The sequence below is a fragment of the Brenneria sp. L4-2C genome (assembly GCF_040240335.1).
Taxonomy (GTDB): domain Bacteria; phylum Pseudomonadota; class Gammaproteobacteria; order Enterobacterales; family Enterobacteriaceae; genus Brenneria.
Genome location: NZ_JBEIAC010000012.1, coordinates 9765 through 67435 on the forward strand (window position 1 = coordinate 9765; position 57671 = coordinate 67435).

Consider the following 57671-nt stretch of genomic DNA (forward strand, 5'->3'; position numbering starts at 1 on the left):
TGAGACTCGCCCTACGGGCCGTCGCAAGCGACGTTGAAAATCGCTCCAGGCGATTTTTTACTCGTCTCATCCGTGAGACTCGCCCTACGGGCCGTCGCAAGCGACGTTGAAAATCGCTCCAGGCGATTTTTTACTCGTCTCATCCGTGAGACTCGCCCTACGGGCCGTCGCAAGCGACGTTGAAAATCGCTCCAGGCGATTTTTTATACGAAAGTCCCGGAGTCGGGGCATTTTGCGTAACAAAACGGCAGTGTGCAACTTTTATTGATTCGCTTAATGTTTAGTCAGTACCTCAATGTGATGTTGAACAATAGCGACGCAAACGGTTTCGTCCTGGGAAAGGATTCTCTATAATGACGCGCGTTTCCCCCCTGTAGCGCCCAACGACTGCACCGCTGTCAGTGCATCGAAGACGAGAGAACTTTAGATTATGGAAATACTGCGTGGTTCACCTGCTTTGTCGGCTTTTCGTATTAATAAACTGCTTGCCCGGTGCAAAGAGCACTTTTTGCCGATTAGCGATATCTATGCCGAATACGTACATTTCGCCGATGTCAGTACGCCACTGAACAACGATGAACTGGCCAAACTGACACGTTTGCTGAAGTATGGTCCTTCTCTCGCTGAACATGAGCCGCAAGGCCGTTTGCTGTTGGTGACTCCCCGTCCCGGCACGATTTCCCCCTGGTCTTCCAAGGCGACGGATATTGCGCGTAACTGCGCCTTGAATAAGATTTTGCGCCTGGAACGCGGCCTGGCTTTTTATATTCATGCGCCGACGCTCAGTGATGAACAGTGGCGGCAACTGGGGGCGTTGCTGCATGACCGAATGATGGAGAGCGTGTTTGACGATATGCGGCAGGCGGAGAAACTGTTCTCGCATCAGCAGCCTGCGCCGCTAAAACGCATAGAAATCCTGTTGCAGGGCCGTCAGGCGCTGGAAAAAGCGAATGTCCGGCTGGGGTTGGCGCTGGCTGAAGATGAGATCGATTATCTGCTGGAGGCGTTCGGCAAGTTGGGACGCAACCCGACCGATATCGAGCTGTATATGTTCGCACAGGCGAACTCCGAACACTGCCGCCATAAAATTTTTAACGCCGATTGGGTGATCGACGGCGTGGAACAGCCGAAGTCGCTGTTTAAAATGATTAAAAACACCTTCACGCATACCCCGGACCATGTGTTATCGGCCTACAAAGATAACGCGGCCGTGATGGAAGGCTCCGCCGTCGGGCGTTTTTATGCCGATGCCCAGGGCAACTATGATTACCATCATGGCGACGCGCATATCCTGATGAAAGTGGAAACCCACAACCACCCGACCGCCATTTCACCCTGGCCGGGCGCGGCCACCGGCTCCGGCGGTGAAATCCGTGATGAAGGGGCAACCGGACGAGGCTCCAAACCCAAAGCGGGTCTGGTGGGCTTTTCCGTATCCAACCTGCGTATCCCCGGTTTTGAACAACCCTGGGAAGAGGATTTCGGCAAGCCCGATCGTATCGTCAGCGCATTGGACATCATGACCGAAGGGCCTCTCGGCGGCGCGGCGTTTAATAATGAATTCGGTCGTCCTGCGCTGACCGGCTATTTCCGCACCTATGAAGAGCGGGTAGACAGCCATAACGGTACAGAGCTGCGCGGTTACCACAAACCCATCATGTTGGCGGGCGGTATCGGCAATATTCGCGCCGACCATGTGCAAAAAGGCGAAATCAGCGTCGGTGCCAAGTTGATTGTCTTGGGCGGCCCGGCGATGAATATCGGTCTGGGCGGCGGCGCGGCATCGTCGATGGCATCCGGTCAATCCGATGCCGATCTGGATTTTGCTTCCGTTCAGCGCGATAACCCGGAAATGGAACGCCGTTGTCAGGAAGTGATTGACCGTTGCTGGCAGTTGGGCGAACAGAACCCGATTCTGTTTATTCATGACGTGGGCGCCGGCGGATTGTCCAACGCCATGCCGGAGCTGGTGAGCGACGGCGGCCGCGGCGGGCGTTTCGAACTGCGTGACATTTTGAATGACGAACCGGGCATGAGCCCGCTGGAAGTCTGGTGTAATGAGTCGCAAGAGCGCTATGTTCTGGCCGTCGCGCCGGAAAAACTGGCGTTGTTTGATGAAATCTGCCGCCGTGAACGCGCGCCTTACGCGGCGATCGGCGAAGCGACGGAAGAACTGCATCTGACGTTGAACGATCGCCATTTTAATAATCAACCTATCGATCTGCCGCTGGATGTCTTGCTGGGTAAGACGCCGAAAATGCTGCGTGACGTCGAACGTACGCAGGTGGAAGGCGCGCCGTTAAAACGCGAAGGGATTTATCTGGCCGACGCCGTCGAGCGCGTGCTGCATTTACCGGTGGTGGCGGAGAAAACCTTCCTGATTACCATCGGCGATCGCTCGGTTACCGGTATGGTGGCCCGCGACCAAATGGTCGGCCCCTGGCAGGTGCCGGTGGCTGACTGTGCGGTAACGACGGCGAGTCTGGACAGTTACTACGGCGAGGCGATGTCTATCGGCGAACGCGCGCCGGTGGCGCTGCGTAATTTCGCGGCTTCCGCACGTCTGGCGGTGGGCGAGGCGTTAACCAATATTGCGGCGACCCATATCGGCCCGCTGACTCGGGTCAAGCTCTCGGCTAACTGGATGGCGGCGGCCGGTCATCCCGGCGAAGACGCCGGGCTTTACGATGCGGTAAAAGCTATCGGCGAAGAACTTTGTCCGGCGTTGGGATTAACGATCCCCGTCGGCAAAGATTCCATGTCGATGAAAACCCGCTGGCAGGAAGACGGCGAAGATCGCGCCATGACCTCGCCGATGTCATTGGTGATTTCCGCCTTTGCCCGGGTGGAGGACGTGCGCAATACGGTAACGCCGCAACTGCGCGCCGATCGGGATAATGCGTTGTTGCTGATCGACCTGGGCGCGGGGCGCAAGGCGCTGGGCGCGACGGCGCTGGCTCAGGTGTATCGCCAGTTAGGTCGTGAAACGGCGGATGTTCACGATGCGCAACAGTTGGCCGGCTTCTTTAACGCCATACAGCAACTGGTGGCGGATAAAGCCTTGCTGGCCTATCACGACCGTTCTGACGGCGGTTTGCTGGTCACGCTGGCCGAGATGGCATTCGCCGGACACTGCGGCGTGAATGTGGATATCGCCTCGCAGGGGGACGACGCGCTGGCTACGTTGTTCAATGAAGAACTGGGGGCGGTTATCCAGGTTGCGGCATCGCGCCGGGCGGAAGTGGAAAGCGTGCTCGCCCGCCATGGTCTGGCGGATTGCGTGCATTATCTTGGTCGTGCCGAAGAGGGCGCCCGCTTTGTTATTACCGCCGGCGCGGACGTGGTTTACCGCGAAAGCCGCACCACGATGCGTACCTGGTGGGCGGAAACTACCTGGCAGATGCAGCGGCTGCGCGATAACCCGCAATGCGCCGATCAAGAGCATAGCGCCAAGCAGGATGACAACGACCCCGGCTTGAACGTGACGCTCACTTTCGAACCGCAGGAAGATATCGCCGCCCCTTATATCGCCAAACAGGCTCGTCCGAAAGTGGCCGTGTTGCGTGAGCAAGGGGTGAACTCTCATATTGAAATGGCGGCGGCTTTCCACCGTGCCGGTTTTGACGCCGTTGACGTCCATATGAGCGACCTGTTGGCGGGGCGTCGGGATCTGAAGGATTTCCATACGCTGGTCGCCTGCGGCGGCTTCTCTTATGGCGATGTGCTGGGCGCGGGCGAAGGCTGGGCGAAGTCTATTCTGTTCAATCCGCGGGTGCGTGATGAGTTTTCTGAGTTCTTCCAACGCCCGCAGACGCTGGCGCTAGGGGTATGTAACGGCTGTCAGATGATGTCTAATCTCAGGGAGCTGATCCCAGGCGCCGAGCTCTGGCCGCGTTTTGTCAAGAATAAGTCAGAGCGTTTTGAGGCTCGCTTTAGCCTGGTGGCGGTCGAGAAGAGCCCATCGTTGTTTATGAACGACATGGCCGGGTCACGTATGCCTATCGCGGTTTCACACGGCGAAGGTCTGGTTGAGGTGCGTGATGGCGAACATCTGGCCGCGCTGGAGCAGCATAACCTGGTCGCGTTGCGCTATGTGAATAACTTCGGTCAGGCGACGGAAAATTATCCGGCCAACCCGAATGGCTCGCCAAACGGCATTACTGCGGTGACCAGCGCCGGCGGCCGCGCGACGGTCATGATGCCGCATCCTGAGCGAGTTTTCCGTACCGTCAGCAATTCCTGGCATCCGGAAAACTGGGGCGAGGACGGGCCATGGATGCGCATGTTCCGCAATGCGCGCAAACAACTGGGGTAATTGCTAACCGAGTACAACCGCAAGGGGCTTCGGCCCCTTCATTCGTTTAACCCATCCGCGGTAAAACTCATCCCGGCCTTTTACTCCGTCATCCTGGCCTTCAACTCGCTCATCCTGGCACACACACCGTCATCCCGGCACACACACCGTCATCCCGGCACACACACCGTCATCCCGGCACACACACCGTCATCCCGGCACACACCGTCATCCCGGCACACACACCGTCATCCCGGCACACACACCGTCATCCCCGGCACACACACCGTCATCCCGGCACACAACACCGTCATCCCAGCACACACACCGTCATCCCGGCATACAACACCGTCATCCCCGGCACACAGCACCGTCATCCCCGGCACACACACCGTCATCCCCGCGGTAGTAGGCGGGGATCTCCTACTGAAACCGGGAGCAGCCATCGGCTGATGCCTGCCTTCGCGCGAATGGCAATCTTTGCCCTTTGCCGATAGCAATGCCTTATCCTTGTCGTGTTTTCGCGACAAATATACAGTTGCCTGTCTCCGATAAGAGACATTTAACTCTTTGATTTTAATGGGTTGACATAACTGTGTGGAAAGGTGTCTGCTTTTGACGACAGAAACCTGATTATCGGCCTATCCATTTCGTTTTTAGTCGCATTGATTAAGCGAGCTATAAGATTTAAATTCATTTAAATTAACGAGTTAATATAATTTTTTTCTAATTGGCATGAAATGTGCTTAATAATCAGCGTCGCTCATTCAATTGGTTATGATTGCGCTGCTGATTGGCAGACATCTTCGCTCATAACGCCCGGAATGACGCCACAAGAAAGGGTGCCTATCGTCCACCAGATCGATAACAGTCCGCGTAAGCCGGCTTTATCAAACATCGGGCGACACGTTGAGTGAGGCACCGCCTATTCAGTTACGCGGCCGGCAGAAGCTATTCTCCGGCCGCGTAATGCCAAGCCCAGTCCGCTTTCCTCTCCTGTTGATGATCACCTTTGTTTACCGTGTCGTTGCTATCCGGCGATGTTAAAAACGTTCTGACGTTTCTAGCAGATTCAGTTAGCATCAGAGCGGACCGATGGGTAAATGAGATGATTTCCTTGAAACGATGGCGTTTATTTCCGCGTTCTCTGCGGCAGTTAGTAATCATGGCGTTTGTGCTGGTGTTGTTGCCTTTATTGGTACTGGCCTATCAGGCGTATCAAAGCCTGAATACGCTCAGCGAACAGGCCGCTGAGATCAATCGGACGACCTCCACGGATGCCCGACGCAGCGAGGCGATGACCAGCGTCGCGTTAGCCATGGAACGCAGCTATCGCCAATACTGTGTGCTGGACGATCAAACCCTGGCGACGCTCTACCAGAATCAACGCAACCAGTATTCTCAAATGCTGGACTCGCACGCTTCCGTCCTGCCCGACCCCCGTTATTATCAAACGCTGCGTCAGTACTTAACCCAGCTTGCGGAACTACATTGCCAAACCAGCGGTCCCGATCGGGCGGCCTCGGAACTGTTGGAAAACTTCTCGCGCGCCAACGGACAAATGGTTCAGATGACCCGTGAAGTGGTCTTTTCCCGCGGTCAGCAACTGCAACAGGCGATTGCCGAACGCGGCCGGTTTTTCGGCTGGCAGTCGCTGCTGCTGTTTCTGGTGAGTCTGATACTGGTCGTTTTGTTTACTCGTATGATTATCGGCCCGGTTAATGGCGTCGAGCGTATGATCAATCGTCTGGGAGAAGGACGCTCTTTGGGCAATACCAGTACCTTCAAAGGCCCGCGAGAAATCCGATCTTTAGCGCAGCGCATTATCTGGCTGAGCGAGCGGTTGTCCTGGCTGGAGTCGCAGCGGCATGAGTTTTTGCGCCATATCTCGCATGAGCTGAAAACGCCGCTGGCGAGCCTGCGTGAAGGCACGGAGCTGTTGGCCGATGAAGTGGTCGGCCCCTTGACGGCCGATCAGAAAGAAGTGGTGTCCATTCTCGACAGCAGCAGCCGCCATTTACTGCAATTGATCGATCAACTGCTGGACTACAACCGCAAGCTGGCGGATGCGCCGACGGAGTTGGAGCGGGTCGAAATTGAAGAAATTGTCGATATCGTCGTGTCGTCCCACAGTCTGCCCGCCCGAACTAAAATGATTCATACCGACATAAAACTGGAGTCGGAATACTGTTGGGCAGAGACGACGTTATTGATGCGCGTAATTGACAATCTCTATTCCAATGCGGTGCACTATGGCAAGGAATCCGGTAACATTTGGATCCACAGTCGGTTGACTGGGAATCGGGTGCAGATTGATGTCGCCAACAGCGGCGCGCCGATCCCGCAAGCGGAGCATGGCATGATTTTTGAGCCGTTTTACCAGGGAAGCCGTCAGCGTAAAGGCGCGGTAAAAGGCAGCGGGCTGGGGCTGAGCATCGCCCGTGATTGCATCCGTCGTATGCATGGTGAATTAAGTCTGATATCCGTTGATTATGCCGATGTCTGTTTTCGTATTGAATTGCTATTAACTTCCGAGAATGAATAAAGAATGAACGCATGGTTCGCTCGTCCCTCCCCCCCGCACATGCCGTCCGCCATATTCGATATGCTTGTCCGTCGTATGTCGGGGGCCGTGGTGATGCCATGCTTGTGCTTAACGGCGATACTGTTATTGACCGCCTGTAAACATAATGCGGGCAGCTATTTGACCTTCGGGGAGGCGGCGCAGTTTACGCCAAAAGAGCAGGTCGCCGATTATCGAGTGGCGCAGTGTGAACATCTCTGGCAGGTGGACGATCGGGAAGTCATGATCAATGCGCTGTACTGGCTGCGTGCGATGGATTGCGCCGGACGCCTGACGGAGCCGCAGGCGCGTGAAGAAGCGCGGCAAGTGGCGGGCAGCGGTTGGGATAGCGCGTTCAAGCAGGGGATTTTATTGGATAACGCCGGTATTTCGCCGGTTGAGCGGCAGCGGATGTTAGAACAACTCAACATGTTCCGTCTTGATTTCCCTGACGCGTTACGTCCGCTGATACAGACCTGGCGCGACAGGCAAACGCTGTTGCTGGCCTTATCGGATGAGCGTTTACGTTATAAGCGATTGCAGGAGTCCACGGATAAACAACTGGAGGCGCTGCAAGCCGAGCAAGGGCATTTGCAATATCAGCTCGAAACCACCAGGCGGAAGTTGGAGAACCTGACGGACATTGAGCGTCGGCTTTCAACCCGTAAGCAGCTATCAGGGGAGATGCCCGATACCGAATCTTATCAGCGCAATAATGCCGACGCGGATAAATCGACGACCAAGGAGCCGAGAAAACAATGACAGCCCGTAAAGCGGCGAACTTGCTGCTGGTGGACGACGATCCCAGCCTGCTAAAGCTGTTAGGGATGCGTCTGACCAGCGAAGGTTTCAGCGTGACGACGGCGGAAAGCGGTCAGGAAGCGCTGCGTTTGTTAACCAGAGAACAGTTCGATCTGGTGATTAGCGATCTCCGCATGGACGAGATGGACGGCATGGCGCTTTTTTCTGAGATTCAGCGCCATCAACCGGGGATGCCCGTCATTATTCTGACGGCTCACGGTTCGATTCCTGATGCGGTCGCGGCAACCCAGCAAGGGGTGTTCAGCTTCCTGACCAAACCGGTCGATCGGGATGCGTTATATCAGGCGATTGATGAAGCCTTGGCTTTGTCGGCGCCGGTTGGCGATGAAGGCTGGCGAGAAAACATCGTTACCCGCAGCCCGCTGATGTTGCGCCTGCTGGAGCAGGCCAAGATGGTCGCCCAGTCGGACGTCAGCGTGCTGATTAACGGCCAGAGCGGAACCGGGAAAGAGGTGTTGGCCCAGGCGATCCATGCGGCCAGCCCGCGCGCGAAGCAAGCCTTTATCGCCATTAACTGCGGCGCATTACCCGAACCTTTGCTGGAATCGGAATTATTCGGCCACGCGAAAGGGGCTTTTACCGGGGCGGTCAGCAGTCGGGAAGGGCTATTTCAGGCGGCGCAAGGCGGTACGCTGTTTTTGGATGAAATCGGCGATATGCCGCTGTCGCTACAGGTCAAACTGCTGCGGGTCTTGCAGGAACGCAAGATCCGTCCGCTGGGCAGCAACCGCGATCTGGATATCGATGTGCGTATTATCTCCGCTACCCACCGCGACCTGCCTAAGGCCATGGAAAAAGGCGAGTTCCGTGAAGATCTGTACTATCGGCTGAACGTCGTCAATATGAAATTGCCCGCCCTGCACGAACGGGCGGAAGATATCCCGCTACTGGCTAATCACTTGCTGCGTGAGGCCGCCGCCAGGCATAAGCCATTTGTGCGATCCTTCTCGACCGATGCCATGAAACGGTTGATGACGGCAAGTTGGCCGGGTAACGTCCGACAACTGGTTAATGTCATTGAACAATGCGTGGCGCTGACCAGCGCGCCGGTAATCGGCGAGGCGCTGGTCGCACAGGCGCTGGCTGGAGAAAACACCGCGTTGCCGACGTTTGTCGAAGCCCGTCATCAGTTCGAACTGAACTACCTGCGCAAACTGTTGCAGATAGCCAAAGGCAATGTCACTCAGGCTGCGCGGATGGCGGGGCGTAACCGGACGGAATTTTATAAACTGTTGGGCCGTCATGAATTGGACGCCAACGATTTTAAAGAATAATGCTAATGGATTGTCGGTTCGGATTCTGACAATCTTGTTTCTCGCTGATGCCCGGCTTTGGCCGCAACATAGGTAATAAAAAGGTTCTTCGATGAAAAAAATTGATGCGATTATCAAGCCGTTCAAACTGGACGATGTACGTGAAGCGTTAGCTGAAGTGGGCATCACAGGGATGACGGTAACGGAAGTAAAAGGGTTTGGTCGTCAGAAAGGCCACACAGAGCTCTATCGCGGCGCTGAGTACATGGTCGACTTTTTGCCCAAGGTAAAAGTTGAGATCGTGGTCGGGGACGATATCGTTGATACGTGTGTGGAAGCCATCATGCGCACGGCGCAGACCGGTAAAATCGGCGACGGTAAAATCTTCGTCTTTGACGTCGCCCGCGTTATCCGTATCCGTACCGGCGAGGAAGATGAAGAGGCGATCTAACGCCCTGTATTAAACCCGTTAGCAGGCGGGGATCAGCTGACAGTATCTGCCGCTATCCCATCATCCCCGCCTATCTTCCATCATCCCCGCCTATATCCCGTCATCCCCGCGGCAGTAAGCGGGGAGCTCCTGCTGAAACCGTGAATAGTCATCGGCTGATTCCCGCCTGCGCCGCGGGTTGATCTAGCGGGTCATTGTTTACTCTTGCTCGCCAGTTTATCCGCCAGCGTTTTTAATTCCGGCGTTTTGCTAATCGCATCCGCGACAATCCCTGATACCGCGATAGCCCCTTTTTTCTGGAAATGCGTCGCATCCGGTTTCTTCAGGCTGCCGATCTGATTACGGTAAAACGGGTAGCGTGCGGGATCGACCGCCAGCCAGTACTGTTTCCAGTGATTGCTGTTCCCCTGATTCGCCAGCGCGATCGTCGCCGTTTCGATATCCAGCACAGGGACTTTATTGGCGGCGGCGGTATCTTTGATGGTCTGGCTGTAGTCGCCGGTAAACGCGTATCCGCCTTCGGCATTTTGTTTGGTGAAGTGGTTATGCACGGCGGGCGTGCCGACTTTGCCTTCCGCGGTAAACACCCTGGCTGTCGGCGTCAGCAACACGGGGGTTAACTGATGTTGGCGGGCGAAAGTAATATAACGCTCCAGCGAGGTCTGAAACGACATATCGTCTTTACCCGGAGGGGATTGGGTTTTACCCGCCGCATTATTAGGATAAGTACACAAATTGGCGACATCGGCGGCGCCTCGCACCGGTCTGGCGCTGTTGCAGTTCTGGTCATTGATCCCCATTTGAATGAACAGAAAATCCCCGGCTTTCATCAATGGCCGCATCTGGCGGAACCAGCCGTCATAAAAATAATCGCGCGACCCTCTTCCGGGGCGCGCGCCGTTGACGACTTTCACGCCGCTGTCAGGACGAAACTGCTGTTCAAAGATCTGCCCCCAGCCCATGCGCGGCTGGCGGACTTTTTCATTGGTCGCCGCCGTGGAGTCGCCGACCAGAAAGATGCGGGTTTGCGCTTTTTGGATGGCGGTCAGGTGCTGGCGGGCAAACGGATAATCCAGCGGCTCATAGGCGCCTTGCCCGTACAATCCCGTAATCGGCCGGAAAACGCTGTCCGTCAACACGGTATAGCCTGAGTAGCCGGTGTTATTGTCATAATTACGGTTGTGATTGATGACATCGATAATTTTGCCGACCGCTTCCTGCTGGGCGACGGGATAGGTCAGGGGATCGAAACGAGCCGGGACGGCGATGCCGGCTTGTTTCAGCGCGCTATTGAATCCTGCATGGAATGCGGCATAAGCCTTTTTCAACGCGGCGTTATCCAGCGTCGGCGGCGAGGGATCGTCAGCCAACTGCTGCGGCCCCGGATACCCTGCGGCCACGGCGACGTCAGAAATAATACGGTCGGTGAGCGGGTTAATGTTGACGATATTGTCACGACCGGATTGCAGCGACGGCGCCAATGCATTCAGACAAATTGCGCGGGGAAGATTGCTGAGCTGACAGTTGGTGCCGCCTGACTCGATAGCCAAAATACGTAATGGCGAGGATAAGTCTGAAATATCAATATGGTAATTGCCCTCATCATCAGTCCGCGTCTGCCTGCGCTGACCCTGCCCATCGCGGATAATTATCGTGGCCGGTAAATGGATTTCACGGTGCGTCACGTGTCCGGTCAAGGTTGTGTTATCGCCAAGCTTGGCGCTGGCTATCGCCTCGATGGCGCTTTGTTGTTTTGCATTGTGCGGTGAGGCGGACGATTCAGCATGTGCCAGTAGCCAGGGGGCGGAAAATAAGATAGCGAAGGTCATACCATCAGAAAAACGTTTTAACATGATCAGACATATCCTTTGTTGCAGGCAGCAAAAACACTTTTGCAAATTTTACACGTCGCCAAATGACTTATGGGCCTAACTTCATTAAAAGATGAGGGTTTTTATTATGCACCTAATTTTGTCAAAGAGGGTGCCTAAACTCGGCGATGCCTTAAATTTTCATTTAATATGAAACGATATTTCAATAATTCTGCGGTTTTTTGTGGTTAACAGGGGGAGCATCGAAACGGCGAGATGAAAACCTGCTGCCTGGTGATCCGCATCGATAACGACTTTTTATGCGCGCAAGATGAAGAAAAAACAGGTTGAAAATGAAGAAAACTCCGCTTCCCGCGCAGCGGCCTAAATGCGCGCAGCCCTTGCGCCGCCTGTAGCTAATCGTTTGCGTAAAAACCTCTGTCAAGCCCTATCTTCATAAGGGAGAAACGGTTTACACTATAGGCCAGTACCCGGATGGGTAGTTGTTTTCCAGTATATTGTAAGTTAGCTGAGTCAGGAGATGCGGATGTTAAAGCGTGAAATGAACATTGCCGATTATGATGCCGAACTGTGGCAAGCAATGGAGCAGGAAGTGGTGCGTCAGGAAGAGCATATTGAACTGATTGCTTCTGAAAACTATACCAGCCCACGCGTCATGCAGGCTCAGGGTTCTCAGCTGACCAACAAATACGCCGAAGGCTATCCCGGCAAACGCTATTACGGCGGTTGCGAATATGTGGACGTGGTTGAACAACTGGCTATCGATCGCGCCAAGGCGCTGTTCGGCGCCGATTACGCCAACGTACAGCCGCACTCCGGCTCTCAGGCCAACTTCGCCGTCTACACCGCGCTGTTGCAGCCGGGCGATACCATTCTGGGCATGAATCTGGCGCACGGCGGCCACCTGACTCACGGTTCCCCGGTCAACCTGTCCGGTAAACTTTACAACGTCATTCCTTACGGTATCGATGAAAGCGGCAAGATCGATTACGACGAGATGGCGGAACTGGCGCGCACCCATAAACCGAAAATGATCGTCGGCGGTTTCTCCGCCTATTCCGGCATTGTCGACTGGGCGAAAATGCGTGAAATCGCCGACAGCATCGGCGCTTATCTGTTCGTCGATATGGCGCACGTCGCCGGTCTGGTTGCCGCGGACGTGTATCCGTCGCCGCTGCCGCATGCGCACATCGTCACCACCACCACCCATAAAACGCTGGCCGGCCCTCGCGGCGGCTTAATTCTGGCGAAAGGCGGCGACGAAGATCTGTATAAGAAACTGAACTCCGCGGTATTCCCCGGCGGTCAGGGCGGCCCGCTGATGCACGTTATCGCCGGTAAAGCGGTGGCGCTGAAAGAAGCGATGGAGCCGGAATTCAAGGTTTATCAACAGCAGGTCGCCAAAAACGCCAAAGCCATGGTCGAGGTGTTCCTGGCGCGCGGCTATAATGTAGTTTCCGGCGGCACCAGCAACCACCTGCTGCTGCTGGATCTGGTCAGCAAGGATATCACCGGTAAAGACGCCGATGCCGCGCTGGGCCGCGCCAATATCACCGTGAATAAAAACAGCGTGCCGAACGATCCCAAGAGTCCGTTCGTCACTTCCGGCGTGCGTATCGGTACGCCGGCCGCCACTCGCCGCGGCTTTAAAGAGGCGGAAGTGCGCGAACTGGCGGGCTGGATCTGCGACGTGCTGGACAATATCAACGACGAAGCCACCATCGAGCGCACCAAGCAGAAAGTGCTGGATATCTGCGCCCGCTTCCCGGTTTACGCCTGATAGCAACGCCATCGCCCCGGATGTCGCCGCCGGGGCATAGGTCAAGACGCCGGCCTTCGCGCCGGCATTTTTTTTCATCTTCAGCACGATCCCCGCTTCTCGTCTTTGCCGGTGAATAACGCATTGCGCCGGCGCTCGCTCTCTGACAGAGTACCCTCCCAAAGAGGGAGAACCTATGGTACTGCAATCAACACGTTGGCTGGCGCTAAGCTACTTCACTTACTTTTTCTGTTATGGCGTTTTTCTGCCGTTCTGGGGCGGATGGTTAAAAGGCGAGGGGCTTTCCGCCGAATCCATCGGGCTATTGCTGGGGGCCGGTTTGGTCGCCCGTTGCGTCGGCAGTCTGGTGATTACGCCCTGCGTGAAAGATCCGTCGAAACTGATAATGGCTTTGCGGATGTTGGGATTGCTGACTCTGGTGTTATTCATTGGCTTCTGGTTAGGCAACGCCTGGCTATGGCTGCTGTGCGTGATGATCGGCTTTAACCTGTTTTTTGCTCCGCTGGTGCCGCTGACGGATGCGCTGGCCGCTATCTGGCAACGGCAGGTCGTGATGGATTATGGCAAGGTGCGGGTCTGGGGATCGATTGCTTTTGTCATCGGTTCCGCCGTTACCGGTGAGCTGGTGTCCGTTTGGGGGCATCCGGCGATTCTGGCGATCCTGAGCGCCGGGCTGGTGGCCATGTTTGTCGGCATGTTGTTGCGCCCCAGCGTGATGCCGGAAGCGGCCGCGTCTGCAACGCAATCGGCGATCGTCACGCCCTGGAAAACCCTGTTTCGCGAACCGCCGGTCTGGCGTTTCTTGCTGTGCGTGTCCCTGTTGCAAGGGGCGCATGCGGCATACTATGGTTTCAGCGTGATTTACTGGCAGGATGCCGGTTATTCCGCCTCGATTATCGGCTATCTGTGGTCGTTGGGCGTGGTGGCGGAAATTGTCATTTTCACTTTCAGCCAACGCCTGTTTCGCTGCTGGAGCGCCAGAGATTTGCTATTGCTTTCCGCCGTTTGCGGCGTCGTGCGTTGGGCGCTGATGGGCGCGACCGTGGCGCTGCCGTGGCTGGTCGTGATACAGATATTGCACTGCGGCACCTTCACCGTTTGTCATCTGGCGGCGATGCGCTTTATCGCGGCGCGATCCGACGGCGAAGTGTTACGTTTGCAGGCGGTTTATTCCGCATTGGCGATGGGCGGGAGCATCGCGTTGATGACGGTGGTTTCCGGTTTCCTGTTTGAACATTTGCAGCACGGCACGTTCTGGGTGATGGCGCTGTTGGCCGTTCCGGCGTTATTTATACGTCCGACCGTCATGCCGCGTATCCACTCACGTGATGATACGCGGTAATTTCCGTCGCCGGTATCAACCGGGCGTTTTGTCGGTTAATCGCCCGGCAAATAGCGCCATCGGCGTGAAGCTTTGTGATGAGGAGTTTATGTTATATTATAACATTTTAATCGGTTGGTTCAGGCGAATTCCCCTGCTGATGGCAGGCATGGTCACCATCTGTCAGCCCGTTTTTGCTCATCCACACAGTTTTATTGATATGCAAACGACTATCGAAAGTCACAACGAAAAGATCACCGGCTTGCGTATGGTATGGACCATGGATCCCATCACCTCCGCGGATCTGTTGTACGACGCCGGCAACGCGACAAAAGATTCGGAAGTCTGGAAAAAACTGGCCGCGGAAGTGATGGCGAATGTGCTGGGACAACACTACTTCACCGATATCTACCGCGATAATCAACCGATAAAATATGCGCCGATGCCGACGGAGTATCATCTTTCCCGTAAAGGGAATCAGGCCGTGCTGGAGTTTGTGTTGCCCCTGGCTCACCCACAGCCATTGGCAGGCAAACCGTTGCTGATTGCCACCTATGACCCGACCTATTTTGTCGATATGTCTTACGGGGATGAGAAGGCGATAAGGCTGGCGCCTTCGTTGGCCGCACGCTGTAAAACCACATTGGCAACGCCAAAGCCCAATGCGGATTTGCAGTCCTATGCGCTCTCGTTGGATAAAGCCGATGCGCCGGACGAGGATATGGAGCTTGGGAAACAGTTCGCTCAGCGGGTGACGTTGCAATGCCATTGAAGATAAATGCGGTTCGGCGACCCACATCGCCGGTTAGTCGATGGGCCGCGCTGTGGCCGTTAGGATTATTGATTGTTTTAGTTGGATTGAGCGCGTACTGGGTGGCGGGCTACTGGCCGCAAATCGTGCTGCAAAGCGCGGTCTGGCAAAAGTCGCTGCACCAGCAAATGTCGCTATTGCTGCAAATGGTTGAGGCGCGTCCGCATCGGGCCGGCCTGGCATTGATGATGTTCAGTCTATTGTACGGCGTATTACACGCCGTCGGGCCGGGACATGGCAAGGTGGTTATTATGACTTACCTGGCGACGCATCCTTCGAAGTTGAAAAGCAGCCTTAAACTTACCTTTGCCGCGTCTCTGGTGCAGGGCCTGACGGCCGTGCTGCTGGTGACGGTGGTGTTGGTTTTTTTACAGCTTTCCAGCCGCACGTTACATAACGGCAGCTTCTGGCTGGAGAAGGGGAGCTTTATTCTGATTGCCGGGTTGGGCGCGCTGCTCTGTTACCGGGCGTCGAAACAGCTTATCGGCAATCTGTTCCGGCGTGGTAACTCCGTCACTATTCTGCGTTTAACGCCGGTCGATCGGCACGCTGGCCGTATGAAAGCGCCGTTGGCCGCCATGACGCTGAACGACGGGCGTGACGCGTGCGGATGCGGCCATCGTCATCTTCCCAGTCAGGAAGAGCTGAATCAGGAGGGCAACTGGCGCACTCGCTTGATGATCGTTCTGGCGATGGGCATGCGGCCTTGCTCCGGGGCGATATTGGTATTGCTGTTTTCCAAAGTCGTTGGGGTGTTTCTCTGGGGGATCGCTTCGGCGCTGGTCATGGCGTTGGGGACGGCATTGACCATTTCCGCGCTGGCGATGTTGGTCTTTTATTGTCGTCGTGCGATCGCGCGTTTAGCTAAAACGGGTTCATCTCCGCTCTGGCCGAAGATAGCTGGCTCGGTTTTATCGCTGGCGGGGGGGATGCTCCTGTTTGGCGCCGGCGTTCTGCTGTACTTAAGCGCTCAGCCAGCCATGATGGGGGGCATTCGTCCTTTCTCCGGCTGATATTTTACGTTTTCTTAACGTATGTATAAAAATGCGTTGCCTGATTTAACATCACCATTATATCATCCTCGCAAGTGATAATGATTATCACTTATAACCTTGAAAGGAGAGGGGAAATAATGAAAAAGTGGCTGCTTTCGGTTGCTGTTATGTTGGGCTTGAGCGCTGTATTGACAGTGAGTGCCGCCCCCATTGTTATTGAAGATGTCAGTGGCAGAAAGGTTGAAATTAAATCGGAAGTTAAACGGATTATTTTAGGCGAAGGGCGGCAAATCTATTTGCTGGCCGCGTTTGACACCGAAGCCCCATTTCAGCGCGTGGTAGGCTGGCGCGACGATCTATCGAAAGCGGATTATGACGGTTATCTGGCCTATGAGAATAAGTACCCGGCTATCAAAAAGCTGCCTACGTTCGGCGGCGCAAAAGACGGCACCTTTAACGTCGAGCAGGCGCTGACGTTAAAACCCGATCTGGTGCTGATGAATCTGGAGTCGAAAGCCGCGACGGACGAAGGCAAGCTGATTGATAAACTCAATGCGCTGGGCATCCCGGTGGTGTTTATCGATTTTCGCGAAAAGCCTTTTGAGCATGCCGAGAAAAGCATTCACATCATGGGGCAGCTGCTGGGCAAACCGCAACGCGCGGATGAACTGATTCAGTTCCGCCGCCAGCAGATTGAAATCGTTACCGAGCGATTGAAGAATTATCAGGGCGTTCGGCCGAAAGTGATGATCGATCGCGCCGGGGGCTATGACGATGAATGCTGCATGTCGTTCGGCAATGAAAACTTTGGCCGCATGGTTGAAGCGGCTGGCGGCGAGAACATCGCCAAGCATCTGATCCCCGGCACTTTCGGTACGCTGAACCCGGAACAAATCATCAGTGCCCGGCCGGATGTCGTTATCGTGACGGGCGCCAACTGGAAAAATTACAATACCGCCAACGGCTGGGTGGGCGTCGGCCCCGGCGCCGATCGGCAGGCTGCCTTACAGCGTCTGCAAAAGCTGATGGAACGTGCCGCGTTTAAAACCTTGCCGGTCGCCACCAACGGCAATGCGCATGCTATCTGGCATCAGTTCTACGATAGTCCGTATCAGTTCGTCGCCATTCAGGCTATCGCCAAATGGCTGCATCCGGAGCTATTTAACGATATCGATCCGGACGCCACGTTCCGCACCTTCCACGAGAAGTTTCTGCCGCTGCCTTACCAACCCGGTTATTGGGTGACGTTGCCGGCCAAATCCTGACAAATAAAAAGAGCGCTGACGGCGATTGGCCGTCAGCGCTCTCCGGTTTTTTCCACGCTGGCCCGGCTAACTGCTCGGCTCGGTGACCAATCCGTCGATAATCACCTGCGGAATGCCTTGCGAACAGCGTTCAATCCGGCCTTTCACGCCATACACCGCTGCCAGACTTTCCGGGCTGATCACCTCGGCAGGCGCGCCATTGGCGATCAGATTGCCGTTTTGCAGCATCAGCACATGGTCGCCGTGGCGCAGCGCGATGTTGATATCATGCACCACCACCACCGTGATGATGTTGCGCTTGCGCGTTTCCCGGCGCACCAAATCCATAACGTGAAACTGATAGTTCAGATCCAGCGCGCTGAGCGGCTCGTCCAGCAGCAACAGCGAAGGTTGGCGAATTAACGACTGCGCCAGTCCGACCAACTGCTTTTGTCCGCCGGAAAGCTGATCGAGATAACTCAAGGCCAGATGCTCGATGCCCAATTGCTTCAGCAGCGTCATCACTTCGGACTGGCTGTCGGCGCTGTGCAGGCCGCCGGATGCGCGCTGGGCGACGATGATGGATTCGAGTACATGCAGATGTACGCCGGCCGGCAGAGATTGCGGCAGATAAACCACTTTTTCCGCCCGCTTGGCGAATGACATCTGCATCAGATTGTCGCCGTCCAGCCACAGCTCCCCTTCGGCCGCGCCCAGCCCGGCCATGGCGCGCAACAGGGTGGATTTACCGCTGCCGTTCGGGCCCAGCAGGACGGTGATTTTCCCGCGCGGCAGCAAAGGAACGCAGAGATCGCTGATAACCTGGCGTTTAGGGTAGCCCGCGCGAAAATGAGACAGACGCAATCCCGATGATGCCTGATGGCTCATACATTCCCCCTATGGCGCAGAATAATGCTCAGGAAGAAAGGCACGCCGACCAGCGAGGTGACGATGCCGACAGGAATAATCACGCCGTGGATCAGGTTTTTTGACGCCACCGAGGCCAGCGAGAGCACCAGTGCGCCGATGATCGCGCTGGCGGGCAAATAGAACCGGTGATCTTCGCCGAATATCATACGGGCGATGTGCGGCGCGACCAATCCGATAAAGCCGATGGGGCCGACAAAAGCCACGGATACCGCGGACAGAATGCTGATGCGCAGCAGAGTCGCCAGACGCAGACGCCGCACGTTAATGCCGAAGCTGACGGCGCGATCTTCGCCCAGTCTCAATGCGGTGAGTTTCCAGGCGCTCATCAGCGACAGCGGCATCACGGCAAGCAGCACCAGCAGCAAAACGCCCAGCTTTTCCCAGGATGCCCGCGCCAGACTGCCCATTGTCCAGAACACCAATCCTTGCAGCGTGTCTTCATTGGCGATGAATTGCAGCATGGAAACCAACGCGTTAAAGGTGAATACCAGCGCGATGCCGAACAGCACCACGCCGGAAGTCGCCACCTGCGTCCAGCGCGTGATGCCGTCGAGCAGCAGCACGGCCAGCAGGGCGAAGAAAAAGGCGTTGGCGGAAATAAACCACTGCGCCGGAATGCCCGGGATCCCGATACCCAGCACGATGGCGAGGGCCGCGCCGAATGCCGCGGCGGACGACACGCCCAGCGTAAACGGGCTGGCCAGCGGGTTATTCAGGATCGTCTGCATCTCCGCGCCCGCCAGTCCCAGCGACAGACCGACGATAATCGCCATCAGGGCATAGGGCAGACGAATTTCCCAGACGATCACCCTGGTACCCGCATCGGCATTGGCGGGATTCGTCAATGTTTGCCATAACACGTCCAGCGTCAGACCCGAGGGCCCCATGGTGAAATCCAGCAGCAACGAGCCGACGATCGCCGCAAGCAGCAGCATGAGGGTGCTCATCCGACGGCGCACAATATGCTGATAGCGGTGCATAACATCATTTTCGGAATCTTTGTTTCCTGAAATGTGTTTTTCCGCCACGTCGGTGGTTTTTGGGTCAGTTGTTACGCTCATGAACGTTTACTTAGCCGGTTTCCAGAAAAAGATAAAATCGCCGTGGGGCAAGCCAGTGAAATGGCGCACAATATAGCGGTAGTTTTCATCCGGATCCAGCGTAGGGAATTGCTGCGGATAAATCGCTTTTGCCAGATATTCCATACCGATGATGTTGAACGGATTGTTATAGAACTGATGATAGATGCCGTAGGTCTTTTTTTGCTGCACGGCCGGAATCTGGCTGACCCCGGTACGGTTCAACAGGATGCTTGCCTGTTCATCAATGCTTTTCTCATCGGCGCCGAGTCCGAACGGCAGGGGATTGACGCCGTTGCTGTTGGCTTTGCCGCGCTTGGCGCCCGTCAGGATGTAGGCATCCGGTTTCATGCTGATGAGTTTTTCCAATGAAATATAGCCGGTTGCGCCGGGCAGTAACTCGGAACCGATGTTACGCGCCCCGACGGCTTCCACCAGACCGCCCCAGCCGTTGTGGGCATGGCTGAAGCAGCAGGCGTCCGAACGTCCGGCCCAGGCTTCGACAAACACAGTCGCCTTGGTCGGCAGAGATGCCGTCTGTTTTTGGATCTCGGCCAGGTGCCGGCGATAAAAATCGGTATAGGCTTTGGCGTTCTCTTCCTTGTTCAACACTTTACCCAGCAGGTCGATACTGGCGGCGGTGTTCTTGACGGGATGAACCTCATAGTCGACGAACACCAGCGGGATATTCAGCGCTTTCAGTTTATCGATGATGCCGTTGTCCGTTAACGTCGGTTTGGCGCGCAACTGCGCGATGACCAGATCCGGCTGTTTCGACAGCACGCTCTCCAGTTCAACTTCGCCCTTATCGCCGAATCCCATATCCAGAATTTCCGCGGCCTGCGGCCATTTTTGCGTCATCAGCGCCCAGGTGGCCGCATCCGATCTTTTCGGCAGGTTATTCCAGGCCACCAGACGTTGAAACGGATTCTCGCGGTCAAGCAAGGCCAGCGCCATGATATCGCGGCCGTCCTGTAGCACAATTCGCTGTGGTTCTTTTTTAATTTCAATGGATTGCCCGTCTATATCCGTAATGGTGAGCGGATATTGCGTGGCATAGGAAGCAAAAGGGGAAAGCAGTGCGGTGGTCAGTAAAAGTTTATACAGCATTTTCTTGAACATTATCGTCATCCTGAGATTATCTTCTTTGAAAAAAAATGATTTTAATAACCATTATCATATGGTCGCGGAATTATACGCGGGATGGAAGAGTAAAAGGGGTTGGAATAATTAAAAAAATCATGCCGGTCAGAACGCCGGCATCTATTCCCGCGAGAAAATCAGCGTTTTAACGCATCGCTCAAATCATCGCGGATGGTTGCCAGAATGGATTTGACGACGCGCGGATTACCCGCAACCAGATTACCGGAAGAGAGATAATTGTGGCCGCCGACGAAGTCGGTCACGATGCCGCCGGCTTCACGAACCAGCAGGTCGCCGCCGGCGAAATCCCAGGGTTTCAGACCGATTTCAAAGAAGCCGTCGACACGGCCGGCGGCGACATAGGCCAGATCCAGCGCGGCGGAACCCGTGCGGCGGAAGTCCGCGCATTGGGTAAACAGCGATTCGATGATTTTGATATAGCTTTTGGCGTGCTGTTTGGCCTTGAACGGGAAGCCGGTAGCCAGTACGGTGCCGTCCAGGTCGCGAGCGTTGCTGCTGCGCAGACGATAACCGTTTAACTGCGCGCCCTGACCGCGGGTGGCGGTGAACAGCTCATTACGCATAGGATCGTAAACCACGGCGACTTCGGTGCGGCCTTTGAGGCGCACCGCGATAGAGACCGCGAAATGCGGCAGACGTTTGATGAAATTCGTGGTGCCGTCTAATGGATCGATTACCCATTGCACATCCTGATCTTCACCTACCAGCTCGCCGCATTCCTCGCCAATGATGGTGTGTTGCGGATAAGACTTGCGGATGATTTCAACGATCAGACGCTCAGCATCTCGGTCGACGTTAGTGACAAAGTCATTGCTGCCTTTTTGACTGGCTTCTACAGCGTCAGGGGTTTCGTAATTTTTAGCAATTAAATTACCGCCTTTACGCGCAGCGCGTATAGCGATATTGAGCATCGGATGCATGGTATCGTCCACTAGAATGTTAAAGAACAGAAAGCGGGCGGCATTATAGCAGGGGAAAATGAAAATATCTAAGTTTGTGTTAGAATGGCCCGATTTCCTCCTCGTATTACATAGAGTCCGCATGTTACACAATATTCGCGTTGTTCTGGTCGAAACGTCCCACACGGGCAACATGGGATCGGTCGCCAGAGCGATGAAGACCATGGGGTTAAGTAAACTCTATCTGGTTAATCCGTTGGTAAAACCCGACTCACAGGCGATTGCCTTATCCGCCGGCGCCAGTGATGTGATTGGCGATGCCACGCTGGTTGACTCGCTCGATCAGGCGCTTGAAGGATGCAGTCTGGTGGTCGGCACCAGCGCGCGTTCGCGCACCTTGCCCTGGCCGATGCTGGAGCCGCGCGAATGCGGCGTTCGCAGCGCCCGGGAAGCGGAGCACGCCCCCGTCGCCCTGGTGTTTGGCCGCGAGCGCGTCGGCCTGACCAACGATGAATTGCAGAAGTGCCATTATCATGTTGCGATCCCCGCCAATCCGGAGTATAGCTCTCTGAATCTGGCCATGGCCGTACAGATCCTGGCGTATGAAGTTCGCGTCGCTTATCTCGACCGCTTGCAGGCGGGCGAGGAAGAGCATGACGAAACGCCTTATCCGCTGGTGGACGATCTGGAGCGTTTTTATCAGCACCTTGAGCAGACCTTACTGCAAACGGGCTTTATTCGACAGGCGCATCAGGGACAGGTGATGAATAAGCTGCGTCGTTTGTTTACCCGGGCGCGGCCGGAAAGTCAGGAACTGAATATTCTGCGCGGTATCCTGAGTTCGGTTCAGAAAAAACAGGGCGAGTGATCGTTAAATAATACTTGAGTGAAATGCTGGGTTAAATAGTTGACTAAAACACTCGGGAATGTCAGACTCAAATCCTGTTTTGTCAATACATGTCTTAATAATACATGTTTCATCTACAGGTACCACTATCATGAGACTGACATCTAAAGGCCGTTATGCCGTTACCGCCATGCTTGATGTGGCGCTGCATTCTAAAGAAGGTCCGGTTCCGCTGGCGGATATCTCGGAACGGCAGGGCATTTCGCTCTCCTATCTGGAACAATTGTTTTCACGCCTGCGTAAAAACGGGCTGGTTGCCAGCGTCCGTGGCCCTGGCGGCGGCTACCTGCTGGGTAAGCATGCCAGTGAAATCGCCGTGGGTACCGTAATTTCCGCCGTGGACGAATCGGTGGATGCAACCCGTTGCCAGGGGCGTGAAAGCTGCCAGGGCGGCGAACGTTGCCTGACGCACACCCTATGGCGCGATCTGAGCGATCGCATTACCGACTTCCTGAACAACATCACGTTGGATGAGTTGGTCAATAACAAAGAAGTCCTGGACGTCGCGGATCGTCAGGAAACCGATACGCGCCGCACCGCCAACGGACGCCAGCAAGATACGATCAACGTTAATCTGCGCGCCTGATCTACGACGACCCATAGGGGAGGGCAGGGATAGCCCGTTACGCTTTCCGGAAAGAATTTTTCACAGCGCGTCGCGTTGGCTCGAAGAAAGGATACGGGCAAAATAGCCCGTTATAAAAACAAGACGCTTTGCACGTTTTGAAGTGATGTACGGAGTTTATGAGCAATGAAGTTACCGATTTATCTGGACTATTCAGCAACGACGCCGGTTGATCCGCGGGTGGCTGAAAAAATGATGCAATTTTTGACCCTGGACGGTACTTTTGGCAACCCGGCTTCCCGCTCTCACCGCTTTGGCTGGCAGGCGGAAGAGGCTGTCGATATCGCCCGTAATCAAATCGCGGAGTTAGTGGGCGCGGATCCCAGAGAGATTGTCTTTACGTCCGGCGCGACGGAAGCGGATAACCTGGCCGTCAAAGGCGCGGCGAACTTCTATCAGAAGAAAGGCAAGCACATCATCACCAGCAAAACGGAACATAAAGCCGTACTGGATACCTGTCGTCAGCTGGAGCGTGAAGGCTTTGAAGTCACCTATCTGGCCCCGCAGCGTAACGGCATTATCGATCTGAAAACGCTGGAAGCCGCGATGCGCGACGACACCATTCTGGTTTCGATCATGCATGTGAATAATGAAATCGGCGTGGTGCAGGATATCGCCGCTATCGGCGAAATGTGCCGTAGCCGCGGCATCGTGTTCCATGTCGATGCGACCCAGAGCGTGGGTAAACTGCCTATCGATCTGAGCCAGCTCAAAGTGGATTTGATGTCGTTCTCCGGCCATAAAATTTATGGGCCGAAAGGCATCGGCGCGCTGTACGTGCGTCGTAAACCGCGCATTCGTATCGAAGCGCAGATGCACGGCGGCGGGCATGAACGCGGCATGCGTTCCGGCACCTTACCCGTTCATCAAATCGTCGGCATGGGCGAAGCCTACCGTATCGCCAAAGAAGAAATGGTCGCCGAAGCGGCGCGCCTGCGCGCGCTGCGCGATCGTTTGTGGAACGGCATCAAGGATATCGAAGAAGTCTATCTGAATGGCGATCTCGAACACGGCGCGCCGAATATTCTTAACGTCAGCTTCAACTATGTTGAAGGCGAGTCGCTGATTATGGCGCTGAAGGATCTGGCGGTGTCGTCCGGCTCCGCCTGTACCTCCGCCAGTCTGGAACCCTCCTACGTATTACGCGCGCTGGGTATGAACGATGAATTGGCGCATAGTTCGATCCGCTTCTCGCTGGGTCGTTTTACCACCGAAGAAGAGATCGATTACGCCATTGAGCTGGTGCGGAAATCTATTGGTCGCCTGCGCGAACTTTCTCCGCTGTGGGAAATGTTTAAGCAAGGCGTGGATATCAGCAGCATCGAATGGGCGCATCATTAATTCGCAGGATAGGGGACGACGATTATGGCTTACAGCGAAAAAGTAATTGATCACTATGAAAATCCACGCAATGTCGGCTCGTTCGACAACGCGGATCCGAACATTGGCAGCGGTATGGTAGGCGCGCCGGCCTGCGGCGACGTCATGAAGTTGCAGATTAAGGTCAATGCCGAGGGCATCATTGAAGATGCGCGCTTCAAGACCTATGGCTGCGGTTCCGCCATCGCCTCCAGTTCGCTGGTGACCGAGTGGGTAAAAGGTAAATCGCTTAACGAAGCGGAAGCGATTAAAAACACTCAAATCGCCGAAGAGCTTGAGTTGCCGCCGGTGAAAATCCACTGCTCCATTCTGGCGGAAGATGCCATCAAGGCGGCGATTGCCGACTATAAAAGTAAACGTGAAGCCAAGTAAATTGCCGAGGTTGTTATGTCAATTTCTTTGAGCGACAGCGCTGCGCAACGGGTAAACGCATTTCTGGCCAACCGGGGCAAGGGCCTCGGCCTGCGCCTTGGCGTACGCACCTCCGGTTGTTCCGGTATGGCGTATGTGCTGGAATTCGTTGACGACGTCAACGCGGATGACGTGGTATTCGAAGATAAAGGCGTCAAAGTCATTATCGACGGTAAAAGCCTGGTCTACCTTGACGGTACCGAACTGGATTTCGTCAGGGAAGGGCTGAATGAAGGCTTCAAGTTCAATAACCCTAATGTCACCGGCGAATGCGGTTGCGGCGAAAGTTTTAACGTTTGACCACTTCTCAGGGTAGTTGATAGACCCAATAGATTTCGGGATGCGGGAATCACTTGCCCGCAGCTTGAAAAAATGGGGATTCCCTGTTTCCGCCGGCCTGAAGCCGGGAGAAACAGCGGCCAAATGACGGCAATTACCCCAGAACCCTCAGAGCGCGTTATGGATTACTTTACTTTGTTCGGGCTGCCGATTCGCTATGATGTGGATGGCAGCCTGCTTGTTTCCCGTTTTCAGGAACTGCAACGGCAGTTTCATCCCGATCGTTTCGCCGCCAGCCCGGAAAGGGATCGTCTGCTGGCGTTACAGCAGGCGGCGACGATCAATAATGCCTATCAGGCGTTGAAACATCCGCTGAAACGCGCGGAGTATATGCTATCTTTGCACGGTTTTGATTTAAGCAACGAGCAGCATACCTTGCGCGATACCGCGTTTTTGATGGAGCAGCTCGAATTACGCGAGGAGCTGGACGCCATTGCTCAGCGTGCCGATGCCGAAGCGGCGCTGGCGGCGTTCGCCGATCGATTACAATCGATGCTGGCGAAACGCAGCGGGCAAATGCGCGATGAGCTGGACAGCGAAGCGTGGGCGGATGCCGCGGATACCGTGCGTAAACTGCGCTTTTTAGACAAACTCCGGCAGCAGGTTGAACAACTCGAAGAACAATTGCTGGACAGGTAAGTTTTTAATCCGGGCGGGAACGCGGCGGTGTCGACCCCCGCGCGATGTTTCCCGCCAGCCAATTGATGGAAGCTCAATATGGCCTTATTGCAAATTAGTGAGCCGGGACTCAGCGCGGCGCCGCATCAGCGGCGTTTGGCTGTCGGCATTGATTTAGGCACGACCAATTCTCTGGTCGCCACGGTGCGCAGCGGCGAGGCGCAAACCCTGACGGACGACGAAGGGCGCGAGCTGCTGCCGTCGGTTGTTCACTACCATGCCGAAGGGCATGAGGTAGGCTGGGCGGCCGGCGAAAAGGCGGCGGGCGATCCCGCCAATACCGTCAGCTCGGTAAAACGCATGATGGGACGCTCGCTGGCGGATATCCAGCAGCGTTATCCGCATTTGCCCTATCAATACCAGGCCAGCGAAAACGGTCTGCCGTTGATACAAACGCCGGCCGGGAATATCAATCCGGTTCAGGTGTCGGCGGATATCCTTTCGGCGCTGGCGCAGCGGGCGCAGGCCGCGTTGGGCGGCGCGCCGGACGGCGTGGTGATCACCGTCCCCGCCTATTTTGACGACGCGCAGCGTCAGGGAACGAAAGATGCCGCCCGTCTGGCGGGGCTGCATGTCTTGCGCTTGCTCAATGAGCCGACGGCGGCGGCTATCGCCTACGGACTGGATTCCGGCAAGGAAGGCGTGATCGCCGTTTACGATCTGGGCGGCGGCACCTTTGATATTTCCGTGCTGCGCTTGAGTCGCGGCGTATTCGAAGTTCTGGCGACCGGCGGCGATTCCGCGCTGGGCGGCGATGATTTCGACAATCTGCTGGTGGAGTGGCTGCGCGAGCAGGCCGGTATTACCGCCCGCGACGATCATCATTTGCAGCATAGGCTGCGCGAAGCCGCGATTCAGGCCAAGATTGCGTTAAGCTCGGCGGAATCGACGCCTGTTGCCGTCGCCGGCTGGCAGGGCGAAATCACGCGCGCGCAGTTTAACGCGCTGATTACGCCGTTGGTCAAGCGTACGCTGCTGTCCTGTCGTCGCACCCTGAAAGATGCGGGCGTGACGCCGGATGAAGTGCAGGAAGTGGTGATGGTGGGCGGATCGACCCGCGTGCCGCTGGTGCGTGAGCAGGTTGACGCGTTCTTCGGCCGCACGCCGCTGACTTCTATCGACCCCGATAAAGTGGTGGCGATCGGCGCCGCCATTCAGGCCGATATTCTGGTGGGCAACAAGCCGGACAGCGAAATGCTGCTGCTGGATGTGATCCCGTTGTCGCTGGGACTGGAAACGATGGGCGGTCTGGTGGAGAAAATCATTCCGCGCAATACGACTATCCCGGTCGCCCGAGCGCAGGAATTCACTACCTTCAAAGACGGTCAGAGCGGGATGATGATCCACGTTCTCCAGGGCGAGCGCGAGCTGGTTCAGGACTGTCGTTCGCTTGGACGCTTCACTTTGCGTGGTTTACCGCCGTTACCTGCGGGCGGCGCGCATATTCGTGTAACATTTCAGGTAGATGCTGATGGCCTGTTGAGCGTGACGGCGATGGAGAAATCCACCGGCGTGGAAGCCTCTATTCAGGTCAAGCCTTCTTACGGGCTGAATGATACGGAAATCGCCGCCATGATTCAGGACTCCATGCTGAATGCGCAGCAGGACGTGGGCGCCCGCATGTTGGCCGAGCAGAAAGTCGAGGCGGCCCGGGTGCTGGAGAGCCTTCAGAATGCGCTGGCGGCCGATGCCGATTTGCTGACCGCTGATGAGCAAGCGGCAATCGCTGCGGCGTCTGAACATTTACAACGGGTCATGTCGGGAACGGATGTGGCGGCGATGGAAGCCGCAATAAAAATATTAGATCAACAAACCCAGGGTTTTGCCGCCCGTCGGATGGATTCTTCTATTCGCCGCGCGTTGGCGGGCCACTCTGTGGACGAGGTTTAAACATGCCTAAGATTGTCTTTCTGCCTCATCAGGATCTCTGTCCTGAAGGGGTGGTTTTGGAAGCTGAACGCGGGGAAACGATTCTGGATGTAGCCCTGCGTAATGGAATTGAAATTGAGCATGCCTGCGAGAAATCCTGCGCTTGCACCACCTGTCATTGCATCGTTCGCGAAGGCTTTGATTCTTTGGCGGAAAGCACCGAAGACGAAGATGACATGCTGGATAAAGCCTGGGGACTGGAGCCTGAGAGCCGGTTAGGCTGTCAGGCGCGTATTGCGGGTGAGGATTTGGTCGTTGAAATCCCGCGCTACACGATTAATCATGCCCGTGAACACTGATAGACAGGAGTCGTTATGGGATTGAAATGGACGGACAGCCGCGCAATCGGCGAAGCGCTTTATGATCACTATCCTGATGTCGATCCGAAAACAGTGCGTTTTACAGATTTGCACCAATGGATCTGCGATCTGGAAGAGTTTGACGATCTTCCCGATGCCTCCAATGAAAAAATTCTGGAAGCGATTCTGTTGGTTTGGTTAGATGAAGCGGATTAATTGACAATACGGGCTGCCCTGACGGCGGCCCGTTTATTTTGCGATAACGCAAAGGTAGTCTTACCCAATAGATTTCGAGTTGCAGGACAACACGCATGGCGTTTTGAACAGCGCTTGCGCTGGCCCCGAAGGGCCGAGTAATACAGCCAACGCACCTGCGACTTGAAAGATGAAGGGTATATAGAACAATCTGGAGCAGAACTATGACAAGCGAAGCTATGTTGGTATCACTCTCCAATCAACCTGCTGATGCGCGCTGGGGTGAAAAAGCGCCGTTAAGTGTGAACGATCAGGGGTTGACTATCCATTTGAACGGCACGTCGCCGTTAGCGGCCATCCAACGTGCGGCCCGCAAAATCGACGGGCAAGGGATTAAACATGTCAGGCTGGCCGGCGACGGCTGGGATCTGGAAAGCAGTTGGGCATTTTGGGCCGGGTTCCGCGGGCCGAAAGGAAAACGGACGGTTGAATGGCCGGAATTGAACGACGCCGATAAAAAAGAGCTGGGCGATCGTCTCAAGATCGTCGACTGGGTGCGTGACACGATCAACCTGCCGGCGGAGGATCTGGGGCCGGAACAGTTGGCGACCCGGGCGATCGATCTGCTGTGCGATGTCGCCGGCGATGCCATCAGCTATCGGATCACCAAAGGCGATGATCTGCGTGAGCAGAACTACGCCGGCATTCATACCGTCGGTCGGGGATCCGATCGTTCTCCGGTGCTGCTGGCGCTGGATTACAACCCGACGGGCAACCCGGATGCGCCGGTGTTCGCCTGTCTGGTCGGTAAAGGCATCACCTTTGATTCCGGCGGTTACAGCCTGAAGCCCAGCAGCTTTATGGATTCAATGAAATCGGATATGGGCGGCGCGGCGACGGTGACCGGCGCGCTGGCGCTGGCGATTGCCCGCGGTCTCAACCAGCGGGTCAAGCTGTATCTGTGTTGCGCCGACAATATGGTCAGCGGTAACGCCTTCAAGCTGGGCGATATTATCCGTTACCGCAACGGCAAGAGCGTTGAAGTGATGAATACCGATGCGGAAGGGCGCCTGGTGCTGGCCGATGGCCTGATTGACGCCTCCGAACAGAACCCGCAACTGATCGTTGACTGCGCCACGCTGACCGGCGCGGCCAAGACGGCGCTGGGTAACGATTATCACGCCTTGTTCAGCTTCGACGATGAACTGGTCGCGGCTTTGCAGCAAAGCGCCAAACAGGAAAGCGAACCGTTCTGGCGTCTGCCGCTGGAAGAGTTTCACCGCAGCCATTTACCCTCAAACTTTGCGGATTTAAACAACATCGCCGGCGCGGCCCACTCCGCCGGCGCCAGTACGGCCGCCGCGTTTCTATCCCACTTTGTGAAAAATTATCAGCAAGGCTGGTTGCACATCGACTGTTCCGCCACCTATCGCAAAGGGGCGGTCGAGCAGTGGGCGACCGGCGCGACCGGACTGGGCGTGCGGACGCTGGCGAACTTGCTGCTGAGTAAAGCGGAATAGTTCAGACTTCAGCGCGCCGATATCGCCGTTGACAGTCAGTGCGGATAATCGCAACCGGGTTAGCTCCCGGTCGCATTTGCCGACAAGGTCTGGTGAGCGGCGATATCTGAATCAGGTTAGCGCCTGGTTTTAATGTCAACGATGGGTTGAGGATAGAGATGGATTTTTCACCGCAAAACAAACTGGAAGAACTTCTGACGCTGGCGGCCGGCGAACCGGCGCACCGACCGGCTTTTTTCAGGGAACTGATGGATGCCACGGTATTTATACTGGGGCAGAGCGACGATCCCGATGAAAGCGGGGAGAAAACCCTGCATGCCGGCAGCAATGTTCAGATTCAGCATTGGGAAAAGGCCGACGGCTCTTCAGCCATTCCTTTTTTCTCTTCGCTGGAAGCGCTACAGCTGGCGGTGACGAAAGAATCGCCGTTTTTAGCCTTGCCGGCGCGTTCACTGTTCGAATTGACGCTGGGCGCGACGTTGTTTCTCAATCCGAATCTTCCCTATGGCAAAGAATTTCTGCCGCAGGAAGTGGAGCATATGCTTTCTGACCAGGGGCATGGGTTTGTGCAGCAGCGGGTGGTTGAAGAAGATACTGAAGTTTTGCTCGGTCAGCCGGCCGACATGCCGGTGCAGATGATAGATTCATTAACTCAGTTGTTTACCCAATACCGGCACGTTCGTCGGGCGTTTCTGGCCCAGATCCATGAAGGCGGCGAGCAAGATCCGCATCTGCTAATCGGCCTGGATGTCGATGGCGGCGATGTGGAGGATGTGATCCGCGCCGCCGGCAGCGTAGCCAGCGATACCTTGCCCGACGATCGCCCCGTCGATCTCTGTCTGGTGAAGGAGGGCGATCCGGGCATCAGCCATTATCTGACCAAACACACCACCCCGTTCTATGAGCGCAAATGGGGCAGCTTTCTGCGCGATTTTAAAGGATCGGGAACCGCTTGAGACATCGTCAGGATGAGAGCCGGCGAGCGCTGCTCTCGTCCCCATTTCGTCAAGTTAGCGCGTTTTGTCTATCAGGCTTGATCCGTCTCGATGGGAAGATCGTCCCGGCCGCCCCATTCGCTCCATGAGCCATCATACAAAGTGACGTCCCTGACGTTCAGCAGCGTTAATGCCAGTACAACGACTGCGGCGGTGACGCCGGAACCACAGCTGGCAACGATCGGTCGGTTTAAGTCCACGCCTTGCCGGCGCAGGAGTGCTGCCAGCTCGTCGTTGGATTTCAGCGCGCCGTCGGCGACCAGCGCGTTCCAGGGAACGTTAAGGCTGCCGGGGATATGGCCGCGGCGCAGGCCGGGGCGCGGTTCGTCGACTTCCCCTTTAAAACGGGGGGCCGGACGGGCGTCGATAATTTGCGCCGAGCCGCTCTTGATGATAGCCAATACGTCATTACATCGGCGGATGGCGGATGTGTCCCGCCGCGCGGTGAAAGATTGCGCCGGGCGTTCAACATCGCCCTGTTCCAGCGGCAGATTTTGACTTTCCCAGCCGGCCAGTCCGCCACTCAGAATCGATATTTTTTCCACGCCGAAGGTACGCAGCATCCACCAGGCGCGAGGCGCGGAGAACAGGTTGCCTTCGTCATAAATGACAATATGTCGCCGATCGCTGACGCCGAGTTTGCCCATCGCGACGGCAAAGTCATCGCTGTCGGGCATCATATGCGGCAGGTCGGTATGATGATCGGATAAGGTTTCAATATCAAAAAAGACCGCGCCGGGTAAATGTCCGGCTCGGTATTCGGCATGAATATCACGGGTGGTTTCGCCCGGCGGCAACATCCGGGCATCAATGAGCGTGATATCGCTATCGTTAAGATGTCCGGCAAGCCAGGCGGCGGAAACAAACAGTTCGGATGAAGATGCTGACATAGAACCCCCACGCAGGGACTGACGATGTGCAATGATGGCGATTATTGTCAGCGATTTTACCTGTCCCGACAAGTGTCGGCTTAACGGGGACCATTGCCGACGGCGGTGTTATCTATTTTCCATCCCAGCGGGATAAAGAGAAACCGCGGCAGGCGACGGAAAATAAGGTAGGGAAGAAGATAATGTTTTTTTAATAAAATGTTATTTATCTGGTAGGCAAGCGGTTACAGCCACCCTATAATCTGCGCCACTTTTGTCGGCCTGAATTATTCTCCTTTCAATCCGGCCGTTATCTGACAGTTATTGAATGAGGTCAATATGACGATAGAACGTACCTTTTCCATCGTAAAACCGAATGCTGTGGCGAAGAACGCGATTGGCGCGATTTATGCGCGTTTTGAGCAAGCGGGTTTTAACATCGTTGCGGCCAAAATGCTGCATTTGACGCGTGAACAGGCCGAAGGCTTTTATGCCGAACATCAGGGCAAACCGTTTTTTGACGGACTGGTTTCGTTCATGGTTTCGGGGCCGATCATGGTGCAGGTGCTGGAAGGCGAAAATGCGGTACAGCGTAACCGTGACATCATGGGCGCGACTAACCCGGCTAACGCGCTGGCGGGAACGTTGCGGGCCGATTACGCCGACAGCCTGACGGAGAATGCGGTACACGGCTCGGATTCCATCGAATCCGCGCAGCGCGAAATCGCCTATTTCTTCAGCGCGGATGAAATTTGCCCCCGCACCCGCTGACATAAAAAAACGCCGGGAGCGTTTTTTAACGTTGCTTGCAACGGCCCTTGAGGGTGGCGCGCCGGGATAGCGCGCCATAAAAAAACGCCGGGAGCGTTTTTTAACGTTGCCTGCAACGGCCCTTGAGGGTGGCGCGCCGGGATAGCGCGCCATAAAAAAACGCCGGGAGCGTTTTTTAACGTTGCCTGCAACGGCCCTGAGGGTGGCGCGCAGGGATAGCGCGCCATAAAAAAACGTCGGGAGCGTTTTTTAACGTTGCCTGCAACGGCCCTTGAGGGTGGCGCGCCGGGATAGCGCGCCATAAAAATTGCGGCGATGGTAGCTTAGCTGTTTTAAACTTTGTACAATGCGGCGCCCCGATAAGTATGCGCTTGTCCGGGGCGTTTCTTTTATTATCCTTCTTACGAGCCATAACGTGTAATAACGAGGCCAAGAGCGCTTATGTCCGAACAAATCGTGTCTGAAAAAACCGTGTCCGAAATTTCACCGGCGTCCGCCGTCGCTCTCGAACCCGCCAAATCCGGGGCGGAAAAAATCAATCTGCTGGATCTTAACCGTTCGCAAATGCGCGAATTTTTCGCCTCGCTGGGGGAAAAACCTTTCCGCGCCGATCAGGTGATGAAGTGGATCTATCACTATTGCTGTGATGATTTCTCTCAGATGACGGATATCAACAAAGCGTTTCGCGCCAAATTACAACAGGTCGCCGAGATTCGCGCGCCGGAAGTGGTGGCTGAGCAACGCTCTTCCGACGGCACCATCAAGTGGGCGATTCTGGTCGGCGGTCAGCGAGTGGAAACCGTCTATATTCCTGAAGACGACAGAGCGACGCTGTGCGTCTCTTCTCAGGTCGGCTGTGCGCTGGAGTGCAAATTCTGTTCAACCGCGCAGCAGGGCTTTAACCGCAACCTGCGGGTTTCCGAAATTATCGGCCAGGTGTGGCGAGCGGCGAAAATTATCGGCGCGTTTAAGGTTACCGGCCAGCGCCCGATCACCAACGTGGTGATGATGGGAATGGGCGAACCCCTGCTTAACCTGACCAACGTGGTGCCGGCGATGGAAATCATGCTGGATGACTTCGGCTTCGGCCTGTCGAAACGTCGCGTCACCTTGTCGACGTCCGGCGTGGTGCCGGCGCTGGATAAACTGGGCGATATGATCGACGTGGCCCTGGCGATCTCGCTGCATGCGCCGAACGATGAAATTCGTAACGAAATCATGCCGCTGAATAAAAAATATAACATTGAAGCCTTTCTGGGCGCGGTGCGGCGTTATCTGGAAAAATCGAATGCCAACCAGGGGCGCGTCACGGTGGAATACGTGATGCTGGACCATATCAACGATGGCACCGAACATGCGCACCAATTGGCGGAATGTCTGAAAAACACGCCGTGCAAAATTAACCTGATTCCCTGGAACCCGTTCCCCGGCGCGCCTTATGGCCGCAGTTCGAACAGCCGCGTCGATCGCTTTTCCAAGGTACTGATGGAGTATGGCTTTACCACGATTGTGCGTAAAACGCGCGGCGACGATATCGATGCCGCCTGCGGTCAGCTCGCCGGTGAAGTGGTGGACAGAACCAAACGTACGCTGAAGAAAAAAATGGCGGGTGAACCTATCTCGGTTAAAACGGTCTGATACCTGATAGTCTGCGCCGCAAGCGAATGCGGTAATACTTTCAGGGCGCTAATCATTTATCCCATTTCCGGGATGGCTGCGACCGGATGCGGATTAAGGTAACATAACCGCTGATATGTTCGGCCGGGACGACAATGGAAGGAAGTCAGGCGTGACGCTACAGTTAAGACAGGGAAGGGGACGGCTGCTGGTTTTCGCCGCCGTGTTGTCGGCGGGGTGCGCTCAGTCGTCCCCGGAAAAGGTCAATCCGGCGGCGGCGCAAACCCGTTTGCAGTTGGGGGCGGAGTATCTGGCGCGCAATAACCTTGATGCCGCTCGCCAAAACTTTGAAAAAGCGCTGGAAGCAGCGCCGCAAGACTACCGCGCTCACTTAGGCATGGCGCTTTATGAGCAACGGGTGGGCGAAAATCAGGCGGCGGAAAAGCGTTATCAATTCGCGTTGCGCCTGGCGCCGGAAAGCGGTGGCGTAATGAATAATTACGGTGCGTTTCTGTGTGGTTTAGGGCAGTATGTAGCGGCGCAGCAACAGTTTAGCGCGGCTGCCCAACTCCCCGATCACCATCAGGTTGCCGATGCGTTGGAGAATGCAGGTTATTGTTTTTTCAAAGCAGGGCAAAATGATAATGCGCGTAGCGTATTAAGCCGGGCGCTGAGGTATGATCCTGCAAAGGGCCTCGTGCTGTTAACAGAGGCGGATAAACAGTTCTCTGCCGGAAAATACGAGCAGGCTCAATTGCTTCTGGATGTTTATCAGCATATTCTCCCGGTCAGCGCCGAGAGTTTATGGTTGCAGATTCGTTTCGCCGCGCTGGCGGGCCATGACGGCGACATTGAACGCTATGGCAAATCGCTGGCGCGAAGTTTTCCACAATCTAAACAGTACCAGCAGTTCTTAGCTAATGAATACTGAAGCCACTCAAGATAATACAGCATCAACCATTCCCGGCGAACGTCTTCGTCAGGCGCGTGAGCGTCTGGGAATGACTCAGCAGAGCGTTGCTGAACGTTTGTGTCTTAAGCTTTCGATTGTGCGTGAGATTGAAGAGGGCAATGTGCCTGCTAATCTGGCGCCGACGTTTTTACGCGGATATATCCGTTCTTATGCGAAGTTGGTTCATGTGTCGGAAGGCGAATTGTTACCCATGCTGGATAAGCATGTGGTGCCCAAAGCTTCCAACGTTGCGCCGATGCAGAGCTTTTCCCTGGGAAAAAGCCGCAAGAAACGCGATGGCTGGTTAATGACCTTCACCTGGCTGGTGGTCATCATTGTTCTGGGATTGACCGGCGCGTGGTGGTGGCAGAATCATCAGGCGCAGCAGCGGGAAATCAACAGCATGGTCGATCACGCCACTTCGTTGCAGGCATCGAGCGAAGGGCAGGAAGTGCCGTTGATGGATAATAGCGAATCGCCGGATCTCTCGGCGTCCGATAGCGCGCCTTCCACCCCGTTGGATATACCGGCGAGCACGGAAAATGCGGCGTCGGCCCAGCCTCAGGCGCAAGCTCAGTCTCAGCCGGCGCCTTCAACTGCCGCGCCGGTAGAGCCGGCGCCAACGGCTTCCGCGCAACCGCCATCGACGGATAACGCCAGTCAGAGCGCGGTAGCGCCGGCCGCCGGCGATGCGGCGTCGGAACAACCTCCGGCTACCGCCTCGCAAGCGCTGGTGATGAATTTTAGCGCCGACTGCTGGCTGGAAGTGACGGATGCCAGCGGAAAAAAATTGTTCAGCGGAATGCAGCGTAACGGCGGTTCCCTGAATCTGAGCGGTCAGGCGCCTTACAGCCTGAAGATCGGCGCGCCTGCCGCGGTACAGATTCAATATCAGGGTAAGCCGGTCGATTTAAGCCGGTTTGTAAGAAGCAATCAGGTTGCGCGTCTGACGTTGGCGGCGGAATAACCGAATCGCTGCCCGTGATGCCGCAATTTTGGAGAAGAAGTAATGCATAACGCTGCACCCATCACCCGTCGGAAATCAAAGCGGATTTACGTCGGCAAGGTGCCTATTGGGGATGGCGCGCCGATTGCGGTGCAGTCCATGACCAATACCCGGACCACTGATGTTGAAGCGACGGTTAATCAAATCAAATCACTGGAACGCGTCGGTGTTGATATTGTACGTGTTTCCGTTCCCACCATGGATGCGGCCGAAGCGTTCAAACTCATTAAACAGCAGGTGAATGTCCCACTGGTGGCCGACATCCATTTCGACTACCGCATTGCGTTGAAAGTCGCGGAGTACGGCGTCGACTGCCTGCGCATCAATCCGGGCAACATCGGCAACGAGGAGCGGATTCGCGCCGTGGTCGATTGCGCGCGGGATAACAATATTCCGATACGTATCGGCGTTAACGGCGGGTCGCTGGAAAAGGATTTGCAGGAAAAATATGGCGAGCCTACGCCGGAAGCGTTGCTGGAATCCGCCATGCGCCACGTTGATATTCTCGACCGTCTCAATTTCGATCAGTTTAAAGTCAGCGTAAAAGCGTCCGACGTTTTCCTGGCCGTGCAGTCCTATCGGTTGCTGGCCGCGCAAATCGACCAGCCGTTGCATCTGGGCATTACTGAAGCCGGCGGCGCGCGCAGCGGCGCGGTCAAATCAGCGATTGGGTTGGGCCTGCTGCTGTCGGAAGGTATCGGCGATACCCTGCGTATTTCTCTGGCCGCCAATCCGATAGAGGAAGTGAAAGTCGGCTTCGATATTCTGAAGTCGTTGCGTATTCGCTCGCGCGGCATCAATTTTATCGCTTGTCCCACCTGCTCGCGGCAGGAGTTTGATGTCATTGGCACCGTGAACGCGCTGGAACAGCGTCTGGAAGACATTATCACGCCGATGGACGTCTCGATTATCGGTTGCGTGGTTAACGGGCCGGGCGAGGCGCTGGTTTCCACTATCGGCGTGACGGGCGGACATAATAAGAGCGGCTTCTATGAAGACGGCGTTCGTCAGCGTGAGCGGTTCGATAACGAGCAGATGATTGACCAGTTGGAAGCCAAAATTCGGGCTAAAGCGTCCATGATGGATGAGAGCCGACGCATTACGGTAAATCTGGTTGATAAGTAACCGGGTCTGATGCTGTGACGCCCGGCAAGACGATTCTTGAGCCCGATGGGAAGGCCTTCCGATTGAAGATAGCGTGCCAATCCCCCTATAATCGGGTTTATTTTTTGAATAATAGATAGAGAACAGACGTGGCAAAAAATATTCAAGCCATCCGCGGTATGAACGATTACCTGCCGGCCGATACGGCGCTGTGGCAGCGGATTGAAAACAGCCTGAAGCAGGTGCTCGGCAGCTACGGCTACAGTGAAATCCGTACGCCGATTGTCGAGCAGACCGGGTTGTTTAAACGCGCCATCGGGGAAGTCACCGATGTGGTCGAAAAAGAGATGTATACCTTTGAGGATCGGAACGGCGACAGTCTGACGCTGCGTCCTGAAAACACCGCGTCCTGCGTCCGTGCCGGTATCGAGCACGGCATCCTCTACAATCAGGAGCAGCGCCTGTGGTATATCGGGCCGATGTTTCGCCATGAGCGTCCGCAGAAGGGGCGTTATCGTCAATTTCATCAGATTGGTTGCGAAGTCTTTGGTCTGGCCGGGCCGGATATCGATGCCGAACTGATTTTGCTGACGGCGCGCTGGTGGCGGGAACTGGGTATTTCTGAACATGTTAATCTTGAGCTGAATTCCATCGGTTCTCTGGAAGCGCGCGCCACTTACCGTGAAGCGCTGATCGCTTTTCTTGAACAGCATAAAGATCGGCTTGATGAAGATTGCCTGCGCCGCATGTACACCAATCCGCTGCGCGTGCTGGATTCGAAAAACTCCCAGGTTCAGACGCTATTGAATGACGCGCCGGTTCTGACCGACTATCTGGATGACGAATCCCGCGTTCACTTTGAATCATTGTGTGAACTTTTAACGCAGGCCGGTATCCCATATACCGTTAATCCGCGTTTGGTTCGCGGTCTGGATTATTACAACCGCACCGTTTTTGAGTGGGTGACGACCAGTCTGGGCGCTCAGGGTACGGTTTGCGCCGGCGGTCGTTATGACGGCATGGTCGAACAACTGGGCGGACATGCGACGCCGTCCGTCGGGTTTGCCATGGGTCTGGAGCGTTTGGTTCTGCTGGTGCAGTCAGTCAACCCCGGCTTTAAAGCGCTTCCCGGCGTTGACGTTTATCTGATCTCTTCAGGCGCAGGCACTCAGATCGCCGCGATGAAACTGGCGGAGACGTTACGCGATGCGCTGCCGCAATTAAAACTGATGACCAACTACGGCGGCGGCAATTTTAAAAAGCAATTCGCCAGGGCTGATAAATGGGGCGCGCGTATTGCGCTGGTACTCGGTGAGAACGAGGTCGCGGCGGGTCAGGTGGTAATCAAAAACCTGAGCAACGGCGAGCAGGATACATTGGCACAGGCGGACGTCGCCGCAAGATTGGCAACGTTGCTGGATTGAGGAGAGAGACACCGTGGAAGTCTATGGCACAGAGAATGAGCAGGTTGATGCGTTACGTCGTTTCTTCGCAGAAAATGGAAAGGCGTTGGCTGTTGGTGTTGTGCTTGGTGTCGGCGCGCTGGTGGGATGGCGTTTCTGGCTGAATCACCAGAACAACAGCGCGATGGCGTCATCGGCGTCATATCAGCAAATCAGCGATCGGCTGGCGGAAGGTAAAGCTGAAGACATCGCCTCGGCGGAGAAGTTTTCCACCAATAAAAATAGCTATGGCGTGCTGGCCTCGCTGGCGCTGGCTCGTCATTATGTAGATCAGAAGGATTTTGCCAAAGCTGAACAACAGCTGATTCAGGCTCAATCCCAAACCAAAGATGCCGATCTGCTCTCTCTGGTGAATTTGCGTTTGGCGCGCATTCAACTGCAAGAGAACAAAGCGGATGAAGCGCTGAAGACGCTGGATGCCGTCAAATTGGATGGCTGGGTTGCTTTGGCCGCGGAAGTCCGCGGCGATGCGCTGGTCAGCAAAGGGGATAATCAGGCTGCGCGTGAAGCCTATAACAAGGGGCTGGACGCCAATCCGCCGCAGGCATTACAAGCGTTCCTGCGCATGAAACTGAACAACCTGTCCAGCTAAGAGGAATTCCATGCAATTGCGTAAAACACTTCTGGTAGGACTGGTTTCCGCCGCCCTGCTGAGCGGATGTTCGCTGTTTAACAGCGAGGAAGATGTCGTCACTATGTCTCCACTGCCGACGGTGGAAAATCAGTTTACGCCGACGAAGGTTTGGAGTCGTTCGGTGGGAAGCGGCATTGGCGAATTTTATTCCAATCTGCGCCCGGACTGGCAGAGCGATCGCGTATTTGCCGCCGATCGCAAAGGGACGGTAAAAGCGCTGGATCTCGATAGCGGCGCTGAAATCTGGAAGGTTGACCTGTCTGAAAAAACCGGATTTTTATCCTCGAATATTTCCGCCTTATTATCCGGCGGCGTCGCAGTATCGGGGAATCATGTCTACGTCGGTAGTGAAAAAGCCCAGGTCTATGCCCTGAATACCGAGGATGGCGCATCGGTATGGCAAACCAAAGTCGCCGGCGAAGTGATTTCCCGGCCGGTGATCAGCGACGGCGTGGTGCTGGTTCACACCAGCAACGGAATGCTACAGGCGCTGGATGAAGCCGACGGCGCGATTAAATGGACGGTCAATCTGGATATGCCGACCCTGTCTTTGCGCGGCGAATCCGCACCGACCGTTGCCTTTGGCGCGGCTATCGTCGGCGGTGATAACGGACGTGTGAATGCGGTGCTGATTAACCAGGGGCAGCTAATCTGGCAACAGCGTATTTCACAGCCGAGCGGCGCAACGGAAATCGATCGTCTGAACGATGTCGACACCACGCCGGTTATTGTCGGAGAAGTGGTGTACGCATTGGGCTATAACGGCAACATGACCGCCCTGGACTTGCGTTCCGGTCAGATCCTGTGGAAACGGGAACTGGGCTCGGTGCATGATTTCATCGTCGATGGCGACCGTATTTATCTGGTCGATCAGAATGACCGCATTGTGGCGCTGAACACCAATGGCGGCGTGAATCTGTGGCGTCAGAGCGATCTGCTGCACCGCAATTTGACGGCGCCGGTGCTGTATAACGGCTATCTGGTGGTGGGTGATGCCGAAGGATACCTGCACTGGCTGAACACGGCGGATGGCCGTTTTGTGGCGCAACAGAAAGTGGATAGCGCCGGTTTCCTCAGCAAGCCGGTCATTGCCAGCGATAAGCTGCTCATCCAGGCGAAAAACGGTGAAGTTTACGCATTCACCCGCTAGTTAACCACGACATACCTGGATCCCGCCCGCTTGCGGAGGCGATCCCCCAACGGCTCCTGACAGTATCAGGAGCCGTTTCGTCTTTATCGTCAGCGAGTGTTCTTGCTGTAACGTATTGAAACATAAGTAATGAGGTTGTAACAATGATACCTGTCGTCGCGCTGGTCGGACGTCCGAATGTGGGGAAATCCACTCTATTTAACCGCCTGACGCGCACGCGTGATGCTTTGGTGGCGGATTTCCCTGGGCTGACACGTGACCGCAAGTATGGTCGTGCTGAAGTTGAAGGTCATGAATTTATCATCATTGATACCGGCGGTATTGATGGCACCGAAGACGGCGTCGAAACGCGGATGGCCGGTCAGTCGCTGATGGCGATAGAAGAAGCCGATATCGTGTTGTTTATGGTGGATGCCCGCGCGGGGCTGATGCCTGCCGATCAGGGGATCGCGCAACATCTGCGCAGCCGCCAGAAGGCGACGTTTCTGGTCGCCAATAAAACGGATGGCGTCGATCCCGATACCGTTATCGGCGATTTCTACTCTCTGGGAATGGGGGATATCTATCCGATAGCCGCTTCTCACGGCCGCGGCGTAACGTCATTGCTTGAAAAAGCGCTGTTGCCGTTTGTGCAGGATGATGAGACTGAAGTCGTTGAGCTGACGGAAGAAGAAGAAAACGCCGCCTACTGGGCCGAGCAGCTTGCGGAGGGTCAGCCTGCCGACGACGCCGAGGGGGAAGAAGATGATTTCAATCCTGAAGACCTGCCGATTAAGCTGGCCATCGTCGGCCGCCCCAACGTGGGTAAGTCCACACTCACCAACCGTATTCTGGGCGAGGAACGGGTGGTGGTTTACGATATGCCGGGTACTACGCGCGACAGTATTTATATCCCGATGGTGCGTGACGAGCGAGAGTACGTGCTGATCGATACCGCCGGGGTGCGTAAACGCGGCAAGGTGACCGATACGGTTGAAAAGTTCTCGGTGATTAAAACGCTACAGGCGATTGAAGACGCCAACGTGGTGATGCTGGTTATCGATGCGCGCGAAGGGATTGCCGATCAGGATCTCTCTCTGTTGGGCTTTATCCTCAATAGTGGGCGCTCACTGGTGATTGTGGTCAACAAGTGGGACGGCCTGTCGCAGGAGGTTCGGGAGCAAATCAAGGAAACGCTGGATTTACGCCTCGGTTTTATTGATTTCGCCCGCATCCATTTTATCTCCGCGCTGCATGGCAGCGGCGTGGGTAATCTGTTTGAATCGGTGACTGAAGCCTATTCCTGCGCCACTCGCCGGGTGGGTACCTCCATGCTGACCCGGATTATGCAGATGGCTGTCGATGACCATCAGCCGCCGCTGGTACGCGGTCGTCGCGTGAAGCTGAAATATGCGCACGCGGGAGGCTATAACCCGCCGATTGTGGTGATCCACGGCAATCAGGTAAAAGATTTACCGGATTCCTATAAACGCTATCTGATGAATTACTATCGTCGTTCATTGCAGGTGATGGGAACGCCAATCCGCATCCAGTTCAAAGAAGGGGAAAACCCCTTTGCGGATAAGCGTAATACCTTGACGCCCAATCAGTTACGTAAGCGTAAGCGTTTGATGAAGCATCTGAAAAAAAGTAAATAATGAATGAGCGGGGCGGATACTGAGTATTCGCCCCGCATTGCTGAACGGCTGGGTAAGTTTATGTCCTGGGAAAACTGGAGTTTTGCGTTTAACGTCACGATGCCGAATCTGTTGATGCTGCTGCTGGGAATGGCGCTGCGCAAACTGAACATGCTGAACGACGCCTTTTGCGACTCGGCCATGCGCCTGGTCTTTAATGTCTCTCTGCCTTGTCTGCTGTTCTTCAGCGTGGTCAGCAATCACCAGCCGATGATGGCGCAGTTGCCGCTGGTGGTTTATGGCATCGTCGGCACGTTACTGACTTATCTGTTGCTGGAGTTCGCCGCGGTCTATGTCGTCAAGGAACCGACCGAGCGCGGTATCTTCGTGCAGGGCGGCTTTCGTTCAAACACCGGCATTATGGGGCTGGCGTTCGCGATGAGCGCCTATGGCGAAGAAGGCGTCGCCATCGGTTCTTTGTACCTGATGGTGACGGTGATTATGTTTAACGTGTTGTCCGTGATCACCTTGACGCGCAGCTTAAAGCGCACGGATGACGGTCGGGGCATCCGTATCTCCGCGCTGCTGAAGAGCATCGTCACCAATCCGTTGATTATCAGCCTGCTGGGCGGCTTGTGCTATTCGAACAGCGGCTGGCCGATGCCATCGGTGATTCGGCAGACCGGCGGCTTTATTGCCTCGCTGTCGTTGCCGTTGGCGCTTTTGTGCGCCGGCGTTAGTCTTGATCTGCGGATGATTTTTCGATCGTCCAACGTGGCGGCGCTCTCCTCCGTGTCCAAGTTGCTGATTGTGCCGGCGATCCTGACGTTCGGCGGCTGGCTGGTCGGTTTTCGCGGCGCGACGCTCGGCGTGATTTTTTTGTTTTCCGCCACGCCGACGTCGGCGGGCAGCTACGCGATGACCCGGGCAATGGGCGGCAATCCCACGCTGGCGGCCAATATTATTGGTTTGACCACCGCCGGTTCGTTCTTTGTTATTGCCCTGGGCGTCTATTTCCTGCGTTCGCTCGGGGTGATTTAGTCATAAGGGGAGGATAGGGTGGAAGTCATTTGTCCGCGCTGCCATAGCGCGATGAACTGGAAAAACGATAATCGGTTTCATTGTCCGGCCTGTGGGCAGGACTATCTGCGCGCAGCGCATTGCCCCGAATGCCGACAGCCGCTTCAGGAGCTAAAAGCCTGCGGCGCGGTGGATTATTTCTGTCAGCACGGGCATGGTCTGGTTTCGAAAAAGCGCGTGGTCTTTTCGTTGCACAAACAACAGGCGGAAAAATAAAAAATATAATATGCGCTTATACCTTTTTAAGCCTTCTTTCTGCTTTTTCGCCACTGATAGGTTATTTTAGCAATCCGCTTGCTTCGGCAAAAAAAGACGAAAAGGTAAAATGAGGGCGAGTTTATCAGTTTGAAAACAAAATAGAGTAAAAGGATAATAATCACTGGCATGACAAGATTTGAATTCAACCCGGTCTGAGTATAGAGGGTAATATGGTAGATGCAGTTTGGTACAGCCAGAAATACAGAGGTGATATACAGGGTTTTTAATACTTCCAATCCTCTGTTATGCCCCCTTGGAATATAATGGATAAACATAATAAGCGGTATTATATAATAAATGATTGTTATGATTGCGGTGAACCCGAAGTGAAGTCCGTGATTGTTCTTATCAATGATAAACAGATCTGCCAGCACGATTGTATTTATTACGGCAACGGGCAGTAATAAAAATATAGCCATTACGGTTGTCCACGGCGTTACGGGAGGGATCGCGTTTTCTTTCTTAAGGAAGTAATTCTCCAGTTTTTTTCCTGAACGTCGGTATAGCGCAGGGTTCTTATCTCTGATTTCTTTCTCAACCTCCCTTCCATGGCTGATTAATTCATTGAAATTTTTACCTAAATTCATCATTCTTCCCTATTGTCGTGGTTGAGTGAATCAAATATATCCCCACGGAATATCATATAACGAGCCAGATTGAAGCCGACAAATGCCGATGTATTGTTTATCGCTCTTGCCAGGCAATGATGCTGCTAGACCGCCTGATACGGCAAGCAACACATTAATGATTATTGCTCCGCATGAAAATGCTGTTGACGTAATTTCTGTCCCCGGAGACGGACCGGATGCGGATTTAAAGTCGCTATTTGCCTTCGCGCCATAGGGTGGTGAGTTCCGGCGGCGCCAGGTTTTCCGGGATCAAAAACTCTTTTTCGGCATCGGGCGTTTTCTTTGCGGAGGAAAAATAGATATGAATGCGGTAATAAAATTGATCGCCGCGGCCGGGGGAGTCCGGCCCGCCGGGTTCGCGCGCCTGCGGCAGCGCGGAGCGGATAGCGTGGCAAATGCGTTCCCGAACGGGTGGCGGCAGGTTGGCTAATGCAAAACGCCGCAGTCCGGCCAGCTTGGGGATCCAGGCGATGCCGCCTTCGCGCGCCAGTTCGATAACGGCATCATCATTGAGTTCAGGCAACGTCTTCATCTACAGGCTTCCCTGGGCGGATACAACCCCTACTTTTTCCCAGGATTGCTTAACGATATCCGCGACGGACTGGTCGAAAAGCTGTGCGGCATGCTGGATGGTGAAGCGGGAGAATATTTCAAAATCGGCGTTTTGCGGCAGCGACTTATCACACAGGGTGGCATACCATATTTTGCCCGCTTTTTCCCAGGAATAGCCTCCCAGTTCGGTCGCCGCCAGATAAAATGCGCGGTTCGGTATCCCAGAGTTGAGGTGTACGCCGCCGTTATCTTCACGGGTATTGATATAGCCGTCCATATGCGAGGGTTGCGGATCCCGGCCTAACAGCAGATCGTCATACGCGGTTCCCGGTTGCGACATCGAGCGCAGGCCGGTTCCGTGGATCCCTTCCGCCAGCAGCTCTTCGCCAATCATCCAGTCGGCCTGATCCACCGTTTGTCCGCGGTGGAACTGTTTTACCATTGAACCAAAAACATCGGATAACGACTCGTTCAACGCGCCGGATTGCCTTAAATAGATGAGCTCGGCTTCACTTTCAATCACGCCGTGCGTCAGTTCATGCGCCACAATATCAATGGCGATGGTGAAGCGGTTGAAAATTTTACCGTCGCCGTCGCCAAAAACCATCTGCTGTCCATTCCAGAACGCGTTCTGATAGTCTTTGCCGTAGTGTACGGTGCCTGTTAGCGTTAATCCTTGATTATCAAGGGAATTGCGCTGAAAGGCCTGCCAGAAGAAATCATAGGTAACGCCAAGATAGTCATGGGCTTCATCGACGGCGATATCGCCATTGCTGTTCTGACCTTCCTTTCGCACCAGCTTGCCGGGCAATTGCTGCTGATTTTCCGCATCGTATATTTCGCGATAGGGCCGACCCGCAGAAGCCAGGGCGTGAGGCGCGGGTTTGGGGTGAGTGCTTACCATCAGCGACTGAACGTGCATCAGGGTTTGTTGGGCGCAGCGACGCTGTTCCTCTGACCCATTGGCAATAATGCGATGTAAAAGATAAGGAGGGATCACGCTTTGAATCGGCCTGGACTTCATACCTCGGTCTCCTTGAGAAAGGTGGCGAATGGCAATTCAGACGATCGAAAAAGGGGACTGTTAATAATTACCTAAGGTAAATATAGTCTAGCAGGGTATTTCTATCTTTTTTTGCGCCGTTTGGCTATTAATGCCGTCGCGTTTTCCGGCATCAGCATGGTGACCTGACTTTCTACCCAACCGTCTTGCAGGCGGGTCTTCAACATGGTTCCCGGCTCGGCCTGGGCGATATTCTTCAGCACCTGGCCGTCCGGCGTGGTGGTGACGTTATAACCGCGCGCCAGCGTCGCCAGCGGACTGACCCCCTCCAGATGCGAGCAGGCGACGCCCAGCCGCTGTTTATGCTGATTGAGCCGGCGCTCAAGTGCGTAGCGCATCTGATACTGCAACTGCTGTAAACGCTGTTGCGCACGATGGATCCTGGGTTGCGGTTGTTGCTGTATCAGTCGCTGTTGTAAACGCTCACTGCGGCGCGCTAGCTGTTTGAGCTGCAACTGCATCCCCTCATCCAGCCGCTGGCGCAGCCTGACCAGTTGAGTCTGCTGACGAGCCAGCCGCAGCTGCGGATGCTGCTGCTGTAAGCGGTGTTGCAGGCGGGTAAAGTCGCGACTGCGCTGGGCAAGGTAATAATCCATCGCCATCTCCAGCCGCTGACGCTGAGATTGTATCTGGCGGATGAGTTCGATCTGGTTGCGACTAATCAGTTCCGCGGCGGCCGAGGGCGTAGGCGCGCGCAAATCGCCGACGAAATCGGCGATGGTGACGTCGGTTTCATGGCCGACGGCGCTGACGACGGCAATGCGGCTGGCGAAAATCGCCCGCGCCACCCGCTCATCGTTAAAGCTCCATAAATCTTCCAGCGAGCCGCCGCCTCGTCCCACAATCAGCACGTCACATTCGGCGCGCAGGTTCGCCAGTTCGATCGCGCGCACAATCTGTAGCGGCGCGTCGTTGCCCTGAACCGCGGTTGGATAGACCACCACCGGCAGCGACGGATCGCGACGTTGCAGAACCTGAAGAATATCGTGCAGGGCGGCGCCGCTGGCCGAGGTGATGACACCGACCCGTTTGGCGGGGCTTGGCAATGCCTGCTTGAATTGCTGGTCGAACAGCCCCTCGGCGGCGAGCTTCTGTTTTAGCTGCTCAAACTGCTGTTGCAGCAGGCCGTCGCCCGCCGGTTGCATGCTTTCCGCCAGCAGTTGGTAATCGCCGCGCGGTTCGTACAGCGTAATCGAGGCGCGTATCAGCACCTGCTGACCGTTTTGCGGACGGAATGTGACGCGGCGGTTGCTGTTGCGGAACATGGCGCAGCGAACCTGCGCGCGTTCATCTTTCAGCGTGAAATACCAATGGCCGGATGACGGCTGAGAAAGGTTGGATATTTCTCCGGAAAGCCGTATCTGGCCCATTTCCATTTCCAGCAGTTGGCGAACCGTCTGGTTCAGGCGGCTAACGGTAAAAATCGCAGAAGAAGGGAATTGAGACATTGTGAGCCAGATCAAATTTTAAAACAGGGACTTAATTGATCGATAGTACCTGCCTGTAAGCGCTTATCAAGCTTTTTTTCAAAAAACACTGGAGACAATGGGTTACGCTCTGTATAATGCCACGGCAATATTTTATCTGTTCTTCACATTCACCTTGGTGAGATATTGCCCATGCTACGTATCGCTAAAGAAGCACTGACGTTTGACGACGTCCTCCTTGTTCCCGCTCATTCTACTGTCTTGCCTAACACGGCTGATTTATCCACTCAACTGACGAAAACCATTCGCCTGAATATTCCTATGCTGTCCGCTGCGATGGATACCGTAACGGAATCCAATCTGGCGATTGCTCTGGCGCAGGAAGGGGGTCTCGGCTTTATTCATAAAAATATGTCGATTGAACGTCAGGCTGAAGAAGTCAGCCGGGTAAAAAGACATGAAAGCGGCGTGGTGGTTGATCCTCAAACCGTTACGCCAACCACCACGCTGCGTCAGGTAAGGGAACTGACCGAACGCAATGGTTTTGCCGGTTATCCGGTGGTTGCCGAAGGTAATGAACTGGTTGGCATCATCACCGGTCGTGACGTACGTTTCGTCACCGATTTGGATCTGCCGGTCAGCGCGGTGATGACGCCGAAAGAACGTCTGGTCACGGTAAAAGCCGACGAAGCCCGTGAAGTCGTGCTGCACAGAATGCATGAAAAACGCGTTGAGAAAGCGCTGGTGGTGGATGATAAGTTCCACCTGCTCGGCATGATCACGGTAAAAGATTTTCAGAAAGCGGAACGTAAACCTAACGCGTGTAAAGACGAACATGGCCGTCTGCGCGTTGGCGCGGCCGTCGGCGCAGGCGACGGTAATGAAGAACGCATTGATGCGCTGGTTGCGGCCGGCGTTGACGTGTTGCTGATTGACTCCTCTCACGGTCACTCCGAAGGCGTATTGCAGCGCATTCGCGCCGCCCGTGAAAAATACCCGGATCTGCCGATTATCGGCGGCAACGTAGCGACGGCCGCGGGCGCAAAAGCGCTGGCGGACGCTGGCGTGAGCGCGGTGAAAGTGGGTATCGGCCCCGGATCTATTTGTACCACGCGTATCGTCACCGGCGTGGGCGTACCGCAGATCACCGCAATTTCCGACGCGGTCGAAGCACTGGAAGGCACCGGCATTCCGGTTATCGCCGACGGCGGTATTCGCTTCTCCGGCGATATCGCGAAAGCGATCGCCGCCGGCGCGGCCTGTGTGATGGTGGGCTCCATGCTGGCCGGTACGGAAGAATCCCCCGGCGAGATCGAACTGTATCAGGGGCGCTCTTTCAAATCCTATCGCGGTATGGGCTCGCTGGGCGCGATGTCCAAAGGCTCTTCCGACCGTTATTTCCAGAGCGATAACGCGGCGGACAAACTGGTGCCGGAAGGGATTGAAGGCCGCGTGGCTTACAAAGGCATGCTGAAAGCCATTGTGCATCAGCAGATGGGCGGCCTGCGCTCCTGTATGGGGCTGACCGGCTGCGGCACCATCGATGAACTGCGCACGAAGGCGGAGTTTGTCCGCATCAGCGGCGCCGGCATTCAGGAAAGCCATGTCCACGACGTTACCATTACCAAGGAATCACCGAATTACCGTATGGGTTCATAAGGTGATTACAGGCTGATTTAATTCGTTAAACCCGGTAATATTCACCGGGTTTAATTACTTTTTAGCTTTTATATCCTATCGATTTCAAGGTGAAGGGCGTGCAACAGCCCGTCTACTTGAGGTTTGCCGGATATATTCGTATTTGGAATACGTTTCCCATGACAGAAAACATTCATCAACACCGCATTCTTATTCTGGATTTCGGCTCGCAATATACGCAGCTGGTTGCACGACGTATTCGTGAACTGGGCGTGTATTGTGAACTCTGGGCATGGGATGTCACAGAAGCGCAGATCCGCGAATTTAATCCTAACGGCATTATTCTTTCCGGCGGCCCGGAAAGCACCACTGAATTCAACAGCCCGCGTGCGCCTGAGTATGTTTTCCAGGCGGGCGTGCCGGTATTAGGCGTTTGCTACGGCATGCAGACCATGGCGATGCAACTGGGCGGCCATGTTGAAGGCTCCAATGAACGTGAATTCGGTTACGCTCAGGTTGAAATTAAAACCGACAGCCGACTGGTGGCCGATATTCAGGATGCATTGAGCGCTGACGGCGCGCCGCTGCTGGATGTCTGGATGAGCCACGGCGATAAAGTGACCGCTATTCCCGACGATTTCGTCACCGTCGCCAGCACCGATACCTGTCCGTTCGCCATTATGGCCAACGAAGAAAAACGTTTTTACGGCGTACAGTTCCACCCGGAAGTCACGCACACCCGTCAGGGACAGCGTCTGCTGGAGCGTTTTGTGCGTGATATCTGCCAGTGCGAAGCGCTGTGGACGCCGGCTAAAATTATTGACGACGCCGTTGAGCGCATTCGTCAGCAGGTTGGCGAAGATCATGTCATCCTCGGTCTGTCCGGCGGCGTCGACTCCTCGGTCACGGCGATGTTGCTGCACCGCGCCATCGGTAAACGCCTGACCTGCGTCTTTGTGGATAACGGCCTGCTGCGCCTGAACGAAGCCGATCAGGTGCTGGAAATGTTCGGCGATCGTTTCGGCCTGAATATCGTCCATGTCCCGGCGGAAGATCGCTTCCTGGACGCGCTGGCCGGTATCGACGATCCGGAAGTGAAGCGTAAGACCATCGGTCGCGTCTTTGTCGAAGTCTTTGATGAAGAAGCGTGCAAACAGTCCGAAGTGAAATGGCTGGCGCAAGGCACCATCTACCCGGACGTGATTGAATCCGCCGCTTCGGCAACCGGCAAGGCGCACGTGATCAAGTCTCACCATAACGTCGGCGGCCTGCCGAAAGAGATGAAGCTGGGTCTGGTGGAACCGCTCAAAGAGCTGTTTAAAGACGAAGTACGCAGAATCGGCCTGGAGCTGGGCCTGCCGTACAACATGCTTTATCGCCACCCGTTCCCGGGGCCGGGTCTGGGCGTGCGCGTGCTGGGCGAAGTGAAAAAAGAGTATTGCGATCTGCTGCGCCGTGCCGATGCCATCTTCATTGAAGAACTGCACAAAGCCGAACTGTACGACAAAGTAAGCCAGGCTTTCACCGTCTTCCTGCCGGTGCGTTCCGTCGGCGTAATGGGCGACGGCCGTAAGTACGACTGGGTTGTTTCATTGCGTGCGGTGGAAACCATCGACTTTATGACCGCTCACTGGGCGCATCTGCCGTACGAGTTCCTCGGCCGCGTCTCCAACCGCATCATCAACGAAGTGGACGGTATCTCCCGCGTGGTTTACGACGTGTCCGGCAAGCCGCCGGCGACGATCGAGTGGGAATGATCCAAGGTTTTTCAGGAACTATCGCCAACTAGCGAAAAATCGCCATAACAGTTTGATTTATAATTAAATGGGTTGTGGCGACTATCGGTGACTATCGCCGGCCAGCAGAACAGGCTGGCGGTAGACGCGACGGTAAATCGAGAGACCCGGATTATGACCTTCCCGTTGATGATTGATTCTTTTTCGGTCATGACGGTAAAAATCCCCGCCAAAAGCTAGACGTGACGCGGCTTTCGGGGCATCTTCAGACTTCCTCACCCCTGACGGTAAAAACCGCCATTGAACAGGAGGAAAAGCGCGATAGAAATGAATTTTATTCAGCCGAGAAAACTGCAGCAAATTCCTATATCGAACATTATAATCGTACAGTGCCTGGCACAATATGTATTATCATCACTGGACGAATTACAACGGTATACAATAGAATGGAAGTGGTTTTATAAGAACCAAAAGTTGGGATGTTATATCCCAAAACAGCATGTGTTACGTTCTATATAACTCTACTTATGATCCCGTTAAAATTGTGGTGATTACTTTGATAAGTGGATTGTGATTGCCATTAACAGATGTTCTTTTTTATAAAAATCAGTTGTGTTTTTAATATGTCATCAATATATCTTTTTCTTCTCGCTATTTTTTCATTGTCAGAAGGTTGTTCATTTTTTTTAGTAGGGTATTTTAGCCTGGCTATTAGTTCGCTTGCGTCTTTTTTATCTTCCTCTGATAAATTAAAAAAACCAACTTTCATATACCCAAAATATGCGCAGTTTAAATAGGCTTTCCCTATTAATTTTTTATTTTTTACTTTATGTATTAATAACATAGCAATTACTTGCTCTCTGATTTTTCGGCGAAGTGTTCTCTCATATCTGCCTGTTAATGTCCTGACTAATTGTTGCTCTACTGTACTTCCTCCTTGAATGCTTCTTTTTTTTAATTTTAGATAAATACATCTGATGACGGCTATCGGGTCTATGCCATAATGTATAGAGTTCCTATGATCTTCCGCTTTTATTAAAACATAATAAAAATAATCATCTATCATTAAGAATGAGGTTTTTTCTGTATTGATATAATCAATACACAGTTCTAGATCTCTAATAATGTTTTTATTGTTATATAAAATAATACAAGCAATAAAATGGGGGATGGTAAGTATTGTCAGAAATAATCTCATTTTTTATCTTGAAACTCTTCGTTTTGGAATACAGCTATTCCTTTAGCATCGGCAGCTGTTGTTGTAAAAATACCTTTAGTTTTTAGCTTGGCTCTATTTAAAGCAACAACTAGCGAAGAGGGTCTTTGCATTCCATTAGCATCACCGTTTAAAGATATATGTATGTTTATTCTGTTTCTTCCTAAGTAATATCTTTCTACTGTTAGTAGAACATCACCTGTATTCCTATCTTTACCTATATACGACCTATGAAATCCATTTTTTTCTATATCGTATATTTTTTCTATCTTCCCTATTGCTTTTGTTGCTGATTCATTAATTAATGTGAGAATAAAAATTGATGATAATCCTTCATAGGTTTTCATTGCTGAATTTTCTGTCGTGGTTTTTAGATAAAAAACTCCTGATAATGATGGCGGTTTTTTTAATTTTTCTTTAATTAAAAAAACAATAAAACCGCTGATAAAAAAAACCAAAAGCCCTGCAACTAAACTTCCTAAATTGCTTGATGAAAGAGCGAAGATCTTAATTGATTCTATCACAAAATATCTCCTGTTAGGGTTCTTATATTATACAAATAATACCTCATTTTTTACACCATTTTATAGATCTAGATCTTCTACCAGAGATGGGCAGCTTCAGTAGAATTTTCACCACCAGATTTGGATTCTTCCATTACATAGCATTTGTTAGGATATATTATCTTAGAGGTGGCTTTATTTTTTGTTGCTTAGCTACATTTTTACTATTTGTCTGTAATAATAATCAACACTCATAATTACCTCTAAAACTTTCTCGGCATTATGTATCAGATAAATAATGCCAGATAGAGAAATTTAAAAATCAAAAAGAGTCTTTAAATTAATCCCCAACCCATCAGCAATAACTCCAATTACTTCCAGAGTGGGATTTCTTACACCTCGCTCAATCCCGCTAATATAAGTGCGATCCAGGCCGCACTTATCGGCGAAAGCCTCTTGGGAGAGTCCGGCCTGTAAGCGAAGCGTTTTTACTCGTTGCCCAAAACGAGCGGTAATGTTTTTTGTGTTTTTCATGCTGATAAGCATCAGCGCTTGTTGCTTATCAGACCACGGACGATGAGTCACATATGAGAGATTTTGTCGATTTAATCGGTAAGGTTGGAATGTCAGGCTGGATCGTGAAATGCAAACAGCGTGGCTAGGTCGGTATGTAATCCGATCGCGATGATGTAGAGCACTTCCAGCGTTGGGTTTCTGATCCCACGCTCAATGCCGCTGATATAGGTACGATCCAGTCCGCACTTTTCCGCAAAGGCTTCCTGAGACAAGCCAGCCTGTAATCTGAGTGCTTTTACACGTTGTCCTAGCAGGACTTTGATCGAATCGGATGTTTTCATGTGACAAGCATTCAATTTTGATGCTTATCAGTCCACGGACTATTAGTCACAATTGTTAGTTCTTGTGCTATCATGTGACTTATAGTCAACAATATGGGAGGACTTATGAAGCAACATGACTGGCATCCAGCCGACATTATTGCAGGCTTAAGGAAGAGGGGAACGACGCTGGCGGCGATTTCCAGAGAGGCGGGGCTGGCGTCGTCCACGTTGGCAAACGCGTTGACGCGACACTGGCCGAAAGGCGAGCGCCTGATCGCCGAAGCGCTGAATAAACGCCCCGAAGACATTTGGCCTTCACGCTACCTAAGCGTTGGACGCGGACAGGACGGATTGTAGAGTCAGAATGAAAGCCCGTCCGGCATCGGTTTATAAAACCTTACATTCTGAAAGAATGGATCTTGGCGCTCGCGCATGGATTTCTATGGAATGGAAATCTGTTCGCGAGCCAACAGTCTTAACGGACGGCGCGAAACCTTTACCTTATTCTCAAGACCTACCATTTCGAAGAAAATTCACCTTAGCAAGCTTGTATATCATGTGCTTTCTGTTGACTTTGGTCTTTGAGCCGAATGGAGACAATAAGCTGGCTCCTTGTTATACTTTAGCTGTAAATAGGGGGTTTTTGATGACTAAAACAGCCGCTATAAGTGTTGCAAGTCAAGTCCGCAGGCTTGCTAAATTCCATAAAGTCACCGCTGAACGTGATGGCATGAGCCGCATGGCCGTGGCTATTACTCGTATGGCGGGTGACAGCGTCGAGTTGGATAATATTGAGCAATTACTCGTTAATCTCAAAAGAAAAGGCGTGCTGAGCAAGTCTGAGATCCTTACGCTCCAGGGGGGGTACCTTCAGGAGAAAAGACGTTCTAGGAAAAAAATTAGCGTATGAGCTTCGATCCCTTTGGCGATTTCGAAACTGCTGGTTATCTTCAAAATTCCTTACATCTTAAAGATCCCATCGAAGTAAAAGAGTCAGAGCATCTTTCGTTCGAATTAAGCATTGATGAGGCGCTAACCTACTTAGCTAAAAAGCGCCCCATCGACTACCAAACCGTACTTAAAGTTCATGAGATCCTTTTTGCCGATTTCTATCCCTGGGCAGGGAAAGATCGCAACGAGCTAGTACCGCACCTTGCAGTCTTCAAAGGCTCGCTTGATGATCCCCATTGCACCGTCTTCGAGCGCCCGAATTTGATCAAGATGGCTATCGACTATGCGCTTAAGTTGGCAGCAGACAAGAAGCGATTCAGAGATCGGCCTGGCGAGGTGATGGGCCAGTTGGCTTTTGCACACCCCTTTCTGGACGGTAATGGTCGCACGATTCTGCTTATTTTTATGGAACTCTCCTATCGTGCTAAATTTGCTATCAATTGGTCAAAGACCACCAAAGATGTCTATTTGCGGGCTCTCAGCGACGAGATCCGAGATCCTTCCAAGGGACATCTCGATAATTACTTGAAACCGTTTGTGGTCAACATTTCTAGTCGTGACGAGTGGCCAGCGTTGATAAGTGGTATCAAGGGCTTGGATGGCTTAGACAAAGAAGACATCGTCTACGAGAGTCTGGACAGTCCAGAGGTCCAGCGGATCTACAAGACATATAGAACATATTTACTGGATGCCCCGATGCCTCCTGAATTTGACGGCTGAAAATGCAACGGTCATCTCCTGGTCAAGCGTGTCTTCGCGCCAAGAGCCAGCCCATCCAATATGATTGATCCACGACAAACAAAAAGCCGGATATAGGCAGGGCGGGGAAGGGGAGTCGGCAAACCCGGCGGGTTAGCCGCTTGGCAGGCAGTAAGCTATCGGCGTTTATCGCTGCGGCAAGCAGCATCCCATCAAACGACAGCGCCCCATGTGTTATCCATTCGGCAACGCCGCCATCGACGTTTCCACCAGACCCAGCAGCGTTTCGCGCGCCGCGCCGTCCTGAGCCTGTAGCGAAATGCCCTGAATGATGGTGGAAAAGTAAGTCGCCAGACGCGCGGTATCGGTCTCCGTTGGCAGTTCGCCCTCGGCGATTCCGCGCTCCAGCCGCTGGCGGATCAGCCGTTCGGTGCTGCGCCGCAGTTCTCGCATATGGCCGCGCAGCGGCGCGTTCTGTTCCTGACAGTTGAACAGGCCCAGACTGACCATGCAGCCGCCGGAAGACGGGCTGGACAACGCAATGTTCAGGCTGGCGAGCAGCATGCCCTCGATAGCTGCGCGTACGTTTTGCGTCTCGGCCAGCACTTTCATGCTGCCGGCGCCCACCGTGGAGAGATAGAGATCGAGCGCTTCCCGATACAGGGCCTCCTTGGAGCCGAAAGCGGCGTAGAAGCTGGGCGGGTTGATGCCCATGGCGCTCATCAGCTCGGCGAGCTGGGTGGCTTCGAAGCCTTTGGCCCAGAAGATTTCCATGGCGGACTTAAGTGCGGCATCACGGTCAAAACTGCGGGGGCGCCCTCGGGCCATACTGTCTCCTTTCTGTATTTTCGATTACATAATTATTGACGCTATTCGCGTTCATGTTAATACTGTAATTCAACTTACACAAATGGAGCAAGCCGATGTCCGATCATGCCGACGCCCGTATAGAGACCGTTCGCGACTATTTCCGTAAGGTCGATGCCAAGGATCCTGCGCTGCTGGATCTGTTCACCGAGGATGTTGAGTTCTTCTTCCCCAAGTTCGGCACGGCGCGCGGCAAGGCGGCGCTGCAACGTTTCGCCGAACGCATCGCCCGCGACGCGGCGCAGCTGACCCATGATATCGACGGCCTGATCTTCACCGTGCAGGGCGATCGCATCGTGGCGGAAGGGCGCGAGTGGGGCGTGACCGCGGACGGACGATCATGGCCCGATGGCGAAATCTCGCAGGGGCGCTTCGCCAACGTGTTCGAGTTCGACGGGGCGCTTATTAAGCGGACTTTTATCTACGTCGATCCGGATATGACCAACGAAGACAGCAGGCGAGTGGCCCTGTATCACGGCGCGCAGGCGCCCGCCGCGCCGCGCGAGATCGCCGCGCGCTACTTTGAGCGGGTGGCGAAGTTCTGGGCCGCGCCCGACGATCCGCAGGCGCTGGCGGAAATCCTCGCGCTGTTCGCCGACGAGGTGGACTGGGATATCCCCGGCAATCTGGAGGCGGTGCCTTGGATCGGCCCGCGCCGAGACAGCGAGTCGGTGGGGGCATTCTACCGGGAACTGGCCGCGCGCATTACGCCGGAGCGCTTCGAGGTGCAGCGGATTCTGGCCGACGTCGACACGGCGGCGGTGCTGGGCGAACTGGCCTCGCGGGTCAACGCCACCGGCCGCCTTATCGAGTCGCCGTTTGCCGTCGTGCTAACCGTCGGCGATGGCCGGATTACGCGCTACCGCATGCTGGAGGACAGCCACGCCGTGGCGGCGGCGGTAACGGGACGCAGTTAGAGCATTTCAATAGGTTGAATCGTGCCGGTGCCGCAAGGCGCCGGCGCGCAGAGCGGCTCACTCATTGTTTATCTCGTCCATATCCTTTAGCGCTTGCTCTACAAATAAATAGGCAATGCCCATGACCTGCTGTTGCCGGGATAATTGTCCGAAACCGATATTGGTCGCATGGGTTTTGACTGCGTCAGCGTGATCAAACGGATTAAAACCGGTCTGCTCCTGAATAATGCTCAACCACGTCTCGCCAAATCCGCAGCTGCGCCCATACAGATATATCCGGTTGATATTCAGCGTATTAAGAAAGTTATACAGGCTCAGTCCTATGGCTCGCGCGGAATTATTGACCAGCGGCTTCAGGTCTTCATCTCCCTGATGATAGCGGGCAATCAGCCATTCCGTGGTCGGCGTTTTAAGAACGCCATCTTGCAGGTGGTTGTGGGAATGGCTTTTTAGCATCATGCGCGCTTTTTTCTTTAACGCCGAGAGCGAGGCGACAGTCTCCAGACAACCATAGCGGCCGCAGGCGCAGGCGGCGCCGTCGGGATCGATAATGGTGTGGCCGATCTGACCGCTGCCGTACAGGCTGCCCCGATAGATTTGCCGATTAATCACAAAAGACGAGCCGATGCCGTAATCCACGTTAATCACGCAAAAGTCCTGATGATTGGCGTCGTTTTGCCACTTCTCAGCCAACGCCAGCATGATGCAGTCATTGTCTATCAGCAGTTCGGTGTTCAGCCGTTCCTCCAGCAGGTATTTAATTTCAATCGGCGTATCCCACGGCGCCTGCGGCATATTTTGCGATACGCCGGTGACCGGGTTGACCTGGCCGTGAATCGACAGCGCCAGGCGCAGCGGCAGCTGGCGGTGCATATGATGATATTCCCGATACAGTTTCTCGATCTCTGCCAGCAGCGCTTCGGGCGTGGTCGCCTTGATGGCGGTACGGCGTAAAGGCGATTGGGCGGTGATGAGTCCATCCACCAGTACGCTTTCAATCATATAGGGAGAGACATTCAGACAAAGGATATGCCCCGCCGGCGGACGTATCTGATAGCTTCCGCCGTTCAATCCACGGGCGTGCAGGTTTTCCTGGCGATGGGATATCCGTTTTTCCGCTTCCAGCTCGGACAGAATTTTGCTGATGGCCGGAATGGAGAGCTTCGACAGCCGGGCCAGCGTTGATTTACTGGCGACCTTTTGCCGATACAGAATCTCCAGCAGCAGGGTTTTATTGTAATGGCGTATCCGATGATTATTCAGCCCGTAATAAGGCATTACACTAAACTCCGTTAACTATATTGCGTGACCGTTGTGCGAAACTCCCTCAATTCTGTCCCTTAAACTGCCACTAACGCAAATTTTAGTATGGGCGGTTAAATTTAAGGGGATCTATGA

55 protein-coding genes (1 of these 55 only partly in view) are annotated in these 57671 nt (G+C 54.4%); 39 read left to right on the forward strand and 16 right to left on the reverse strand.

Annotated features, from left to right (window positions below):
- Positions 1–430: 430 nt before the first annotated feature.
- From purL to glnB, 5 genes are all read left to right on the forward strand, one after another.
- Complete coding sequence (gene purL, locus ABRZ26_RS16555) at positions 431–4315, forward strand: phosphoribosylformylglycinamidine synthase (RefSeq protein WP_319605255.1); 3885 nt, start codon at positions 431–433, stop codon at positions 4313–4315.
- Between the two features lie 1087 nt (positions 4316–5402).
- Complete coding sequence (locus ABRZ26_RS16560) at positions 5403–6839, forward strand: sensor histidine kinase (RefSeq protein ID WP_319605256.1); 1437 nt, start codon at positions 5403–5405, stop codon at positions 6837–6839.
- Positions 6840–6842: 3 nt separating this feature from the next.
- Positions 6843–7619, forward strand: coding sequence for a two-component system QseEF-associated lipoprotein QseG (gene qseG, locus ABRZ26_RS16565; protein WP_319605257.1), 777 nt, complete (start codon positions 6843–6845; stop codon positions 7617–7619).
- Complete coding sequence (gene glrR / locus ABRZ26_RS16570; RefSeq protein ID WP_319605258.1) at positions 7616–8953, forward strand: two-component system response regulator GlrR; 1338 nt, start codon at positions 7616–7618, stop codon at positions 8951–8953. Before qseG ends, glrR begins: the two co-directional genes overlap by 4 nt.
- A gap of 91 nt (positions 8954–9044) precedes the next feature.
- On the forward strand, positions 9045–9383 hold the full coding sequence (gene glnB / locus ABRZ26_RS16575; protein WP_319605259.1) for a nitrogen regulatory protein P-II: 339 nt from the start codon (positions 9045–9047) through the stop codon (positions 9381–9383).
- A gap of 191 nt (positions 9384–9574) precedes the next feature.
- Here the strand turns inward: glnB and paeY are convergent, their stop codons facing one another.
- The gene (gene paeY, locus ABRZ26_RS16580) at positions 9575–11236 is read right to left on the reverse strand and encodes a pectin acetylesterase PaeY (RefSeq protein ID WP_319605260.1); all 1662 of its coding nucleotides are present in this window, start codon (positions 11234–11236) and stop codon (positions 9575–9577) included.
- Between the two features lie 505 nt (positions 11237–11741).
- Here paeY and glyA point away from each other — a divergent pair.
- From glyA to ABRZ26_RS16605, 5 genes are all read left to right on the forward strand, one after another.
- Complete coding sequence (glyA, locus tag ABRZ26_RS16585) at positions 11742–12995, forward strand: serine hydroxymethyltransferase (protein ID WP_319605261.1); 1254 nt, start codon at positions 11742–11744, stop codon at positions 12993–12995.
- A gap of 175 nt (positions 12996–13170) precedes the next feature.
- Positions 13171–14337, forward strand: coding sequence for a 3-phenylpropionate MFS transporter (locus ABRZ26_RS16590; protein ID WP_319605262.1), 1167 nt, complete (start codon positions 13171–13173; stop codon positions 14335–14337).
- A gap of 88 nt (positions 14338–14425) precedes the next feature.
- Positions 14426–15088 carry a DUF1007 family protein gene (locus ABRZ26_RS16595; RefSeq protein ID WP_319605263.1) on the forward strand — a complete coding sequence of 221 codons (663 nt, stop codon included), beginning with the start codon at positions 14426–14428 and terminating at the stop codon, positions 15086–15088.
- Positions 15079–16140 carry a nickel/cobalt transporter gene (locus ABRZ26_RS16600; protein ID WP_319605264.1) on the forward strand — a complete coding sequence of 354 codons (1062 nt, stop codon included), beginning with the start codon at positions 15079–15081 and terminating at the stop codon, positions 16138–16140. The genes ABRZ26_RS16595 and ABRZ26_RS16600 overlap by 10 nt, the downstream gene beginning before the upstream one ends.
- A 119-nt stretch (positions 16141–16259) precedes the next feature.
- Positions 16260–17387, forward strand: coding sequence for an ABC transporter substrate-binding protein (locus tag ABRZ26_RS16605; protein ID WP_319605265.1), 1128 nt, complete (start codon positions 16260–16262; stop codon positions 17385–17387).
- A gap of 66 nt (positions 17388–17453) precedes the next feature.
- On the opposite strand, the gene ABRZ26_RS16610 is transcribed toward ABRZ26_RS16605, so the two are convergent.
- From ABRZ26_RS16610 to suhB, 4 genes are all read right to left on the reverse strand, one after another.
- Positions 17454–18254: an ABC transporter ATP-binding protein gene (locus tag ABRZ26_RS16610; protein WP_319605266.1), complete on the reverse strand. Its 801-nt coding sequence runs from the start codon at positions 18252–18254 to the stop codon at positions 17454–17456.
- Positions 18251–19357, reverse strand: coding sequence for a FecCD family ABC transporter permease (locus ABRZ26_RS16615; RefSeq protein WP_413556298.1), 1107 nt, complete (start codon positions 19355–19357; stop codon positions 18251–18253). Before ABRZ26_RS16615 ends, ABRZ26_RS16610 begins: the two co-directional genes overlap by 4 nt.
- 6 nt (positions 19358–19363) lie before the next feature.
- Complete coding sequence (locus tag ABRZ26_RS16620; protein WP_319605267.1) at positions 19364–20497, reverse strand: ABC transporter substrate-binding protein; 1134 nt, start codon at positions 20495–20497, stop codon at positions 19364–19366.
- Positions 20498–20655: 158 nt separating this feature from the next.
- Positions 20656–21459 carry an inositol-1-monophosphatase gene (gene suhB / locus ABRZ26_RS16625; RefSeq protein WP_319605268.1) on the reverse strand — a complete coding sequence of 268 codons (804 nt, stop codon included), beginning with the start codon at positions 21457–21459 and terminating at the stop codon, positions 20656–20658.
- 121 nt (positions 21460–21580) lie between these two features.
- Here suhB and trmJ point away from each other — a divergent pair, with 121 nt between their 5' ends.
- The 11 genes from trmJ to sseB all read left to right on the forward strand — a co-directional run bounded on the left by trmJ (position 21581) and on the right by sseB (position 30677).
- A complete protein-coding gene (gene trmJ, locus ABRZ26_RS16630) occupies positions 21581–22306 on the forward strand; it encodes a tRNA (cytosine(32)/uridine(32)-2'-O)-methyltransferase TrmJ (RefSeq protein ID WP_319605269.1) in 726 nt (241 codons plus the stop codon).
- 130 nt (positions 22307–22436) lie between these two features.
- Positions 22437–22931: a Fe-S cluster assembly transcriptional regulator IscR gene (gene iscR / locus ABRZ26_RS16635; protein ID WP_319605270.1), complete on the forward strand. Its 495-nt coding sequence runs from the start codon at positions 22437–22439 to the stop codon at positions 22929–22931.
- Between the two features lie 165 nt (positions 22932–23096).
- Entirely contained in the window at positions 23097–24311 is a 1215-nt protein-coding gene (gene iscS, locus ABRZ26_RS16640) for a cysteine desulfurase (RefSeq protein ID WP_319605271.1), read from the forward strand.
- A 24-nt stretch (positions 24312–24335) separates the two neighbouring features.
- On the forward strand, positions 24336–24722 hold the full coding sequence (iscU, locus tag ABRZ26_RS16645) for a Fe-S cluster assembly scaffold IscU (protein WP_319605272.1): 387 nt from the start codon (positions 24336–24338) through the stop codon (positions 24720–24722).
- 15 nt (positions 24723–24737) lie between these two features.
- On the forward strand, positions 24738–25061 hold the full coding sequence (gene iscA / locus ABRZ26_RS16650; protein ID WP_319605273.1) for an iron-sulfur cluster assembly protein IscA: 324 nt from the start codon (positions 24738–24740) through the stop codon (positions 25059–25061).
- Between the two features lie 159 nt (positions 25062–25220).
- On the forward strand, positions 25221–25739 hold the full coding sequence (hscB, locus tag ABRZ26_RS16655; RefSeq protein WP_319605274.1) for a co-chaperone HscB: 519 nt from the start codon (positions 25221–25223) through the stop codon (positions 25737–25739).
- 78 nt (positions 25740–25817) lie between these two features.
- The gene (gene hscA, locus ABRZ26_RS16660) at positions 25818–27668 is read left to right on the forward strand and encodes a Fe-S protein assembly chaperone HscA (RefSeq protein ID WP_319605275.1); all 1851 of its coding nucleotides are present in this window, start codon (positions 25818–25820) and stop codon (positions 27666–27668) included.
- 2 nt (positions 27669–27670) lie between these two features.
- The gene (gene fdx / locus ABRZ26_RS16665) at positions 27671–28006 is read left to right on the forward strand and encodes an ISC system 2Fe-2S type ferredoxin (protein WP_319605276.1); all 336 of its coding nucleotides are present in this window, start codon (positions 27671–27673) and stop codon (positions 28004–28006) included.
- A gap of 15 nt (positions 28007–28021) precedes the next feature.
- Entirely contained in the window at positions 28022–28222 is a 201-nt protein-coding gene (iscX, locus tag ABRZ26_RS16670) for a Fe-S cluster assembly protein IscX (protein WP_319605277.1), read from the forward strand.
- Positions 28223–28425: 203 nt separating this feature from the next.
- Positions 28426–29721, forward strand: coding sequence for an aminopeptidase PepB (gene pepB / locus ABRZ26_RS16675; RefSeq protein ID WP_319605278.1), 1296 nt, complete (start codon positions 28426–28428; stop codon positions 29719–29721).
- Between the two features lie 158 nt (positions 29722–29879).
- The gene (gene sseB / locus ABRZ26_RS16680; RefSeq protein WP_319605279.1) at positions 29880–30677 is read left to right on the forward strand and encodes an enhanced serine sensitivity protein SseB; all 798 of its coding nucleotides are present in this window, start codon (positions 29880–29882) and stop codon (positions 30675–30677) included.
- 71 nt (positions 30678–30748) lie between these two features.
- Here the strand turns inward: sseB and sseA are convergent, their stop codons facing one another.
- The gene (gene sseA, locus ABRZ26_RS16685; RefSeq protein ID WP_319605280.1) at positions 30749–31606 is read right to left on the reverse strand and encodes a 3-mercaptopyruvate sulfurtransferase; all 858 of its coding nucleotides are present in this window, start codon (positions 31604–31606) and stop codon (positions 30749–30751) included.
- A 318-nt stretch (positions 31607–31924) separates the two neighbouring features.
- Here sseA and ndk point away from each other — a divergent pair, with 318 nt between their 5' ends.
- The 11 genes from ndk (at position 31925) to ABRZ26_RS16740 (ending at position 43194) form a co-directional block, all read left to right on the forward strand.
- Positions 31925–32356 (forward strand): nucleoside-diphosphate kinase, encoded by a 432-nt coding sequence (ndk, locus tag ABRZ26_RS16690; RefSeq protein ID WP_319605281.1) that lies wholly within the window; start codon positions 31925–31927, stop codon positions 32354–32356.
- Positions 32357–32797: 441 nt separating this feature from the next.
- A complete protein-coding gene (gene rlmN, locus ABRZ26_RS16695) occupies positions 32798–33994 on the forward strand; it encodes a dual-specificity RNA methyltransferase RlmN (protein ID WP_319605282.1) in 1197 nt (398 codons plus the stop codon).
- Between the two features lie 151 nt (positions 33995–34145).
- Positions 34146–34904, forward strand: coding sequence for a type IV pilus biogenesis/stability protein PilW (pilW, locus tag ABRZ26_RS16700; protein WP_319605283.1), 759 nt, complete (start codon positions 34146–34148; stop codon positions 34902–34904).
- Positions 34894–35892, forward strand: coding sequence for a cytoskeleton protein RodZ (gene rodZ, locus ABRZ26_RS16705; protein ID WP_319605284.1), 999 nt, complete (start codon positions 34894–34896; stop codon positions 35890–35892). Before pilW ends, rodZ begins: the two co-directional genes overlap by 11 nt.
- A gap of 42 nt (positions 35893–35934) precedes the next feature.
- A complete protein-coding gene (gene ispG / locus ABRZ26_RS16710; protein ID WP_319605285.1) occupies positions 35935–37056 on the forward strand; it encodes a flavodoxin-dependent (E)-4-hydroxy-3-methylbut-2-enyl-diphosphate synthase in 1122 nt (373 codons plus the stop codon).
- 128 nt (positions 37057–37184) lie between these two features.
- A complete protein-coding gene (hisS, locus tag ABRZ26_RS16715; protein ID WP_319605286.1) occupies positions 37185–38459 on the forward strand; it encodes a histidine--tRNA ligase in 1275 nt (424 codons plus the stop codon).
- Positions 38460–38472: 13 nt separating this feature from the next.
- Positions 38473–39090 carry a YfgM family protein gene (locus ABRZ26_RS16720; RefSeq protein WP_319605287.1) on the forward strand — a complete coding sequence of 206 codons (618 nt, stop codon included), beginning with the start codon at positions 38473–38475 and terminating at the stop codon, positions 39088–39090.
- Positions 39091–39100: 10 nt separating this feature from the next.
- A complete protein-coding gene (bamB, locus tag ABRZ26_RS16725; RefSeq protein ID WP_319605288.1) occupies positions 39101–40282 on the forward strand; it encodes an outer membrane protein assembly factor BamB in 1182 nt (393 codons plus the stop codon).
- A 143-nt stretch (positions 40283–40425) separates the two neighbouring features.
- Positions 40426–41919, forward strand: a complete 1494-nt coding sequence (gene der, locus ABRZ26_RS16730) for a ribosome biogenesis GTPase Der (RefSeq protein WP_319605289.1) — start codon at positions 40426–40428, stop codon at positions 41917–41919.
- 60 nt (positions 41920–41979) lie between these two features.
- Complete coding sequence (locus ABRZ26_RS16735) at positions 41980–42939, forward strand: AEC family transporter (protein WP_319605361.1); 960 nt, start codon at positions 41980–41982, stop codon at positions 42937–42939.
- 18 nt (positions 42940–42957) lie between these two features.
- Positions 42958–43194 (forward strand): zinc ribbon domain-containing protein, encoded by a 237-nt coding sequence (locus ABRZ26_RS16740; RefSeq protein WP_319605290.1) that lies wholly within the window; start codon positions 42958–42960, stop codon positions 43192–43194.
- Between the two features lie 26 nt (positions 43195–43220).
- On the opposite strand, the gene ABRZ26_RS16745 is transcribed toward ABRZ26_RS16740, so the two are convergent.
- The 4 genes from ABRZ26_RS16745 to xseA all read right to left on the reverse strand — a co-directional run bounded on the left by ABRZ26_RS16745 (position 43221) and on the right by xseA (position 46928).
- Positions 43221–43826: a hypothetical protein gene (locus tag ABRZ26_RS16745; protein WP_319605291.1), complete on the reverse strand. Its 606-nt coding sequence runs from the start codon at positions 43824–43826 to the stop codon at positions 43221–43223.
- Positions 43827–44058: 232 nt separating this feature from the next.
- Positions 44059–44397 (reverse strand): protealysin inhibitor emfourin, encoded by a 339-nt coding sequence (locus tag ABRZ26_RS16750; protein WP_319605292.1) that lies wholly within the window; start codon positions 44395–44397, stop codon positions 44059–44061.
- Positions 44398–45441 carry a M4 family metallopeptidase gene (locus ABRZ26_RS16755; protein ID WP_319605293.1) on the reverse strand — a complete coding sequence of 348 codons (1044 nt, stop codon included), beginning with the start codon at positions 45439–45441 and terminating at the stop codon, positions 44398–44400.
- 101 nt (positions 45442–45542) lie between these two features.
- Positions 45543–46928 (reverse strand): exodeoxyribonuclease VII large subunit, encoded by a 1386-nt coding sequence (xseA, locus tag ABRZ26_RS16760; protein WP_319605294.1) that lies wholly within the window; start codon positions 46926–46928, stop codon positions 45543–45545.
- A gap of 171 nt (positions 46929–47099) precedes the next feature.
- On the opposite strand from xseA, the gene guaB reads away from it, so the two are divergent.
- Together guaB and guaA are read left to right on the forward strand one after the other, a co-directional pair.
- Positions 47100–48566 (forward strand): IMP dehydrogenase, encoded by a 1467-nt coding sequence (gene guaB, locus ABRZ26_RS16765; RefSeq protein WP_319605295.1) that lies wholly within the window; start codon positions 47100–47102, stop codon positions 48564–48566.
- Between the two features lie 158 nt (positions 48567–48724).
- The gene (gene guaA, locus ABRZ26_RS16770) at positions 48725–50302 is read left to right on the forward strand and encodes a glutamine-hydrolyzing GMP synthase (protein WP_319605296.1); all 1578 of its coding nucleotides are present in this window, start codon (positions 48725–48727) and stop codon (positions 50300–50302) included.
- 559 nt (positions 50303–50861) lie between these two features.
- On the opposite strand, the gene ABRZ26_RS16775 is transcribed toward guaA, so the two are convergent.
- From ABRZ26_RS16775 to ABRZ26_RS16790, 4 genes are all read right to left on the reverse strand, one after another.
- Positions 50862–51479: a transglycosylase domain-containing protein gene (locus tag ABRZ26_RS16775; RefSeq protein WP_319605297.1), complete on the reverse strand. Its 618-nt coding sequence runs from the start codon at positions 51477–51479 to the stop codon at positions 50862–50864.
- Positions 51476–52021, reverse strand: coding sequence for a hypothetical protein (locus tag ABRZ26_RS16780; protein ID WP_319605298.1), 546 nt, complete (start codon positions 52019–52021; stop codon positions 51476–51478). Before ABRZ26_RS16780 ends, ABRZ26_RS16775 begins: the two co-directional genes overlap by 4 nt.
- A gap of 294 nt (positions 52022–52315) precedes the next feature.
- On the reverse strand, positions 52316–52534 hold the full coding sequence (locus ABRZ26_RS16785; protein WP_319605299.1) for a helix-turn-helix domain-containing protein: 219 nt from the start codon (positions 52532–52534) through the stop codon (positions 52316–52318).
- A 92-nt stretch (positions 52535–52626) separates the two neighbouring features.
- Entirely contained in the window at positions 52627–52857 is a 231-nt protein-coding gene (locus ABRZ26_RS16790; RefSeq protein ID WP_319605300.1) for a helix-turn-helix domain-containing protein, read from the reverse strand.
- Between the two features lie 105 nt (positions 52858–52962).
- On the opposite strand from ABRZ26_RS16790, the gene ABRZ26_RS16795 reads away from it, so the two are divergent.
- Genes ABRZ26_RS16795 through ABRZ26_RS16805 form a run of 3 tightly spaced genes read left to right on the forward strand, consistent with a single transcriptional unit; the run spans position 52963 to position 54510 of the window.
- A complete protein-coding gene (locus ABRZ26_RS16795) occupies positions 52963–53196 on the forward strand; it encodes a helix-turn-helix domain-containing protein (protein ID WP_319605301.1) in 234 nt (77 codons plus the stop codon).
- A 7-nt stretch (positions 53197–53203) separates the two neighbouring features.
- Complete coding sequence (locus tag ABRZ26_RS16800; RefSeq protein WP_319605302.1) at positions 53204–53749, forward strand: hypothetical protein; 546 nt, start codon at positions 53204–53206, stop codon at positions 53747–53749.
- Entirely contained in the window at positions 53746–54510 is a 765-nt protein-coding gene (locus ABRZ26_RS16805; protein WP_319605303.1) for a Fic/DOC family protein, read from the forward strand. Before ABRZ26_RS16800 ends, ABRZ26_RS16805 begins: the two co-directional genes overlap by 4 nt.
- A gap of 213 nt (positions 54511–54723) precedes the next feature.
- Here the strand turns inward: ABRZ26_RS16805 and ABRZ26_RS16810 are convergent, their stop codons facing one another.
- Entirely contained in the window at positions 54724–55317 is a 594-nt protein-coding gene (locus ABRZ26_RS16810) for a TetR/AcrR family transcriptional regulator (protein ID WP_319605304.1), read from the reverse strand.
- Positions 55318–55412: 95 nt separating this feature from the next.
- Between ABRZ26_RS16810 and ABRZ26_RS16815 the strand changes: the two genes are divergently transcribed.
- Positions 55413–56273: a nuclear transport factor 2 family protein gene (locus ABRZ26_RS16815; protein WP_319605305.1), complete on the forward strand. Its 861-nt coding sequence runs from the start codon at positions 55413–55415 to the stop codon at positions 56271–56273.
- Between the two features lie 57 nt (positions 56274–56330).
- Here the strand turns inward: ABRZ26_RS16815 and ABRZ26_RS16820 are convergent, their stop codons facing one another.
- Entirely contained in the window at positions 56331–57551 is a 1221-nt protein-coding gene (locus tag ABRZ26_RS16820) for an ROK family protein (RefSeq protein WP_319605306.1), read from the reverse strand.
- A gap of 116 nt (positions 57552–57667) precedes the next feature.
- Here ABRZ26_RS16820 and ABRZ26_RS16825 point away from each other — a divergent pair, with 116 nt between their 5' ends.
- A protein-coding gene (locus ABRZ26_RS16825; protein ID WP_319605307.1) for a DUF5107 domain-containing protein crosses the window boundary here: on the forward strand, positions 57668–57671 show its beginning. 3290 nt of this gene lie beyond the right edge of the window; the window shows 4 of its 3294 coding nt (coding positions 1–4); the start codon lies at positions 57668–57670; the stop codon falls past the right edge of the window.

What these genes read in the sequence shown, in the direction of transcription:
- purL (WP_319605255.1), top strand. Translation starts at nt 431, where the DNA reads ATGGAAATACTGCGTGGTTCACCTGCTTTGTCGGCTTTTCGTATTAAT.
- ABRZ26_RS16560 (WP_319605256.1), top strand. Translation starts at nt 5,403, where the DNA reads ATGATTTCCTTGAAACGATGGCGTTTATTTCCGCGTTCTCTGCGGCAG.
- qseG (WP_319605257.1), top strand. Translation starts at nt 6,843, where the DNA reads ATGAACGCATGGTTCGCTCGTCCCTCCCCCCCGCACATGCCGTCCGCC.
- glrR (WP_319605258.1), top strand. Translation starts at nt 7,616, where the DNA reads ATGACAGCCCGTAAAGCGGCGAACTTGCTGCTGGTGGACGACGATCCC.
- glnB (WP_319605259.1), top strand. Translation starts at nt 9,045, where the DNA reads ATGAAAAAAATTGATGCGATTATCAAGCCGTTCAAACTGGACGATGTA.
- paeY (WP_319605260.1), bottom strand. Translation starts at nt 11,236, where the DNA reads ATGTTAAAACGTTTTTCTGATGGTATGACCTTCGCTATCTTATTTTCC.
- glyA (WP_319605261.1), top strand. Translation starts at nt 11,742, where the DNA reads ATGTTAAAGCGTGAAATGAACATTGCCGATTATGATGCCGAACTGTGG.
- ABRZ26_RS16590 (WP_319605262.1), top strand. Translation starts at nt 13,171, where the DNA reads ATGGTACTGCAATCAACACGTTGGCTGGCGCTAAGCTACTTCACTTAC.
- ABRZ26_RS16595 (WP_319605263.1), top strand. Translation starts at nt 14,426, where the DNA reads ATGTTATATTATAACATTTTAATCGGTTGGTTCAGGCGAATTCCCCTG.
- ABRZ26_RS16600 (WP_319605264.1), top strand. Translation starts at nt 15,079, where the DNA reads ATGCCATTGAAGATAAATGCGGTTCGGCGACCCACATCGCCGGTTAGT.
- ABRZ26_RS16605 (WP_319605265.1), top strand. Translation starts at nt 16,260, where the DNA reads ATGAAAAAGTGGCTGCTTTCGGTTGCTGTTATGTTGGGCTTGAGCGCT.
- ABRZ26_RS16610 (WP_319605266.1), bottom strand. Translation starts at nt 18,254, where the DNA reads ATGAGCCATCAGGCATCATCGGGATTGCGTCTGTCTCATTTTCGCGCG.
- ABRZ26_RS16615 (WP_413556298.1), bottom strand. Translation starts at nt 19,357, where the DNA reads ATGAGCGTAACAACTGACCCAAAAACCACCGACGTGGCGGAAAAACAC.
- ABRZ26_RS16620 (WP_319605267.1), bottom strand. Translation starts at nt 20,497, where the DNA reads ATGTTCAAGAAAATGCTGTATAAACTTTTACTGACCACCGCACTGCTT.
- suhB (WP_319605268.1), bottom strand. Translation starts at nt 21,459, where the DNA reads ATGCATCCGATGCTCAATATCGCTATACGCGCTGCGCGTAAAGGCGGT.
- trmJ (WP_319605269.1), top strand. Translation starts at nt 21,581, where the DNA reads ATGTTACACAATATTCGCGTTGTTCTGGTCGAAACGTCCCACACGGGC.
- iscR (WP_319605270.1), top strand. Translation starts at nt 22,437, where the DNA reads ATGAGACTGACATCTAAAGGCCGTTATGCCGTTACCGCCATGCTTGAT.
- iscS (WP_319605271.1), top strand. Translation starts at nt 23,097, where the DNA reads ATGAAGTTACCGATTTATCTGGACTATTCAGCAACGACGCCGGTTGAT.
- iscU (WP_319605272.1), top strand. Translation starts at nt 24,336, where the DNA reads ATGGCTTACAGCGAAAAAGTAATTGATCACTATGAAAATCCACGCAAT.
- iscA (WP_319605273.1), top strand. Translation starts at nt 24,738, where the DNA reads ATGTCAATTTCTTTGAGCGACAGCGCTGCGCAACGGGTAAACGCATTT.
- hscB (WP_319605274.1), top strand. Translation starts at nt 25,221, where the DNA reads ATGGATTACTTTACTTTGTTCGGGCTGCCGATTCGCTATGATGTGGAT.
- hscA (WP_319605275.1), top strand. Translation starts at nt 25,818, where the DNA reads ATGGCCTTATTGCAAATTAGTGAGCCGGGACTCAGCGCGGCGCCGCAT.
- fdx (WP_319605276.1), top strand. Translation starts at nt 27,671, where the DNA reads ATGCCTAAGATTGTCTTTCTGCCTCATCAGGATCTCTGTCCTGAAGGG.
- iscX (WP_319605277.1), top strand. Translation starts at nt 28,022, where the DNA reads ATGGGATTGAAATGGACGGACAGCCGCGCAATCGGCGAAGCGCTTTAT.
- pepB (WP_319605278.1), top strand. Translation starts at nt 28,426, where the DNA reads ATGACAAGCGAAGCTATGTTGGTATCACTCTCCAATCAACCTGCTGAT.
- sseB (WP_319605279.1), top strand. Translation starts at nt 29,880, where the DNA reads ATGGATTTTTCACCGCAAAACAAACTGGAAGAACTTCTGACGCTGGCG.
- sseA (WP_319605280.1), bottom strand. Translation starts at nt 31,606, where the DNA reads ATGTCAGCATCTTCATCCGAACTGTTTGTTTCCGCCGCCTGGCTTGCC.
- ndk (WP_319605281.1), top strand. Translation starts at nt 31,925, where the DNA reads ATGACGATAGAACGTACCTTTTCCATCGTAAAACCGAATGCTGTGGCG.
- rlmN (WP_319605282.1), top strand. Translation starts at nt 32,798, where the DNA reads ATGTCCGAACAAATCGTGTCTGAAAAAACCGTGTCCGAAATTTCACCG.
- rodZ (WP_319605284.1), top strand. Translation starts at nt 34,894, where the DNA reads ATGAATACTGAAGCCACTCAAGATAATACAGCATCAACCATTCCCGGC.
- ispG (WP_319605285.1), top strand. Translation starts at nt 35,935, where the DNA reads ATGCATAACGCTGCACCCATCACCCGTCGGAAATCAAAGCGGATTTAC.
- bamB (WP_319605288.1), top strand. Translation starts at nt 39,101, where the DNA reads ATGCAATTGCGTAAAACACTTCTGGTAGGACTGGTTTCCGCCGCCCTG.
- der (WP_319605289.1), top strand. Translation starts at nt 40,426, where the DNA reads ATGATACCTGTCGTCGCGCTGGTCGGACGTCCGAATGTGGGGAAATCC.
- ABRZ26_RS16735 (WP_319605361.1), top strand. Translation starts at nt 41,980, where the DNA reads ATGTCCTGGGAAAACTGGAGTTTTGCGTTTAACGTCACGATGCCGAAT.
- ABRZ26_RS16745 (WP_319605291.1), bottom strand. Translation starts at nt 43,826, where the DNA reads ATGATGAATTTAGGTAAAAATTTCAATGAATTAATCAGCCATGGAAGG.
- ABRZ26_RS16750 (WP_319605292.1), bottom strand. Translation starts at nt 44,397, where the DNA reads ATGAAGACGTTGCCTGAACTCAATGATGATGCCGTTATCGAACTGGCG.
- ABRZ26_RS16755 (WP_319605293.1), bottom strand. Translation starts at nt 45,441, where the DNA reads ATGAAGTCCAGGCCGATTCAAAGCGTGATCCCTCCTTATCTTTTACAT.
- xseA (WP_319605294.1), bottom strand. Translation starts at nt 46,928, where the DNA reads ATGTCTCAATTCCCTTCTTCTGCGATTTTTACCGTTAGCCGCCTGAAC.
- guaB (WP_319605295.1), top strand. Translation starts at nt 47,100, where the DNA reads ATGCTACGTATCGCTAAAGAAGCACTGACGTTTGACGACGTCCTCCTT.
- guaA (WP_319605296.1), top strand. Translation starts at nt 48,725, where the DNA reads ATGACAGAAAACATTCATCAACACCGCATTCTTATTCTGGATTTCGGC.
- ABRZ26_RS16775 (WP_319605297.1), bottom strand. Translation starts at nt 51,479, where the DNA reads ATGAGATTATTTCTGACAATACTTACCATCCCCCATTTTATTGCTTGT.
- ABRZ26_RS16785 (WP_319605299.1), bottom strand. Translation starts at nt 52,534, where the DNA reads ATGAAAAACACAAAAAACATTACCGCTCGTTTTGGGCAACGAGTAAAA.
- ABRZ26_RS16790 (WP_319605300.1), bottom strand. Translation starts at nt 52,857, where the DNA reads ATGAAAACATCCGATTCGATCAAAGTCCTGCTAGGACAACGTGTAAAA.
- ABRZ26_RS16795 (WP_319605301.1), top strand. Translation starts at nt 52,963, where the DNA reads ATGAAGCAACATGACTGGCATCCAGCCGACATTATTGCAGGCTTAAGG.
- ABRZ26_RS16800 (WP_319605302.1), top strand. Translation starts at nt 53,204, where the DNA reads ATGAAAGCCCGTCCGGCATCGGTTTATAAAACCTTACATTCTGAAAGA.
- ABRZ26_RS16805 (WP_319605303.1), top strand. Translation starts at nt 53,746, where the DNA reads ATGAGCTTCGATCCCTTTGGCGATTTCGAAACTGCTGGTTATCTTCAA.
- ABRZ26_RS16810 (WP_319605304.1), bottom strand. Translation starts at nt 55,317, where the DNA reads ATGGCCCGAGGGCGCCCCCGCAGTTTTGACCGTGATGCCGCACTTAAG.
- ABRZ26_RS16815 (WP_319605305.1), top strand. Translation starts at nt 55,413, where the DNA reads ATGTCCGATCATGCCGACGCCCGTATAGAGACCGTTCGCGACTATTTC.
- ABRZ26_RS16820 (WP_319605306.1), bottom strand. Translation starts at nt 57,551, where the DNA reads ATGCCTTATTACGGGCTGAATAATCATCGGATACGCCATTACAATAAA.